This is a genomic window from Methylotuvimicrobium sp., from assembly GCF_050611805.1.
Classification (GTDB): domain Bacteria; phylum Pseudomonadota; class Gammaproteobacteria; order Methylococcales; family Methylomonadaceae; genus Methylotuvimicrobium.
Genome location: NZ_JBNGHF010000030.1, coordinates 1 through 57357, shown reverse-complemented (window position 1 = coordinate 57357; position 57357 = coordinate 1). Strand labels below are relative to the sequence as shown.

53 protein-coding genes and 1 pseudogene are annotated in these 57357 nt (G+C 48.3%); 29 read left to right on the top strand and 25 right to left on the bottom strand.

Annotated features, from left to right (window positions below; translation table 11 throughout):
- Positions 1–142 precede the first annotated feature (142 nt).
- The 7 genes from ACRJJO_RS14725 (at position 143) to haoB (ending at position 10502) form a co-directional block, all read left to right on the top strand.
- Positions 143–1279 (top strand): methyltransferase, encoded by a 1137-nt coding sequence (locus ACRJJO_RS14725; RefSeq protein WP_431066437.1) that lies wholly within the window; start codon positions 143–145, stop codon positions 1277–1279.
- A 58-nt stretch (positions 1280–1337) separates the two neighbouring features.
- A complete protein-coding gene (locus ACRJJO_RS14720; protein WP_431066436.1) occupies positions 1338–3110 on the top strand; it encodes a hypothetical protein in 1773 nt (590 codons plus the stop codon).
- Between the two features lie 355 nt (positions 3111–3465).
- Positions 3466–4989, top strand: coding sequence for a fumarate hydratase (locus tag ACRJJO_RS14715; protein ID WP_431066435.1), 1524 nt, complete (start codon positions 3466–3468; stop codon positions 4987–4989).
- Between the two features lie 52 nt (positions 4990–5041).
- Positions 5042–5491, top strand: a complete 450-nt coding sequence (locus ACRJJO_RS14710) for a response regulator (protein WP_125220047.1) — start codon at positions 5042–5044, stop codon at positions 5489–5491.
- A 2-nt stretch (positions 5492–5493) separates the two neighbouring features.
- Entirely contained in the window at positions 5494–7575 is a 2082-nt protein-coding gene (locus ACRJJO_RS14705) for a diguanylate cyclase (RefSeq protein ID WP_431066434.1), read from the top strand.
- A gap of 276 nt (positions 7576–7851) precedes the next feature.
- Positions 7852–9507: a multiheme c-type cytochrome gene (locus ACRJJO_RS14700; protein WP_431066433.1), complete on the top strand. Its 1656-nt coding sequence runs from the start codon at positions 7852–7854 to the stop codon at positions 9505–9507.
- Positions 9504–10502: a hydroxylamine oxidation protein HaoB gene (gene haoB, locus ACRJJO_RS14695; RefSeq protein WP_431066432.1), complete on the top strand. Its 999-nt coding sequence runs from the start codon at positions 9504–9506 to the stop codon at positions 10500–10502. The genes ACRJJO_RS14700 and haoB overlap by 4 nt, the downstream gene beginning before the upstream one ends.
- 116 nt (positions 10503–10618) lie before the next feature.
- Here the strand turns inward: haoB and ACRJJO_RS14690 are convergent, their stop codons facing one another.
- Entirely contained in the window at positions 10619–10846 is a 228-nt protein-coding gene (locus ACRJJO_RS14690) for a hypothetical protein (protein WP_404355755.1), read from the bottom strand.
- A gap of 328 nt (positions 10847–11174) precedes the next feature.
- Here ACRJJO_RS14690 and ACRJJO_RS14685 point away from each other — a divergent pair, with 328 nt between their 5' ends.
- Entirely contained in the window at positions 11175–11765 is a 591-nt protein-coding gene (locus ACRJJO_RS14685) for a PilZ domain-containing protein (RefSeq protein WP_431066431.1), read from the top strand.
- A gap of 145 nt (positions 11766–11910) precedes the next feature.
- Here the strand turns inward: ACRJJO_RS14685 and ACRJJO_RS14680 are convergent, their stop codons facing one another.
- Both ACRJJO_RS14680 and ACRJJO_RS14675 read right to left on the bottom strand, forming a co-directional pair.
- The gene (locus tag ACRJJO_RS14680) at positions 11911–12297 is read right to left on the bottom strand and encodes a 4a-hydroxytetrahydrobiopterin dehydratase (protein WP_431066430.1); all 387 of its coding nucleotides are present in this window, start codon (positions 12295–12297) and stop codon (positions 11911–11913) included.
- Positions 12298–12347: 50 nt separating this feature from the next.
- Complete coding sequence (locus ACRJJO_RS14675; protein WP_431066429.1) at positions 12348–12851, bottom strand: hypothetical protein; 504 nt, start codon at positions 12849–12851, stop codon at positions 12348–12350.
- A 163-nt stretch (positions 12852–13014) separates the two neighbouring features.
- Between ACRJJO_RS14675 and ppsA the strand changes: the two genes are divergently transcribed.
- On the top strand, positions 13015–15426 hold the full coding sequence (gene ppsA / locus ACRJJO_RS14670) for a phosphoenolpyruvate synthase (protein WP_431066428.1): 2412 nt from the start codon (positions 13015–13017) through the stop codon (positions 15424–15426).
- 235 nt (positions 15427–15661) lie between these two features.
- Here the strand turns inward: ppsA and ACRJJO_RS14665 are convergent, their stop codons facing one another.
- From ACRJJO_RS14665 to ACRJJO_RS14640, 6 genes are all read right to left on the bottom strand, one after another.
- Positions 15662–17137 (bottom strand): protein adenylyltransferase SelO, encoded by a 1476-nt coding sequence (locus ACRJJO_RS14665; protein WP_431066427.1) that lies wholly within the window; start codon positions 17135–17137, stop codon positions 15662–15664.
- Between the two features lie 675 nt (positions 17138–17812).
- A complete protein-coding gene (locus tag ACRJJO_RS14660; RefSeq protein ID WP_431066426.1) occupies positions 17813–18784 on the bottom strand; it encodes a peptidylprolyl isomerase in 972 nt (323 codons plus the stop codon).
- Positions 18785–18804: 20 nt separating this feature from the next.
- Complete coding sequence (locus tag ACRJJO_RS14655; protein ID WP_431066425.1) at positions 18805–19077, bottom strand: BolA family protein; 273 nt, start codon at positions 19075–19077, stop codon at positions 18805–18807.
- Complete coding sequence (locus tag ACRJJO_RS14650) at positions 19074–19376, bottom strand: YciI family protein (protein WP_431066424.1); 303 nt, start codon at positions 19374–19376, stop codon at positions 19074–19076. The genes ACRJJO_RS14655 and ACRJJO_RS14650 overlap by 4 nt, the downstream gene beginning before the upstream one ends.
- A gap of 3 nt (positions 19377–19379) precedes the next feature.
- The gene (locus tag ACRJJO_RS14645) at positions 19380–19916 is read right to left on the bottom strand and encodes a septation protein A (RefSeq protein ID WP_404355740.1); all 537 of its coding nucleotides are present in this window, start codon (positions 19914–19916) and stop codon (positions 19380–19382) included.
- Positions 19917–19935: 19 nt separating this feature from the next.
- A complete protein-coding gene (locus tag ACRJJO_RS14640; protein WP_431066423.1) occupies positions 19936–20274 on the bottom strand; it encodes a hypothetical protein in 339 nt (112 codons plus the stop codon).
- A gap of 114 nt (positions 20275–20388) precedes the next feature.
- On the opposite strand from ACRJJO_RS14640, the gene ACRJJO_RS14635 reads away from it, so the two are divergent.
- The 6 genes from ACRJJO_RS14635 to ACRJJO_RS14610 are packed head-to-tail and all read left to right on the top strand — an operon-like array spanning position 20389 to position 24232.
- Positions 20389–20694: a DUF1244 domain-containing protein gene (locus tag ACRJJO_RS14635; RefSeq protein ID WP_431066422.1), complete on the top strand. Its 306-nt coding sequence runs from the start codon at positions 20389–20391 to the stop codon at positions 20692–20694.
- Positions 20687–21424, top strand: a complete 738-nt coding sequence (locus tag ACRJJO_RS14630; protein WP_404355734.1) for a class I SAM-dependent methyltransferase — start codon at positions 20687–20689, stop codon at positions 21422–21424. Before ACRJJO_RS14635 ends, ACRJJO_RS14630 begins: the two co-directional genes overlap by 8 nt.
- A gap of 18 nt (positions 21425–21442) precedes the next feature.
- A complete protein-coding gene (locus ACRJJO_RS14625) occupies positions 21443–22699 on the top strand; it encodes a glutamate-5-semialdehyde dehydrogenase (protein WP_431066421.1) in 1257 nt (418 codons plus the stop codon).
- Complete coding sequence (gene nadD / locus ACRJJO_RS14620; protein ID WP_431066420.1) at positions 22700–23314, top strand: nicotinate-nucleotide adenylyltransferase; 615 nt, start codon at positions 22700–22702, stop codon at positions 23312–23314.
- Positions 23315–23347: 33 nt separating this feature from the next.
- The gene (rsfS, locus tag ACRJJO_RS14615; RefSeq protein WP_431066419.1) at positions 23348–23704 is read left to right on the top strand and encodes a ribosome silencing factor; all 357 of its coding nucleotides are present in this window, start codon (positions 23348–23350) and stop codon (positions 23702–23704) included.
- Between the two features lie 30 nt (positions 23705–23734).
- On the top strand, positions 23735–24232 hold the full coding sequence (locus tag ACRJJO_RS14610; protein WP_431066418.1) for an aminoacyl-tRNA deacylase: 498 nt from the start codon (positions 23735–23737) through the stop codon (positions 24230–24232).
- 535 nt (positions 24233–24767) lie between these two features.
- Here ACRJJO_RS14610 and ACRJJO_RS14605 read toward each other — a convergent pair.
- The 4 genes from ACRJJO_RS14605 to merR all read right to left on the bottom strand — a co-directional run bounded on the left by ACRJJO_RS14605 (position 24768) and on the right by merR (position 27713).
- The gene (locus ACRJJO_RS14605; protein ID WP_431066417.1) at positions 24768–25055 is read right to left on the bottom strand and encodes a hypothetical protein; all 288 of its coding nucleotides are present in this window, start codon (positions 25053–25055) and stop codon (positions 24768–24770) included.
- 5 nt (positions 25056–25060) lie between these two features.
- Positions 25061–26818 carry an ATP-binding protein gene (locus tag ACRJJO_RS14600; protein ID WP_431066416.1) on the bottom strand — a complete coding sequence of 586 codons (1758 nt, stop codon included), beginning with the start codon at positions 26816–26818 and terminating at the stop codon, positions 25061–25063.
- The gene (locus ACRJJO_RS14595; protein ID WP_431066415.1) at positions 26815–27021 is read right to left on the bottom strand and encodes a hypothetical protein; all 207 of its coding nucleotides are present in this window, start codon (positions 27019–27021) and stop codon (positions 26815–26817) included. Before ACRJJO_RS14595 ends, ACRJJO_RS14600 begins: the two co-directional genes overlap by 4 nt.
- Positions 27022–27305: 284 nt before the next feature.
- Positions 27306–27713 (bottom strand): Hg(II)-responsive transcriptional regulator, encoded by a 408-nt coding sequence (gene merR / locus ACRJJO_RS14590; RefSeq protein WP_431066414.1) that lies wholly within the window; start codon positions 27711–27713, stop codon positions 27306–27308.
- Between the two features lie 66 nt (positions 27714–27779).
- Here merR and merP point away from each other — a divergent pair.
- Positions 27780–28419, top strand: a pseudogene (gene merP, locus ACRJJO_RS14585) (mercury resistance system periplasmic binding protein MerP).
- Positions 28416–28631, top strand: coding sequence for a GDCCVxC domain-containing (seleno)protein (locus ACRJJO_RS14580; protein WP_125220021.1), 216 nt, complete (start codon positions 28416–28418; stop codon positions 28629–28631). The pseudogene merP and the gene ACRJJO_RS14580 overlap by 4 nt, the downstream one beginning before the upstream one ends.
- A gap of 99 nt (positions 28632–28730) precedes the next feature.
- Here ACRJJO_RS14580 and vapC read toward each other — a convergent pair whose 3' ends face one another.
- Both vapC and ACRJJO_RS14570 read right to left on the bottom strand, forming a co-directional pair.
- Complete coding sequence (gene vapC, locus ACRJJO_RS14575; RefSeq protein ID WP_431066443.1) at positions 28731–29096, bottom strand: type II toxin-antitoxin system VapC family toxin; 366 nt, start codon at positions 29094–29096, stop codon at positions 28731–28733.
- Positions 28993–29334 (bottom strand): type II toxin-antitoxin system VapB family antitoxin, encoded by a 342-nt coding sequence (locus ACRJJO_RS14570; RefSeq protein WP_431066413.1) that lies wholly within the window; start codon positions 29332–29334, stop codon positions 28993–28995. Before ACRJJO_RS14570 ends, vapC begins: the two co-directional genes overlap by 104 nt.
- 90 nt (positions 29335–29424) lie before the next feature.
- On the opposite strand from ACRJJO_RS14570, the gene ACRJJO_RS14565 reads away from it, so the two are divergent.
- The 6 genes from ACRJJO_RS14565 to arsA all read left to right on the top strand — a co-directional run bounded on the left by ACRJJO_RS14565 (position 29425) and on the right by arsA (position 34215).
- Positions 29425–29775 (top strand): metalloregulator ArsR/SmtB family transcription factor, encoded by a 351-nt coding sequence (locus ACRJJO_RS14565; RefSeq protein ID WP_431066412.1) that lies wholly within the window; start codon positions 29425–29427, stop codon positions 29773–29775.
- A gap of 58 nt (positions 29776–29833) precedes the next feature.
- Positions 29834–30286 (top strand): ArsI/CadI family heavy metal resistance metalloenzyme, encoded by a 453-nt coding sequence (locus ACRJJO_RS14560; RefSeq protein WP_431066411.1) that lies wholly within the window; start codon positions 29834–29836, stop codon positions 30284–30286.
- Between the two features lie 36 nt (positions 30287–30322).
- Positions 30323–30802, top strand: a complete 480-nt coding sequence (locus tag ACRJJO_RS14555) for an arsenate reductase ArsC (protein ID WP_431066410.1) — start codon at positions 30323–30325, stop codon at positions 30800–30802.
- Positions 30803–30821: 19 nt separating this feature from the next.
- The gene (gene arsB, locus ACRJJO_RS14550; protein WP_431066409.1) at positions 30822–32012 is read left to right on the top strand and encodes an ACR3 family arsenite efflux transporter; all 1191 of its coding nucleotides are present in this window, start codon (positions 30822–30824) and stop codon (positions 32010–32012) included.
- Positions 32013–32085: 73 nt separating this feature from the next.
- Entirely contained in the window at positions 32086–32448 is a 363-nt protein-coding gene (gene arsD / locus ACRJJO_RS14545) for an arsenite efflux transporter metallochaperone ArsD (protein WP_431066408.1), read from the top strand.
- Positions 32449–32457: 9 nt separating this feature from the next.
- Entirely contained in the window at positions 32458–34215 is a 1758-nt protein-coding gene (gene arsA, locus ACRJJO_RS14540; protein ID WP_431066407.1) for an arsenical pump-driving ATPase, read from the top strand.
- Between the two features lie 234 nt (positions 34216–34449).
- On the opposite strand, the gene ACRJJO_RS14535 is transcribed toward arsA, so the two are convergent.
- The 4 genes from ACRJJO_RS14535 to ACRJJO_RS14520 all read right to left on the bottom strand — a co-directional run bounded on the left by ACRJJO_RS14535 (position 34450) and on the right by ACRJJO_RS14520 (position 40136).
- On the bottom strand, positions 34450–35526 hold the full coding sequence (locus ACRJJO_RS14535) for an AI-2E family transporter (RefSeq protein WP_431066406.1): 1077 nt from the start codon (positions 35524–35526) through the stop codon (positions 34450–34452).
- A 344-nt stretch (positions 35527–35870) separates the two neighbouring features.
- Positions 35871–36995: a S1C family serine protease gene (locus tag ACRJJO_RS14530; RefSeq protein ID WP_431066405.1), complete on the bottom strand. Its 1125-nt coding sequence runs from the start codon at positions 36993–36995 to the stop codon at positions 35871–35873.
- Positions 36996–37203: 208 nt separating this feature from the next.
- Positions 37204–37821, bottom strand: a complete 618-nt coding sequence (locus ACRJJO_RS14525; protein WP_431066404.1) for a hypothetical protein — start codon at positions 37819–37821, stop codon at positions 37204–37206.
- Positions 37822–38228: 407 nt separating this feature from the next.
- A complete protein-coding gene (locus ACRJJO_RS14520) occupies positions 38229–40136 on the bottom strand; it encodes a pyruvate kinase (RefSeq protein ID WP_431066403.1) in 1908 nt (635 codons plus the stop codon).
- A gap of 185 nt (positions 40137–40321) precedes the next feature.
- On the opposite strand from ACRJJO_RS14520, the gene ACRJJO_RS14515 reads away from it, so the two are divergent.
- From ACRJJO_RS14515 to phoU, 5 genes are all read left to right on the top strand, one after another.
- Positions 40322–41368 carry a PstS family phosphate ABC transporter substrate-binding protein gene (locus tag ACRJJO_RS14515; RefSeq protein WP_431066402.1) on the top strand — a complete coding sequence of 349 codons (1047 nt, stop codon included), beginning with the start codon at positions 40322–40324 and terminating at the stop codon, positions 41366–41368.
- Between the two features lie 191 nt (positions 41369–41559).
- Positions 41560–42942, top strand: a complete 1383-nt coding sequence (gene pstC / locus ACRJJO_RS14510; RefSeq protein ID WP_431066401.1) for a phosphate ABC transporter permease subunit PstC — start codon at positions 41560–41562, stop codon at positions 42940–42942.
- A gap of 97 nt (positions 42943–43039) precedes the next feature.
- On the top strand, positions 43040–44230 hold the full coding sequence (gene pstA, locus ACRJJO_RS14505; protein ID WP_431066442.1) for a phosphate ABC transporter permease PstA: 1191 nt from the start codon (positions 43040–43042) through the stop codon (positions 44228–44230).
- A 218-nt stretch (positions 44231–44448) separates the two neighbouring features.
- Positions 44449–45270, top strand: a complete 822-nt coding sequence (gene pstB, locus ACRJJO_RS14500; RefSeq protein WP_431066400.1) for a phosphate ABC transporter ATP-binding protein PstB — start codon at positions 44449–44451, stop codon at positions 45268–45270.
- Between the two features lie 42 nt (positions 45271–45312).
- Complete coding sequence (gene phoU / locus ACRJJO_RS14495; RefSeq protein ID WP_431066399.1) at positions 45313–45990, top strand: phosphate signaling complex protein PhoU; 678 nt, start codon at positions 45313–45315, stop codon at positions 45988–45990.
- A 578-nt stretch (positions 45991–46568) separates the two neighbouring features.
- Here phoU and ACRJJO_RS14490 read toward each other — a convergent pair.
- The 6 genes from ACRJJO_RS14490 to ACRJJO_RS14465 all read right to left on the bottom strand — a co-directional run bounded on the left by ACRJJO_RS14490 (position 46569) and on the right by ACRJJO_RS14465 (position 55358).
- Positions 46569–46826, bottom strand: coding sequence for a hypothetical protein (locus ACRJJO_RS14490; RefSeq protein ID WP_125220003.1), 258 nt, complete (start codon positions 46824–46826; stop codon positions 46569–46571).
- 107 nt (positions 46827–46933) lie between these two features.
- Positions 46934–48271: a cyclic 2,3-diphosphoglycerate synthase gene (locus tag ACRJJO_RS14485; RefSeq protein ID WP_431066398.1), complete on the bottom strand. Its 1338-nt coding sequence runs from the start codon at positions 48269–48271 to the stop codon at positions 46934–46936.
- A gap of 613 nt (positions 48272–48884) precedes the next feature.
- The gene (locus tag ACRJJO_RS14480; protein WP_431066397.1) at positions 48885–50207 is read right to left on the bottom strand and encodes a sulfate adenylyltransferase subunit 1; all 1323 of its coding nucleotides are present in this window, start codon (positions 50205–50207) and stop codon (positions 48885–48887) included.
- Entirely contained in the window at positions 50207–51181 is a 975-nt protein-coding gene (gene cysD / locus ACRJJO_RS14475) for a sulfate adenylyltransferase subunit CysD (protein WP_431066396.1), read from the bottom strand. The genes ACRJJO_RS14480 and cysD overlap by 1 nt, the downstream gene beginning before the upstream one ends.
- On the bottom strand, positions 51174–53756 hold the full coding sequence (locus ACRJJO_RS14470) for a YbcC family protein (protein ID WP_431066395.1): 2583 nt from the start codon (positions 53754–53756) through the stop codon (positions 51174–51176). Before ACRJJO_RS14470 ends, cysD begins: the two co-directional genes overlap by 8 nt.
- A 15-nt stretch (positions 53757–53771) precedes the next feature.
- A complete protein-coding gene (locus tag ACRJJO_RS14465) occupies positions 53772–55358 on the bottom strand; it encodes a proton-conducting transporter membrane subunit (protein ID WP_431066394.1) in 1587 nt (528 codons plus the stop codon).
- A 1213-nt stretch (positions 55359–56571) separates the two neighbouring features.
- Here ACRJJO_RS14465 and ACRJJO_RS14460 point away from each other — a divergent pair.
- Positions 56572–57213, top strand: coding sequence for a VPLPA-CTERM sorting domain-containing protein (locus ACRJJO_RS14460; protein WP_431066393.1), 642 nt, complete (start codon positions 56572–56574; stop codon positions 57211–57213).
- Positions 57214–57357 lie beyond the last annotated feature (144 nt).

The window sequence follows — 57357 nt, the reverse complement described above, 5'->3', positions numbered from 1 at the left end:
GCGCGAATTTAGCCTTGAAATGCAAAAAAAGCAAGACTAAAGATAAGGTTTAATTCTGGGCTATAATATCGCGCCGATTATGGCTTGCCGATTTCTTCATCAATGATGCCACAGAACCGCCCATTAAAATATTTGTTTTCTTATGGCTGATCTCTTATCGGTCCCGCAAGGTCGATTTAACTTGCGGCGCTTGCCCTTACGTCGGCGTGAGCAACTTAGGGCATACGATGCTTCCGACGAATATTTGCTGAATTATCTGTCCGAAGTTCAATTGCCTTCTATTGGCGCTCGCGTCTTGATCGTTAATGACAGTTTCGGTGCTCTAACGGTCGCCTTACATGGCTTCATGCCGTCTGCATTATCCGACTCCTATTTAAGCCAACAAGCGACACTAATAAATTTTTCCGAGAATGCCTTGTCGATAGACGGCGTTCGGTTGATGACAAGTCTCGAGTTGCCCGAGCAAAGTTATGATTTAATTGTGATTAAGTCGCCGAAAACATTGGCATTGCTCGAATACCAATTGATTTCGTTACGGTCTTTCATGACCCCGGCTACTCGAGTTATCACAATCGGGATGGTCAAAAATCTCAGCGCTACGGTTTGGAGTTTATTGGAAACGATTGTCGGTCCAACAAGCACCGCGAGGGCATGGAAAAAATCGCGACTAATTTTTTCCGAACTGGACGATAATATTTCGTTGCCGGTAAATCCTTATCCGGTCAGTTATCGGTTAGAGGGGACGAATTATACGATCGTTAATCATGCCAATGTGTTTTCTCGAGACAGTCTCGATATCGGTACTCGGTTTTTTATCGAGCATATCGGTTGTTTTCCCAATGCCGAAACTATCATCGATCTTGGTTGCGGTAATGGTATCGTTGGCTTGCTTGCAGCTGAACGCAATCCGAATGCAGTGGTTCATTTCGTAGACGAGTCGTTCATGGCGATTGCGTCGGCGCGGGAAAATTTTAAACTGGCTTTCGGCGAGAGCAGGTTAGCGAATTTTAGTGTCGGCGATTGTTTGTCCGACTTTACCGCTAAATCGGCCGATGTGATTTTGTGCAATCCTCCTTTTCATCAACAGAATGCAGTCGGCGATATGATCGCCGCTAAAATGTTTCGGCAGGCTAGAGAGGTCATAAAGCAAGGAGGGAAGTTGCTGGTCATCGGTAATCGTCACTTGGGTTATCATCTGGAGTTGAAGAAATTGTTCGGCAATGTTTCGGTTATTGCCGCTAATCGTAAATTCGTTATTTTGCAGTCGATGGTCGAATGAACGAGTCGAATACACAAAGTGATCGTTTATGTCATTTTTTATTATTTAAGGTATGAGCATGCGTTTTCGTAATTTTTTTCTGTTGCAACTCGCAGGAGCGGTTGGTCTTGTCCTAACAGGATGCGCTTCTTCCCGCCAGATTGCGGTCGATTATCCGGTTGCTCAAGCAAATGATTTAAAGCCTCTCGGCGGTTATCAAGCCGTTGATGGAGACGACTATTACGTTCAGTTATTTTCCGAATTCGAGTTAAAAGGCGATAGTACGCTCAAAACGGGCTGCAGCGAAATAGGGTCCGGCTATGAGAAAGGAAGTTCGACAGCGGGGGTTGTTTTTAAAGTTAAAAACGAAGCGCTAAATTATAAGCAGGAGGTTACGGCACTCGTTTATCAAGGTAGCAGCGGAAAATGCAACTTCAATCTCGAAACGCGCAAAGCCGCGCTAACGCCATGGCTGAGGCTGGATTTAAGTAAGGACACTACGATCGATTACCAATTCATGACCAGTAATCAGAGCGATACCGACATTTCAAAAATTATCGGTGATGTTCATAAAAGTACAAATCTTTTGGCCTTGACCGGGGTCGGTATCGGTATTGCCGTGATGGGCAAGTTGGCCGACGAATGGGTGCAGAGTCCGATCGGACAAACTGCGGTATCGGCGCCGTCCGAAGCAAAAGTCAGTACCGAGACTCATACCTTGCCGCTCGCTATACAGAGCGATGGCAATAAGACGGTATTTAGAGAGACGCGTCTGCCGGTTTATGAAGTCGTCGAAGGCGGTAATCCGTTTGCAGGTGGATCGAAACAATTGGGCGAATTGAGAATTTACCCTGAGATACGCTCTTCTTTATTACTCAAACAAGTTTCCGCAGGGATACCCAGTGCGAGGGATGTTTCGTTGCAGGAGTTATTGAGCATGCCGATTCGAATGGGTGAAGGCAATATCGAGCTCAGGCAATTAATGGAAAAATCTCCAATCGATGAGAAGCCGAATTTGCAGCCGGATTGGAGGAAATACGGCGAAGTTGAAAGCCAATGCCGTAAATTAAAGCTAGTCTTGCGAGGCTTGGGGTTTAATAAATTCGACCGAAATGCAGTGCTTTATTATTATCTCGCTCAGTCTCCGGACTGGTCGAACTACAATATTCCGAAAATTCGCGCTACTGCCGATGACCTTCGACCGGCAACGCTCCAACAATTTCGAAGCCGTAATTTTTCCGGCTGTTTGATTGATGAGGATTTTCAAACAATGGCGATGATGGGCTTGTCCGTCAATAGCGCACAAGATTGGCAGGCCATTCAGGATGCCCGCCAAAAGAAAGAAAGCGTGCTAGGACCGGTACAATCGATCGGACGTCAATTAACCGCGGTGATTCAAAACAAAAATCCGGCGGAAATGGCGAGACAGATTTATCCGTTGATCGCTACTCCTAAAGAAGGAGGCGGTAAGGTACTATTGCAGAATCATCTTGGCGAATTCGGCCTAGAGAGTTTGCTCGGCATCGACTATATGCCCGGAGAAGGGATAGTAATCGGTTATCAGCAATTCGAACAGGTTTTTTCTTGGCTTTATATCGATCAACTAAGTTGTACGCGGCCGGCCATTGAACAAGGCAAGCCATTAGGTCATATCGGTTTATTGATGTTTACGACGCAAGACGGTTCGCCTTGGCCGAAAGGCGGTGCAATGGAATTTGAAATTCAATCCGGAAAAATTTCGCGGATTGCTTTTCAGCATCCGACTTTTCGAGACTTTGAGCAAAGCTTGACCGATTACCCTGAAATCGGCGGCTGTCGGATCGATAAAAGCTTCATCGAGAGGTTGCGGTGACGATTGATGGCAAGTCGATAAGTGTAAATTAATCTAAAAACGTTGCGAAAATATTAAATACAGCAACAAAGAAAGCTGCGTCCAAACTATACCTTTCGCAATTCAAATTTCGGCAGTGCCTAAGGAGGCACCAGGGTGTTCGGCCCCTTACCTAGCGTTAGGTGAGGGATCAGCATGGAGCTGGCATAGAGCCTACCTGGACGTATTCACCCAGCACCTAAATTTCATAGGCCATTAGCCATGGTTAATAGTCTTAGATAATTTAGGTGCTGGGTTCACGGCGTCCTTTGACGCGCCCCGGTGCCGAATTTTGATCTACGATGGGTATAATAACCAATATTTCAGGTAATTGTGCATGACATTGATTCGCCAAGAAGATTTTATCCAAAGCATATTCGAATCGCTGCAATACATTTCTTATTATCATCCAGGTGATTTTATTGAGGCGATGTATCGAGCCTATCAAAATGAACAAAGTTTGGCTGCCAAGGATGCAATCGCACAAATTTTGATTAATTCCAGAATGTGTGCCGAAGGACACCGACCGATTTGCCAGGATACCGGCATCGTCGTGGTATTTCTGAAAATCGGTATGAACGTGCAATGGGATGCTCGGAAAAGTGTGACCGATATGGTCAACGAAGGCGTTCGGCGCGCGTTCATGCATCCCGACAACTTACTTCGTGCATCGATTTTGTCCGATCCGGCCGGCAAACGCATCAATACGCGAGACAATACGCCGGCGGTCGTATACATGGAGGTCGTTCCCGGAAATAAAATCGAAGTCGAAATCGCGGCCAAGGGCGGCGGTTCCGAAGCTAAATCCAAGTTTGCGATGTTGAATCCGTCCGACAGCGTTGTCGATTGGGTTATGCAAACCGTACCGACGATGGGAGCGGGATGGTGTCCTCCGGGGATATTAGGCATTGGTATCGGCGGTACCGCCGAAAAAGCAATGCTGCTCGCGAAGCAGGCTTGCATGGAATCGGTCGATATTCACGAGTTGATCGCGCGTGGACCGGTCAATGCGCTTGAGGAATTGCGCTTGGAGTTGTACGAAAAGGTCAATGCACTCGGTATCGGTGCACAAGGCATGGGCGGGCTGACCACGGTCTTGGATATTAAGATCAAGGATTATCCGACGCATGCTGCCAATAAACCGGTTGCGATGATTCCGAACTGCGCCGCAACGCGCCATATCCATTTCGAACTCGACGGTTCCGGGCCGGCCGAACTGCCAGTGCCGCGTTTGGAGGATTGGCCGAAAATTGCCTGGGAAGGTGGGAGTAGCGCCAAACGGGTCAATCTCGACACCGTGACGAAAGACGAAATAGCGACTTGGAAGCCCGGCGAAACTTTATTGTTGAGCGGCACGCTACTCACCGGCCGAGACGCCGCCCATAAACGGATCGTTGAGATGCTGGAGCGTGGCGAGGATTTGCCTGAGGGCGTTGATTTTACGAACAAATTCATCTATTACGTAGGCCCGGTCGATCCGGTCCGCGATGAGGTCGTCGGACCTGCAGGTCCGACGACTGCGACGCGCATGGATAAATTTACCGAGGCGATGCTCGCGCAAACCGGTTTGATCGGAATGATCGGCAAGGCCGAACGCGGCCCAGTTGCAATTGAAGCGATCAAAAAACATCGTGCGGTTTATTTGATGGCGGTCGGTGGTGCGGCTTATCTGGTTTCGAAAGCGATACGGAAAGCGCGAATCGTTGCGTTCGAAGATTTGGGCATGGAAGCCGTGCATGAATTCGTGATCGAAGACATGCCGGTCACGGTCGCGGTCGATGTCGACGGCGAGTCTATTCATAAGAGCGGTCCAAAACAATGGCAAGCTAAGATAGGCAAAATTCCGGTGGTTTCGAAATGATTTTCATCCTATAAAAAGCATTTTGTCCACCAAACACACGAAAATATTCAACATGTTAATTGAAAATAGCCAACCCTTCGATATTTTGCTGGTCGAAGATGAGCCGGCCGATGCTCATTTAGTGAAGTCGGCTCTCAAAGAAAATAAAGTGTATTGTCATTTGCATCATGTATTGGACGGTCGTGATGCTTTGGGTTTTTTGAGGCGCGAAGGCGATGCTTATAAAAATGCTCCCCAACCGGATCTGATTTTATTGGATTTAAACATGCCGCGCATGAACGGTCGTGAGTTTTTAAGCGTTATTAAGACAGACGAGCAATTTTCGGCTATTCCCGTCGTGGTGTTGACAACTTCCGATGTTGAGCGCGACGTCGTGGCCTCGTATAAACTCGGAGCGGCTAGTTACATCACCAAGCCGGTCGATATGGCGCAATTTATCGATGCGATTCGGCAACTTGATAATTATTGGTTTACTTTGACTCGATTGCCCAAAAAGAGTTGATCATGTATGCCAAGTTGTCTTATCGAGTGTTATTAATTGAAGACGATCCCAGTGATGCGCACCTGGTAAGTCGTTATTTGAAGTTGTCTACGGATGTCGGTTTCGAATTGACATGGGTCGTTTCTTTATCCGAAGGCTTAGCGCAGTTACAGAAAAATGAACACGATATATTGTTGTTGGATTTATCGTTACCGGATTCTAAAGGGCTTGAAACAGTAAAAGCGATACGTTCGTCCACTCATTTCTCTCTACCGTTGATTGTTTTAACCGGGCATGACGATACAGGTTTTGCACTCGATATATTAGAGTCCGGCGTTCAGGATTATTTAATCAAGGGGCGTTTCGATGGGGATGCCTTGATTCGAGCCATCCGGTATGCTTTACATCGTTCAAAACTCGAACAACGGTTACATGAAGCGGAAGAGCGTTGGCGATTTGCTTTGGAGGGCGCTGGCGATGGTGTTTGGGATTGGAATTTATTGACCAATGAGGTCTTCTATTCTCCGCGATGGAAAGCGCTTCTCGGCTTTTCCGAAGATGAGATTGGCAATAATGTCAACGAATGGGAGAAACGTGTTTATCCATTGGACTTGCCGGTTGCGATGGCCAATATTCAAGCTCATCTCGACGGCAGAGTCGATAGTTATGGTTGTGAGCATCGTTTGATGTGTAAGAACGGGAAGTGGCGATGGTTCATGGATCGCGGCGTAGTCGTCAGTTGGACCGATGGGGGGCTTCCTCAACGAATGATCGGTACATTGTCCGATATCACTAACCGGAAAAATATGGATCAGCAGCTGCAACAATCCAAACAGTTTGCGGTTTCTACCATTGATGCGTTATCGGCCCATATCTGCGTATTGGATAAATCCGGTGCAATTGTGGCGGTCAATCGAGCATGGCGAGAGTTTTACCAAAATAATGCGGGTGCTTCGAGTAATTGCATATCGGTTATCGACAGTAACTATTTAGCGGTTTGTGATTGCACAACGGATGAAAGTTCGGAGCAAGCAGCACAAATGGCCGCAGGTATTCGTTCGGTCATGAAGGGTGGTGTAGATATTTTTGAGATGGAATACCCATGTCATTCAGAACACGAAGAGCGTTGGTTCAATGCCAGGGTTACATCCTTTAATGATAATAGCGAATATATCGTCGTAGCGCATGAGGATATTACCGAGCGAAAGCAAGCCGAGGCTCGCGACCGTTTGTTAATTGCGGCGCTCGAAGCAGTCGGTCATGGTATTGTGATCACCGACACCAGTGCTCGCATCGAATGGGCCAATCCGGCCTTCGGAAAACTGACCGGCTATACTCTTGAGGAGGCGCTCGGCAAGGCTCCGAAAGATCTTGTTAAATCCGGAAAGCAGGATTCTTTGTTTTACGATGATATGTGGCAAACCATTCGTTCCGGTAAAACGTGGTGCGGAGAATTGATCAACAAACGTAAGAACGGCGATTTGTATGATGAAGAACTCACAATTGCTCCGGTCACGGATGATAAGGGTAAGATTACGCACTTCGTCGGAATTAAACAGGACATCAGTGAGCGTAAAAGATTGGAAGCCGAACTAATACAATTGGCGACTACCGATCCCTTGACAGGACTGCCTAACAGAAGACATTTCATGGAACGATTGGGTGAGGAAATCAACCGTTCGGAGCGTAATAACTCTCATCAAGTCGCGGTTTTGATGTTGGATTTGGATAATTTCAAAAAAATCAACGACCGATATGGTCATGCCGTTGGCGACCAGGTGCTGAAGCATTTTTCCTCAATTTTACGTAAAGAGCTGCGCAAAATCGATACTGTCGGCCGGCTCGGCGGGGAGGAGTTTGGAATATTTCTTCCGGAAACAAGCCTTTCCGATGCCGGAATATTTGCGGAGCGCTTACGACAAGAACTCGCACAAACGCCTTTGTTAACCGATGGGCAATCGATCGTTACCACTGTCAGCATTGGTATTTCCGAATTGATGTCAAAAGATATTCAAGCCGACTCTGTCTTGATTCGCGCCGATCAAGCTTTGTATCGAGCTAAGAAAAATGGACGAAATCGTGTGGAATTTTATAATGGTTCTTAAATCGCTGCATTCTTGCCGACTGGCTGGTATTGATAAAAATTAGGGAAAAAGGTCGGTTCTTGTTAAAATTAAGTTTCGATACGAAACTATATGATTCTATCGGCTGTGTGAATTTATTATTGAGCTATCCAAATCGGTGGAAGAATCGGGCAAGAGAGTGCTTCGAAGCCAAGACTAAGTTTATTACTCCCTTTTATTTTTAGACGGTTTTTCGATCAAAAAGGAGTAACGCAGTCAAACTAAAAAAATCAAATCAACCTCTGGGAGGGGAACGCCATGAAAAACAAATCGCTCAGTTTACTGATCGCGTTGTTGTTCAGTCTAATCGGGTTTGGAGTGGGTAATTTTGCCTTCGCCGCACAACCCGATTTCGAACAACTTAAAAAAGATTATTACGAATCGCATCCGGGGAAAGGATCCCACGGTAAATATTGGGAGCCGATTCCCATTCAAAAATATTGGAATCCCAAAGATTTCTATACACCACCTAAAACCGTTCAGGGCGAAGTTGGCCGCGATACCTGTATCGGCTGTCACCAAAGCACCTCTCCCGGCGCATTCCATGCTTGGAAAAACAGTGTTCATGGCGATTTGAAGAAGATCCGCAACTTGCCGGATAGCGACGTGCGCGCCTATAAAAAGAAAAAACTAGCCGAAGTCGAAGCCAATTTGACAAAGCTGGGATTGCTCGAAAAAGGTCAGCAGCTCGACCAAGTCGGTTGTATCGATTGCCATGGCGGTGTCGGCAAAGAGACCATCAATCATGCCGAAAATCTGGTCATGCCGGACCGGGTTGCTTGCGGTACTTGCCATTTGAGCGAGTTTGCTGAAGCCGAGTCAGAAAAAGATCAAGAATGGCCGCAAAAGCAATGGAGCAAAGGCCATCCTTCGCATGCGGTCGATTGGGAAGCCAACGTCGAAAACACGATTTGGGCGGCGATGCCCGAACGTGAAGTCGCGCAAGGCTGCGACATGTGCCATTATCAGCAAAACAAATGCGACGGCTGTCATACTCGGCACACCTTTTCAGTCGCCGAAGCGAGACAACCCGAAGCCTGTGCGACTTGTCACAACGGCGTCGATCATAATGAGTTCGAAAATTTCATGACCTCGAAGCACGGTACGCAGTATCAAACTTTGGGTAAAGCCAACTGGAATTTCGAAGTGCCATTGAAAGACGCGATCGCGAAAGGCGGCTATACCGCGCCGACCTGTCAGTTGTGCCATTTCGAATACAAGGGCGAATATTCGCACAATCTGGTACGGAAGGTGCGTTGGGCGTTCAACCCGACTCCGGCCATCGCCGACAACCTGGACCATCCTTGGTTCGAAGAGCGTAAAGAGTCATGGGTAGAGACTTGTAGTCTGTGTCACTCGGCCAGTTTTGCCAAAGCATACCTCGATGCGGCCGATAAAGGCACGATTCAAGGGTTGGCGGTCGAGCAGGAAGCCAAAAAAGTCATTAACAAACTCTATGACGATGGTTTGTTAGTCGGCCAAAACAGCAATCGTCCGGCGCCTCCTGCACCTGAAAAAGATGCGGCCGGCGGATTCTTCCAATTGTTCTGGGCTAAAGGTAATAATCCGAGCCATGTTGAAAGAGTTTATGCCGATATGTGGGAACATGATGTCATCAAGCACTATAAAGGCATCTTCCATGCTAATCCCGGCGGTTTTACTTACACTGAGGGTTGGTCGAACCTGATGCGTGGTTACACCGAGATCATGGATGAAGACACGCGTTTGCGCGAAATGGCCGCGATGAAATCCGGCGGTAAATTGAAAAAGGTTTCCGCTTCGGCTCAACAATCTTCTTCGGGCAATGATAACAGCTTGCTCCTTAGTGCATTGTTGTTGATTGCATTCGGTTTAGGTATTGCTTACTTGATGCTAAAGCCTGCAAAACCAGAATCGGATCAAGGACAGAAGTGATAAAAGGACGCTACGGAAAAGCGCTTCTATTGTTGGTCGGTATCGCATCGCTGTTGGGAGGCGGTGCGATACTTTTTCATGAATTGAGCGGCCCGGCACCGTCCGGCGCCGGTCAAGTCGACGAACGATTGAATGTCAATTCTTCATCCTTACAGCCGGCCGATTTGCCGGGATTTTTTCCGGCCGATTCCGCGCGTCTTTATTCCTTTCGTTATGACGATAAAGATGCTTTCAGCTTAGCTGTCGTTCAGTATCGAAATGCTTCGGGAGCAAGGGCGAGCGCCGTACTTTTTCCGAAGGAATCGCAAGACAGGGTGATTTCATCCAGTCAAACGGGATTACGAAACGAAATTTGGCAATCAGCCACTGAAGCCATTTCGAAACATGCGCCTGAAGAGGCGCTGTTTTTGAGTTGGTGGGACGACGGTCAACGGATTCAATATTTAAGCGGACGAGAAGCTTGGCTACAAAAGCCAGGCGAGGAAACTTTCTCTAGCTCGGTTTGGGGAGCTTTTCGTTCAGACTTGATTGATGCGTCAGAAAAGGAAAGAGATCGATTACACTATATGGCGCGTTGGCTGACGATGGATGCCGACAAGGCCTTAAGCGAAATTGTCGAGTATTTTGGCAATTCGCGCCCTATCTACTTATTGGTTAATAGCGATATGCTATTGCAATTGTCTGAAATTAAGGCTTACGGCGGTTCGGATTTAGACTTAAAAGTTAAGAATATTCCGGCCGGAACTAACCTTCATGGCGATATCGCACAGGTTAAGCGTTGGGCGCACGAGACCGGGGAAGGCAACTATCTGGCTCATAAAGAAGGTCGTTATTACCGGACATGGGTTACAGCGACGGAAGGCAATAGCAAGGATACGCTTTTGGTTCGTCTGCTGCCGTTTATTGATTCGCTGAAAAAACTGCCTGAAGGGGTTAGTTTGGTTTATCAAAGCGGGTGGGGCGGTTATTTATCCGTTTATAAAGTCGAGCCCTAATTAATTTATACCCTTAGATCAAAAATCGGCGTCGGGGTGACCGTCCAAAGGTCCGGCGCCTAAATTCGATAGCTTACCTCTATGGGCTATGGAATTTAGGTGCCGGGTAAATAATATCAATAATCGTTGAGTCGATAACCTTTCCCTTGCATACAGTGTTTAAGCAACTCCTCTTGCTGAGTTTCCGGTATCTGCTTTAAACCGATTTGATATTTGCATTCGGACAGAGCAGTAACGGATTGTTCGTGTGAGAAACCGTCTTGACTCCATAATTGCCTAGACGAAGCACAACCGATAGTGGCAAATGTCGTTATCGCCGAAAAAATAATGATAATGGTTTTCATAAACATATCAGCCCCTTGTAAATAATGGTTTAGCATAAAAGGTTCAATACCTATCATGGCCTATTCGGCAAGTATTTAGAAGCCATTTTTTACCTGTTTTAGAGTAATTATTCACATCCCCCCCCTATCGTTCCCACGCTCCAGCGTGGGAATGCAGCCCGAGACGCTCTAGCGTCTCGTACCGCTGGAGCGGTACTCAGGCAAAATTTGAAATACGAAAGGTATAAAACGCCTCAAGAGTCGTCAAATACGGCATAAATTCTTATTCAACTGTTAACGTTTAGTCTATCCTTATTGATAAATTCTTAATTGGCAAGGCTATATACCAATGTTTCGAGAACGAAAAGAATATAGAAAAAACCTAACTTCTTCAGGAAAATTGCATTTAGCAGGTGAAACATTGGACTTTATTAGTCACGATGTTTCTGTGAATGGTATCTTGATCGAAATCGTGCCCGGTAGGTTGTTGTCTACCTTTAGCGATTTTGAATCGTTTATTAATGAAAATAGTGCGGCTGAAATTTTTGTTAAAGACTTAATGCTAACCGGCGAAGTTGAAATTATCTGGGTAAAAGAAAAAGATAATAATATCTTGATGGGTTTGGAATTCAAGCATGTTATTTACAATGCCGATCGCTTATGGTTAAAACGTCAATATTATCGTAAAAAACAGTCTTTTGTCGGATTCTTGATGCTTAAAAACAAGAGAGTGGAATTCGAAGGAAAAAACATTTCGGTAGATGGCTTGATGATCTATGTAAAAGACCCCGACAAAGATTTGTTGCCGAATGTCGTGGTTAGTTTATATTCCGAATCCCTGCAAATGAAAGGGATGGCTAAGATTTGTTGGATACAACATGAACAAGAGCAAGAAAAAAGTGGTGCGTTAATAGGCTTACGTTATTTGAGTAGTGAATGAGTAACTATTCAGTCCCCTGGTAATTAGCGTTCCAGCGGTACGAAACGCTAGAGCGTCTCGGTCTTCATTCCCACGCCGGAGCGTGGGAACTATAGGGGGTTAATAATTACGCTGACTGAGTACTATTGTCCGAAAGAAATAGTGTTCAATCGTACTTGATATATTTAAAACGAGGGTCGTCCGGTGTGCCCTCTAGCGATGAATTTTCATTTAATCCGGGCTGCCACATGACAACTTCCTCGATTTTTTTTGCCAGTTCGAAATCTTTGTTCGTGATGCCTTTCGCGGCGTGGTTGACCAATTTGACGATTACGAAAGCATAGGACACGGTAAGGTCGGGATGGTGAAAGGCTGCTTCTGCTAGGTGACCTACGGTATTGACGATCATCAGTGTCGATTTCCAACCGCTTGTTTTATATTTGCGTCGAATCCATCCTTTTTCGAGATACCAGTTCGGTAATTCCGCTTTGAGTCTAGCTTCGACCTCTTGATCGGAATAGGTTTCTTCGTGTTTGCGTTCTCTCCAACTCATGATGATAACCTCATTCAAATTAAGCGCAATAATGGTGGTGAAGGACGACATTATTCATCCTGTTTGACGCATTCTAACAATGAATATTGGATAATGAATAGCGTGATTGCGATGGGAAATAGCAAAAAATGTTCAATAAGCAGCAAGCTGGCAACTGAAAAACCCATCACTACCAATGACAGTAAGGGCTTGCGCCCGGCAATCTTTAACATGACTCTCAGCGTTTCTTGATCGATGTTCTTCCTTTGTCCGACAAAAAGTATTACCGTTATAAATGAAACGAAAGCTAGAAAATATGGGAAATATATGAACATCGGCGCATCGGGTTCGAAAAAACGGTGCCAATAAGCAAACCATACGAACAACGTGCTCGATGCATAAAAGTCATGCCAGTTAAGATAGCTGGGCTTATTAACCAATACGCCGATTCCGCTAAGCGCCATTACCGATCCCATGACCGGAATGACAAACGGCGACAATAAATAGGCAACCAGCGGATGATTATTATCGGCAAGGTAGCCCAGGGATAGGCAAGATAAGATGAAAATTGGCATAAATGAGCCCATGATTTGTAAAAAATGTGACGTCATAGAGGATTGTATCTCAACGATGGTATTTGCCAATGATTGTATTACTTGGGCGTTAATCAGGTGTGAAGATTGATGATCAAACGGTTAGAATGATTGAGACTGTTGAGTAAAAACCGGAGGAACGCACATGTCAGAAAAATTCAAGTACATCCGTTGGTTCGATGAACTAACGATCGAGGATATTCCCTTAGTTGGCGGCAAGAATGCCTCGCTAGGCGAGATGTATCGAGAACTAGCCGCCGAAGGCATCTGCGTGCCGAACGGCTTTGCAATTACAGCGGAAGGATACCGGCACATGCTCGATAAAGCGGATGCCTGGGCAGCCTTACATGAGGCGCTCGATACCTTGAATCCCGAAGATGTGAACGATTTGGCTAGACGCGCCAGAAAAGCGCGAGATATCGTTTACGCAGCACCGCTTTCAGAAGAATTAGAGCGTGAAATTCTGGGTGCTTTTAATCAACTGCAAGGGCAATACGATGAAGAATTGACCGTTGCGGTTAGAAGTTCGGCGACGGCAGAAGACCTACCAACAGCAAGCTTCGCCGGCCAACAGGATACCTATCTAAATGTACATGGTGGACAAGCCCTGCTCGATGCGTGTAAGCGTTGTTTCGCGAGTCTATTTACCGATCGGGCGATTCATTACCGGGTCGATCAAGGTTTCGATCATTTCAAGGTGTCGTTATCGATCGGCGTAATGAAAATGGTTCGTTCGGATTTAGCGTCGAGCGGCGTGATGTTTTCGATCGATACCGAATCGGGATTCAAAGACGCGGTATTTATCACCGGTGCTTACGGTCTCGGTGAAAATGTCGTGCAGGGCTCGGTCGATCCGGACGAGTTTTATGTGCATAAGCCGACCTTCGAGCAAGGTCATCGTTGTGTGCTTCGGCGGTCGCTTGGCGCTAAAAAAATCAAGATGATCTATAGCGAAGGCCGCACGCGAGAACAAACTTGTAATGTCGTGACATCTGCCGAAGAGCGTTCACAATTTTGCCTAAGCGGCGACGAGGTGCTGACCTTGGCCGATTACGCGATCAAAATCGAAAAGCACTACAGCGAGAAGGCAAATCAGCCTAGGCCGATGGATATCGAATGGGCGAAGGACGGTCTGGACGGACAGCTTTATATCGTTCAGGCACGCCCCGAAACGGTTGCATCGCAGTTGAGCGGGACGACGCTCGAGCAATACGAATTGAAACAAAAAGCCGAGGCGATTGTGATTGGACGAGCGGTCGGCAGCAAGATCGCGGTCGGAACCGCGCATGTGATCAAAAATGTCAGTCAATTGAATACCTTTAAACCCGGCGAAGTATTGATTACCGACATGACCACACCGGATTGGGAACCGGTCATGAAAACGGCGGCCGCGATCGTGACCAATCGGGGTGGACGCACCTGTCATGCCGCAATCATCGCTCGCGAGCTGGGGGTTCCAGCCGTAATCGGCTGCGATAATGCGACCGAAACCGTTAAGACCGGTAAGACTGTCACGGTATCCTGCGCCGAAGGCGATTCTGGAAAGGTTTATGAAGGCGAGTTGAGTTTCGATGTTAATACGACCGATCTTTCCGGATTGAAGCGACCGAAAACTAAAATTATGCTGAATTTGGGCAATCCGGAATTGGCATTCAAACTCAGCTTTTTGCCGAATGACGGCGTCGGATTGGCGCGGATGGAATTCATCATTACCGAATTTATCAAAGCTCATCCGATGGCGTTGATTCATCCTGAACGCATACAAGATGCCGACGAAGAAGCAACGGTTAAACGCTTGACCCGCCATTATGCACAACCGGAGGATTTTTTCATCGAGCGTCTTGCGGAGGGAGTCGGTACGATCGCGGCAGCGTTTTATCCGAAACCGGTCGTGGTCAGGATGTCCGACTTCAAGACTAACGAATATGCAACCTTGCTCGGTGGGCGATGGTTCGAGCGCGACGAGGCGAATCCGATGATCGGTTTCAGAGGTGCTTCGCGTTATGTTCACCCCGATTATAAGGAAGGCTTCGCACTCGAATGCCGAGCGATGAAGCGGGTTCGCGAAGACATGGGTTTGACCAACGTGATTCTTATGATTCCGTTTTGCCGCCGGGAGCAAGAAGCGGTGCGTGTTTTGGATTATATGGCCGAGCTCGGTTTGAAAAGAGGGGAGAACGGGCTTGAAATTTATGTGATGTGCGAAATTCCGAATAATGTGATACTTATCGATGCATTTTCGCAGCTGTTCGACGGTTTTTCGATCGGTTCGAACGATTTGACTCAATTGACGCTCGGCGTCGATCGCGATTCCGAAATACTTGCCGAGGATTTCGATGAGCGCGATCCGGGCGTCAAAGAAATGATTCGTATGGCTGTTGAAGGTGCGCGCCGTAACGGCAAGCATTCCGGCTTATGCGGTCAGGCACCGTCCGATTATCCGGAAATGGCTGAATACTTGGTCGAAATCGGCATCGATTCGATGAGTTTGAATCCGGATACGGTATTGCAGACGACCCAGCGGATTTTGGCGTTGGAAGAAAAGCTAGAGCGATAATCTTAATCTCGACCAGCCGAAGCCCATCGATACCCTTTGCGAGTCAAATTACGACACTGGGTTAATGCTAAAGTTGGCAGTTTAACCATGAAGCACATGAAGTAAATCAAGAAGTTGGCTGGGTATCCTCGTTAACCTCTCGGGTGAGCGAGAGCTTTATACAAATGAGTAAGAAGTTATTGAATTAACTTCTTACTCTTCATGATCTTCGTGGCGAATTGATTTTTTAGGATAATCAAGTCCCGCAAAACGTTTGATAAACACGTTCGTCGGGTTGAGGCGGTTCTTGATAATGCCTGCAACCGGGTTGTTCGGTAAATGGTTTGTTGAATACGGCGAGCAATGTTTCAAACTTTGAAAAGTCCTCTTCTTGAACCGCCGCGCTCAATGCTTGTTCGACCCTGTGGTTACGCGGAATATAAGCCGGATTGACTTGACGCATGGCTTCGGCTCGTTGCGTCGGAGACCCCGTTTCTTGATCGATACGGGTTTGCCAACGCTCTAACCAATTGTCAAAGTCCGGCGTTTGTGGCAGATAATCATTCAGGGTCGGTTTTGTAGCGGGACTATCGGCGATATGGCTCAGTGCTCGAAAAACATTGGTGTAGTCGGCTTTATGTTGCTGCATCAATTGAAGCAAGGAATCGATCAAGTGTTTATCATCCTGTTGCGCGGTGGCTAAGCCTAGTTTGCGACGCATGCCCGTCAACCAAAAATTGTCGAAAATATCTGAAAAGCGATTGATGATTTCAACGGCGATAGCGATTGCCGAGTCTTGCTCGTCATGGAGTAGCGGTAATAAGGTTTCCGCGAACCTTGCTAAATTCCATTGTGCTATTCGTGGCTGATTGCCGAAAGCATAACGGCCAAAATCGTCGATTGAGCTGAATACGGTGTCCGGATTGTACTGATCCATGAATGCGCATGGGCCGTAGTCGATCGTTTCGCCCGATATCGTCATATTATCGGTGTTCATGACGCCATGAATAAAACCGACATGCATCCAACGTGCAATCAACGACGCTTGCCGCTCTTGAACGGTTGTCAGCAAAGCCGAGTAGGGATTCGATGCGGATTTCAAATCCGGGTAATGGCGGTTTATTGCGTAGTCGGCTAAAAGCTTGACGGCTTCCCAATCTTCTCGCATAGCAAAATATTGAAATGTGCCTATGCGAATATGGCTCGAGGCAACCCGCGTTAATACAGCGCCGGGTAGCGGCGTTTCCCGAAACACCGGTTCACCGCTCGTTACGGCGGCCAGAGCGCGTGTCGTAGGAATGCCGAGTGCATGCATCGCGTCACTAATCAAATATTCCCGAAGCACAGGGCCTAATGCGGCTCGTCCATCGCCGCGGCGCGAGAAGGGCGTTTGCCCCGAGCCTTTTAGTTGAATATCCCAGCGCCTGCCGGCGCGATCAATGACTTCCCCGAGTAAAATCGCCCGTCCGTCGCCCAATTGCGGCACGAAGTTTCCGAATTGATGTCCGGCATAAGCCATAGCGAGCGGTTCCGCGCCTTCCGGAACGAGATTGCCGGAAAAGAGTGCGGCTGCGGTTTCGTTATCGAGTTCATCAAATCCCAAGTCCAACTGATTCGCTAAGTTGCTGTTCAGTTTGATCAAACGTGGGGATTGAACCGGTGTAGGATTTAAGCGCGTACCGAAACGTTCGGGTAGGCGGGCATAGGTGTTATCGAAGTTAAATAAAGGCATCATGTTTCTATTGGCTTTTAGCAAAGTGTTTGAGTTGGGCTATTTAAAAAATAACGTCCTAAATAAAAATATAAATTGGACGGTATAATGGTTCAAAAGTTTACTAAATTACTAGGGAATTGGCCAAAGATATGATTGGATTTAACTGCTAAATTGGTCCTATTAGCAAGATGCTTCCGTTTGCCGAAGCCAAGTGTCCGCGCAGGGGCCAGTCGTAGTCGCTAAAACTAAAATATGCTGTTAAAGCTCCAGCTTGGGTAACGTGTTCAGGATGCTCTAGCTTCCCGACAATCAAGAAAGATTGAACAAGCGGGTCAGGGTTGATTGAGAATGTGCGGAGGTTGTGTCGGTCTCAGGAAGCGGGAGCTTCCGGGGTGTCATTCCCAAGCTGGAGCTCTAGCCTTTATACATAAGCCGTAGATACCGACTTGCCATCTTGGTGAATGTGACCTCGATATCTTTATTGTTGCTTAACGTACCCGGCTTTCCCTCACCTAGCGTTAGGTGAGGGATCGGACACCCCGGCGCCTCCTCGGGTACTGCCGAAATTTGAAGTGCGAAAGGTATAGAGACGAATAAATCACCTGCTACGGGACGGGTTATTTAACCCGTCCCAAGCGTTTCGGGCGGGGCTGTAAATCCCGTCCTGCCAAAGGGAGTAAAAGGAGTGTAACCTTATTGAGCGGCCGGCGCTTCTAACGATTCCGTAGGCTTTTCATTTGTGGGTTGGTCGGCTGCTGGCGATTCTTCAGTTGGGGCAGCCTCCGTTTCGGCTTCAGGCGCTGTGGTTTCATCGGGTTGTGGGGCCGCAGGCGCTTCGATTGGAATCAGGATTTCGACTTGAGCGCCGGCACGCAGATTTTCTATCATCGTCTGAACTTTTTGGCGTTGCAAGTAAGGCATTATTTGCTCTTTCACTTCTTCCAGCGCCGGCAGGGTTTGCTGGCGTGAATCTTCTCTTAAGATAACGTGCCAGCCGAATTGGGTTTCAACCGGTTCGCTCGTGTATTTGCCGTTTTCAAGAGCGATGACTGCTTCGGAGAATGGCGTTACCATTTGGCTTGGTGCGAACCAGCCTAGGTCTCCGCCTTCCGGGCCTGAAGGGCCGGTAGAATTCTTTTTAGCCAATTCGTCGAATTTTGAGCCTTTATCGAGTTGTTCAATAATTTTTTTCGCTTCATCCTCGGTTTTTACCAAAATGTGACGAGCTTTGTATTCCATGTTGTTTTCGCCGCCGACATTTTTTTCGTATTCGGCTTTAATTTCCTCATCGGTCACCGGATTCGATTTTAGATGATTTTGTAAGGCGGCCTGCGAAAGCAATGATTTTCTAACGACGTCCATTCTTTGAATAAACTCGGGCGATTTGTCGAGTTGTTTTTGCAGGGCTTCTTGGACCAGCAATTCCCGTTGAACTAATTCCTCGATTAACTTATCTTTCGGGAAAGATTGGCCTTGGGTGCGTTCGGCAATGTCGCTTTCAAGCTCTTGCAATGCGGTTTTACTGATATAGACGCCATTGACCGAGGCGACAGCATCGGCTTTATCGACTTTAGGTGCAATAGGAGTTGTTGTCGGTTGTTGGTTGTCGCAACCGGCTACAAGCGAAGCGCCGATTAAAAAGAATGGGACGAGTTTATTGGTCATTTAGTTTTCCTTTGTAAGTTTCACGGGTTGGTATATTCGCTGGGGCTCATCGCATTAATGCCTAAGGCATGAATTTGTTGTTTCATCATATCGCCCAACGCTTTGTAAATAAGTTGGTGGCGTTGCACCAAGGTCTTACCTTCAAAAGCGTCGGATACGATCGTAACATGGTAATGGCCGCCGCCGCTTTGGGCGCCGATATGGCCGGCATGGGACGCGCTATTATCTATGATTTCAATTTGCTCGGGCTTGAGTGAGTCGTTGAGCAGTTTTCTAATTACTTCGGTAGTCATTGAGGTAATACCCTTTTAAATGGTTTAACGGTAACCTTTGCGTAAACGCCGGCTTCCAGGTAGGGGTCGGCATCGGCCCATTGCTTGGCTTCTTCAAGATCGGCGAATTCGGCGACGACTAGGCTGCCGGTAAAACCGGCACTTCCCGGGTCATCACAGTCCACGGCGGGATGAGGGCCGGCTAAAATCAATCGGCCTTGGTCTTGAAGTTGTTGCAGTCTGGCAAGATGGGCCGGTCTGGCCGATTTTCTTTTATCCAAGCTGTTATCGGTGTCAGTGCTAATAATCGCGTAGAGCACAGTTTATTCCTCGGTATCCGGCATGTGTTTATAGAGATAAAGCATTTGTAATACGATAAAAACAACCATCAAACCGGGTACGCCGAAGGTTTTGAAATTAACCCAGTCGTCGGTGTTATAGTTGTACATTACATAAAGGTTGATAAAACCGACGCCGATAAAAAACAAGGCCCACATCAGATTAAGTCGTCGCCAAATCGGCGAAGGCAATGTGATATTGGCGGACATGATGCGTTCGATAAACGGCTTTTCGCCGAAGAACTGGCTAGCTAGAAAAGCCAGGCCGAACAGCCATTCGACAATACTCAATTTCCATTTGATGAATTGTTCGTCTTGCAAGTAAATTGTGGCGCCGCCCATGACCAGAATCAGTCCTAATGTGACCCATTGCATCGTTTCGACTTTTCGATACTTAAACCACATGAAAGCCACTTGAAGGATGGTTGCGACAATGACTACAGCCGTGGCGATATAAATATCATAAAGTTTAAACGCGATGAAAAATAAAATGATAGGGAAAAATTCAAAAAGTTGCTTCATGTCGATTCAATTGATGGGTTTATACGTAAAAATCAATACCGGCTACCAATTGAGCGCGCTGATCTTGCATCGGCTGGTTAAGGGTTGTGGTGTAAGCATTGACGGCATTTAATAATCGTGTGTTGATGGGGTTTTCGGTTTTGTCGGCATTAAGCAGGCCGATGTCGGATAATCCGGCATTGACTAATAGCTGTTCTACTTCCTCGGGCTTTTGAGTTGCAGTTGCCGAATGTTGTAAGGGCTTATCGGAGTTTGCACGCTTATTCTCGGGTTGATTTTGGACAGTATCCTGCTGTCCTGCGTTTTGCGGGTTTAATTTAAGCGCGGAAGTGTTAAGCGAAGTTACATGTATTTCCATGTCAAGGCATAATGCAATGGAAAATTGAGTGCTATTGTAGAATTAATCCGCTTGATTGTACATGCTTGGCAATGGCTTTCTGGTAGAATAATTCAGTTTTAAGGAGGTGTTATCGTGGATAAGCAGATTCAAACCGAACTCGAAGCGGCCGCCTTTAGGCGCCTAGTCGAGCATTTACAAAGCCATCCGGAAGTTCAGAATATCGATTTGATGATTTTGGCCGATTTTTGTCGTAATTGCCTGGCGAAATGGTATTTGGGGGCCGCGAAAGATAAGGGGGTCGAGATTGATTATAATCAAGCCCGGGAAATTATTTACGGCATGCCTTATGCCGATTGGAAGAAGCGCCATCAAACCGAAGCGACGCCCGAACAGTTAGAGGCCTACGAACTCAAGCAAAAAGGGAAAAAACATGAGTAACGGTATTTCTTATGATGCAATATTTTCCGGCATCATCGGGCGTGATTACGACATGTTGCAGCGCATGAGTCCATTATCGGCTGAAATGAGCAAAATAGTCGGTCGTGCAGTCAAGCATTATGCCGATAAATCCGGGCGGCCTTTGAATGTTGTAGAGTTAGGCGGCGGTACCGGTATCACGACGCTGGCTATCTTATCGTCCAATGATGATGTGGTAGTCACGAGCATCGATAGCGAGCCGACGATGCAGAATCAAGCTAAGGAAAACCTAAAGCAATGGGTCGATAATGGGCGCTTATTTTTCAAACTTGACGATGCCTACAGTGCATTAACGAAAATGGCTGATAACAGCGCGGATGTTTTGGCAACGGCTTACACGGTTCATAATTTCGAACACAGTTATCGCGAGCGTGTCATCGAACAAATTTTTCGAGTTTTAAAGCCGGGCGGACAATTCATCAATGGCGATCGTTATGCTTTGGACGATATTTTCGAGCATACCCGCACCGTTCAAGAAGAAATCAGCGGTTTTTTCGAGGTATTGATCGGTGAAAATAAACCGGACTTGCTTGAACAATGGATCATCCATTTATTTAACGACGAATCGGAAAATCACGTCATGCGCGAAGGCATTTCGCTAAAACAGTTGGAGGAAGCCGGTTTTGTCGATATTGCCTTAAATCAGCGAATAAAAGTCAATGCTTTGGTTACCGCCGTTAAACCTATTTAACACGAGCTTTTTTCAATAATGAATATCACTGATTATATGCAGTCACTCGGCCGCGAGGCCAGAAAAGCCGGCAGAGTTTTGAGCCGTACCGAAACCGGAATAAAAAATGCGGCCTTGCTGGCTATCGCCGAAGAACTCGAAAATAACCGGGAATATTTGATTCAACAAAACGGCAAAGACGTTCAAGCGGGTATCGACAATGGGCTCGACGCGGCCTTGTTGGACCGATTGGAATTGAAAGACAAAGGCATTGTTGGGATGGTTGAAGGATTGCAACAAGTTGCATCTCTACCCGATCCGGTAGGCGAAATCAACGATATGACCTATCGTCCCTCCGGCATTCAAGTCGGTCAGATGCGCGTCCCGTTGGGTGTGATCGGCATTATTTACGAGTCGCGTCCTAATGTCACGGTCGACGCGGCCGCACTCTGCTTGAAATCCGGCAATGCCTGTATTCTTCGTGGCGGGTCGGAGGCGATCCATTCGAACAAGGCAATCGCCGAATGCATCGGCAAAGGTTTGGAACGGGCCGGCTTGCCTGCTACGGCTGTACAGGTGATCGAAACGACCGACCGTGCGGCGGTTGGCGAATTGATTACGATGTCGGATTTCGTCGATGTGATCGTGCCGCGCGGCGGTAAAGGTTTGATCGAGCGCATATCGAAAGAAGCGACGATTCCGGTTATCAAACACCTGGACGGCATTTGTCATGTCTATATCGACAGCGAAGCCGATCTCGACAAAGCCGTTTCGATCGCTTTGAATGCAAAGACGCACCGCTACGGTGTTTGCAATGCGATGGAAACGCTGCTGGTACATGAGAGCATCGCTTCGAAAGTTCTGCCCGGTTTGGCGGCGAAGTATCAGGAGAAAGGTGTTGAACTGCGCGGTTGTCTGAAAAGCTGCTCGCTGATTCCGAATTGTAAGCGGGCGGTCGAGGCTGACTGGCAAACCGAATATCTTGCGCCGATTCTGTCGGTTAAAGTGGTTGCCGGTTTCGATGAAGCCGTCGAGCATATCAATCGGTATGGATCCGCACATACCGACGCGATCGTAACCGAAAATTACACGCTAGCCAGACGTTTTTTACGAGAAATCGATTCCAGTTCGGTCATGGTCAACGCCTCGACACGTTTTGCCGACGGTTTCGAATATGGTCTTGGCGCCGAAATCGGCATCAGCACCGACAAATTGCACGCACGTGGACCAGTCGGCTTAACCGGCTTAACCACGCTCAAATACATCGTGCTCGGCGATGGCCACATTCGACAATAAATGATCGGTATTTACGGAGGCACGTTCGATCCGGTTCACTTCGGTCATTTGCGGACCGCCCTAGAAGTCAAGGAGGCTTTCGCACTGGACGAAATTCGCCTCATCCCTTGCTTTATTCCGCCTCACCGCGATAGCCCCTCGGCACCCGCTTCGATGCGGTTAAGGATGTTGGAATTGGCACTGGAAAATCGTACGAATATGACGGTCGATACGCGCGAGATCGACCGTGGCGGTCCTTCCTATATGGTCGAGACATTAATGTCTTTGCGTGCCGAGATCGGCGAACGGCCTTTATTGCTATTCATCGGCGCCGATGCCTTTACCGGTCTTACCGCTTGGTATCAATGGCGGCGCCTGTTTGAATTCGCGCATGTAGTTGTAATGACTCGGCCGGGCTTTAATGCGCAGGTAGTCGACGGATTTTTGACCAACCGTTTGACCGATGACCGCCAAGTCTTGAATGAATATTCGGCAGGGTATTTATTTTTTCAGTCGGTTACCCGTCTTGAAATTTCCGCAACCGCCATTCGGCAAATCATCGCTAAACATCGAGATCCGGGTTTTTTATTGCCCGAGTCCGTCATACAATACATCCGACAACATAAACTTTATTAGCGCTAATTCGGCGCGAATTTGATAGGAATTTGAATGCAAACAGAAGCGTTATTGAAAGTAGTCCAGGACGTGTTGGACGAAAGAAAAGGTCACAACATCACCGTGTTGGACGTCCGGGGTAAGACCAGCGTGACCGATTACATGATACTGGCAACAGGTACATCCGATCGACATATCAATGCCATGGCTGATTATATTTCGGAAAAAGTCAAGGAAAACGGGCAGAAACCATTAGGGCAAGAAGGCGGTATCGGAGCGGATTGGGTATTATTGGATTTGGGCGACGTGATCGTTCATTTGATGACCGATCAGGCGCGTGCGTTTTATCAATTGGAAAAATTGTGGTCGGTCGAACAGAAAGCCGAAGCGCTAGAGGCTTTGCAAGACTGATTTATTTGTTGCCATTATTAGGAGTCACTGATGACCGATCAATTGAAATCTCCCGTCTCACGTTTATTCGACGAGATGGGAATTAAATACGAATGGATCGAAATCCCTCTCGACCCTGATAAAAAGCCGGTTCGTTCTCTCGAAGAGGTCTTGGCTGCCATCGGTCGTGATCCTGAGCAAATTGTACGCAGTTTATTGTTTCGAACAGGGTCCGGCGATTTTGTTTTATTGGCGGTCGCCGGCGGCGGTCGCGCCGATTGGGGCGTGCTGCGCAAACAGTTAAGCGAACGCCGTTTGGCAATGGCGGAGCCGGAAGAAGTCTTGCAAGCAACCGGGTTTCCGATTGGCGCGGTACCGCCTATTGCTTTACCCGATTCGATTCACATACTCGTCGATGAGGGCGTTTTTCATTACTCACGGGTTGTTATTGGCAGCGGCATACTGGGATATGCTTTAGATATCAATGCCGGCGATTTGCGCAGGATCATGTCGAGCGCCGCTGTCGGAAAATTTGTAAAAGCGGCCTAAGGATTTGGTTGTAAATAACTTCCTTATTTTATGGAGGGTTCGGTTGCTCGATTGACAGGTGTCGGTGGCAGGGAGCCGCCGTCAAGCCTACACAGACGTATTCACGGCGTCCTGTCAAGCGAGTAACCGAATCCTCCAGGGTAAACGCATTAAAACACTATAGAAAATCAAATAGTTAAAATATTTCTTTTTCTGGTTAACTATAAAGATTTAGTTTATTTGAAACCTAAATAAGGCTTTGTGTCGCTATCGCGACGCTTATGTGTAGTCGGTTCGCGGACCGACAACCGCGATACTTTTCTTTGCTTGTCCAAAGAAAAGTATCCAAAAGAAAAGACACCCGGAGGCCGCTGCATCCTGCGCGCTGACGATTTTGCCGAGGGTTTTCGGAAGGGCTATCCCTAGCCCTCCGAAAACGAGCGGCATCCCTGCCGCTCCCCTAACGGGCTATTCTCGGCAAAATCGCCAGTGCTCGGCGCGGCCTAACGGGGCCTAGGGAGGGGTACCATAAGTTAAACCAAATTGATTAAGCATTCTAAGTAACTGGATAACATATTAATATATTAACTATTTTAATGCGTTTACCTACCCTGCATGGTTGACCCCATTCGTCGCGCAACGCTTGAAATTTGGTGTTGATTTCTTGGTCGCTACATTGGCCGACCGGCAGACTGTAAAGAAAAGCTGCCAACGCCTCATTGGCTCTGGGTTCCGGCATTGAGTCGGGTTGGGATTCCAGAAACTCGACGAAATGTAAAACCTCCAATGCCTTGGCGGGCGGCAGGGCTTTGACGTGTTGGTAGATGATGTCGGCGATGGTCATTTTAATTACCCCCCCAACTCTTTAAGCAACCAATCCAGTTGGGTGCGTGCGGAGCTTATTAGATGTTCATAACCAAAAACCTTCATTCGTGGTGGATCATTTTGGCTTAAATTTGTTGAGCTGCGACATTTTCCCAAAAGCAGAATTTCAATTTCACCAAACTTTGGCTCCAAATCGTCACGATATTTAGCCGCTTGGTTTTGGTCGTCTCGGGTAATTGGCTTTGAAGGTTCCTTAAATTCGACAAGTAGGTGATTTCCTCTCAGGTTCTGAGCAAGAAACAAATCTGGGCGCTTTTTAGCTCGTTGACCGCCAAATTTATTATTGGTGTATTCCTCAATAGTTCTGGCCAAAGTTTTATTCGACGCAATAAGCGAATATTCATAACCCAATATCCATAAGTTAGATTCTATGACTTTATGAATAGCCATCTCAAGGGTATTAGGCTTACGAATCAGATCTTCCAAACTATCGAGCAATTTCAGTCGGCTTTGCGCTTGATTAGCCATCAAAGCCATATCAAGTAAACCAAAGTCTGCTAATGCTGAAACAAATGATTCAATATCGGAGTCCCTGCTTTGTTCAATTTGTTTTAAAACCTGCCAATAATCGTCTTTCTCAAACGCATCCAAGACAACCGACACAATAATTTCCACTTTTTCATCTTGCTCACCGAAAAAACGCTTCATTACTTTATCCAATGCCTTTTGAGCAAATTGACGGCGATATTCCGGAATTTCCGCCAAGCGCCGATCAATTTGCTGCTGGAGCCTTGCCCGCTGTAGCGTTACCTCGCGTTTGAAAACTTTTTCAACGGCATTTTTCAAATGTGTTTGAATTACCGGCTTCATGGTCTGAAACGCCATGCTATTTTCTATTACTGCCCCCCAATCCGCTGTCACGCTATCGCTATCCTCCAATCCATCGGCCTCGACTTCTCCATACAATTTCTTAAGCAATTTTTGTGGAATCTCAGGGTCGTCCTCCAAACCAAAGAATCCCGGTTTGCCAACGATTTTGCCGCCGACTCGGATTGCAATGCCTGCTTGCTTCAAGGGTTTGGTACCGTTAGAAATCTTAAAATTGAGCCGGATAGTTCCTGCGTCAGGTAATGTTTCGTCATGGGTAAAATGCTCACCCGGTAAATCCTCCACACTCAAGTTTTCACCATTGACGACAATTGACACGTCGTGCTCGCGGCCATATTCCAGCATCAAGATACTTTTGAGCTTATCCGCCCGAGGAAATTCGTAACGTTGATTCAGGCTTGTGAGCATCACCGTTGTACCGGAAACGCCATCCTCGATTTCGGAAACCGAAATTGGCAAATTAATCTTCTCCAAATCTTTTTCTTCATTTAGCAAAATGTCCTTAGAAATAACAACCTGGGTCTGCCTTTTCCGTGCCGTAGTTTTAACCTCCATCACACCGGCCACCATCAAACCGGCAAACTTACCGATACCTTTGCGTCCTTTAACCAGCCGCTTCAATCGCGGAGTACGATCACCCTTACGCGAACGACGATCATTGGCAACGGTTAAATATTCTCTGCGTAACTCCTGTTCGGTCATGCCGTTTCCATTGTCTTTAATCACAATGGGGTCAAGCGTCATAGGTTCCGGCAAAGTGATAGAAACAAAGGTGGCTTCGGCATCCCAAGCATTATCAACCAGTTCTTTTAAGGCATATTCGGTAGAGCGGTAGCTTTCCCCCAACAGTTTTGCCAACCGGGGGTCGACTTTGAAATTGGCTTTTTCTGTCATGTAACCTCTCCTAATGACATGGCTTCAATGCGGTGTTTGGCGGCTTCTAGTTCGGTTTCAGCCTCACGACGTAAACTTTCGGCTTCGATCATTCGGCGATTGGATTCCTCAATAATTTGGTTTTGAGTTGATTTATCAACAATCGGAATCAACAAATCTTCAATATCTTCCGTTTGTAGTCTGGGCAAGGTATTGCCTGACATTAAATCTTTGGTTTGTTAACGACCAGATCAAGCGCAGAAACAAAGCTAAAAACTCGCTACTTACCGTAATGCCCTCAAGCACATGAAATTCCGTTGAATAAAGTCCATCGAACGGCGCATAAAAAACCTTATTGAGATAAGAACACAGTTAGTGTAGCGCAAGCGCTTGTTTGGGGTTTTATAGACGATGTTTTTTGTTCGGTATCAAACGCGATGAGGCCTGTGGCAAGGCCTTGATCGATGAGTGGGTTCATTGGGTTCTCGTTATTTTTTCTAAAATTGTCTTACTCTGATCCTGTCAACAAGCTTTGGATGATCGGGCAGGTTACCGAGTCTCTATTATCGGCGCAGCGCTCTACCAAATTCGACAAGGCCGATTCCATCATGCGCAAGCTTTCGATGCGTTCACGAATCAGACCCAGCTTTTTAAGCGCGATTACTTTGACTTCCCGGCAGTGGCGGTCTTCTTCGAGACTCAATAATTCCGTAATCTCATCGAGCGTAAAGCCCAGTTTCTGGCCTTCCTTGATAAATCGCACGCGCTGCGCATCTCCTTTGGTGTAATGCCGAACGCCTTTGAGCGGCTTGACGGGCACGGCAAGCAAACCGCGCCGTTGATAAAAGCGTATCGTTTCGACCGTCACGCCGGCTTTATTCGCCAGCACGCCGATCGTAAAATTTTTTTGCGTCATGGGCTTGTCTCCGTACCTGGGTACGGTGCCTATAATACAAGCCTCGTTGAAAAATAGGTATTCAATATGAACGCAAAACTTACTTTGATCGCGAGCGTCCTGGCCGGACTAGGGGCCAGCCTGTGCTGTGTCGGTCCTTTGCTGTTGTTGAGCCTTGGCATTGGCGGGACCTGGATGGTAACGTTGACGGCCTTCGAGCCGGCGCGCCCGTTGTTCATGGGGCTGTCATTGCTTTTTATCGGGTTGACGTTTCGTAAACTCTATGTGATCGACCGCGGCTGCGATCCCGAGAAGTCCTGCGCCGACGAGGCGGTCGTTCGCAAGCAGCGTTTCATTTTTTGGATCGTGAGCGTCCCAATGTTGGGACTGTTGGCGTTTCCGTGGTTCGCGCCGCTATTCTATTGAGGAGAAACCGATGACGATCAGAATGCTACTATTTATTTTTGCATTTGGGGTTGCCGTAGGTCCTGCGCTGGCTGAGTTGCGCACCGTAACACTCGATGTACAAAACATGAACTGCGCCGTCTGTCCGATTACGGTCAAAAAGGCGCTGGAACAGGTTTCCGGCGTGCAAGAAGTTTCGATCGATTACGCCGCTAAAACCGTGACGGTCCGATTCGACGATACCGTGACGGCGGCGGAACAATTGACCGAAGCGACCGGAGCCGCCGGATACCCTTCTTCAATCAAAAAGGAGCCGAAATGAGTGCTGTCATCCTCGAATCGACGATCACCTGTCCAAACTGCGGGCATGCCGAAACGGAAACGATGCCGACCGATGCCTGTTGGTACTTCTACGAATGTAAGTCCTGCGGAACGCTGCTCAAACCGAAGCCAGGCGATTGTTGCGTGTTTTGCTCTTACGGCTCGGTCAAATGTCCGCCGATTCAACAACAGGGCTCGTGTTGCGGCGGGTAGCCCAGGGTTGACTGACTAAGCGCCAGGATTGGTTTGTCTTGAAAATGTTTTTTGTTTTTAAGCAAGGCTGGAATAAGGGATGACCTCGGTTCGCTTGTTTCAATGAGAGTCTTGAAAATTTCGACCTTCACCAGTCAAGCCGAGATATTTCACAAAAGGTTCGAAATCACGGTCGATGTAAAGAAGAGGAAGTCGGTGCTTGATACAATAAGTCGCAATGATGACATCATTCGTTTTTCTGATAGTAATGCCTCTTTTGCGTAAAGTTCGAAAGTTTTGCGCGCATTTTTCGACCATGCCGCTATTGAATATGGAGTATTGATCGAGCGAGGCCAATCTTTCTTTGGCTATCTGATAGTCCTTATCGCTTTTGAAACCTTGCAGTATTTCCAGAAAGATCAGGTCGGCAATCGCGACTGTGCCCTCGATTAGCGCGGTATCCAATGCGTCGGTTTGAGCATTGATGTCGCCGTTGAAATAATCTATCCAGACACTGGTATCGACCGGTATCATTTTCGCCTCGCATCTCGTCCAGATCCCCCTCCCATTTGAGTCGGCCTCTCAATTTGCGAATAGCTTGTTGGTTGCCGCGCTGAACGATCAGTTTAAGACCTTGCTCCACGACTTCTCTTTTGGTTGTCAGGCCGCTTGCCTTGAGGGCTTCGGTCATGAGTTCATCGTCGATTACTATATTGGTTCTCATGGGATTGCAATGCGTGTAAAAACAGATAATTTACATATTTACAAGCTAGATTGATACAATATATGTTTTTTCATATATACTAGGTTCACTATGCTGACACCGGTTCAATTTTTCAAATGTCTTGCCGACGACACCCGCTTGCGCTGCGTGACCTTGCTGCACCGTGAAGGCAAGCTTTGCGTCTGCGAATTGACAGCGGCTTTGGCTTTGTCGCAGCCGAAAATCTCGCGGCATTTGGCCTTGTTGCGGCAATCCGGTTTGTTGCTCGACAGTCGCGAAGGACAGTGGGTTTATTACCGGATCAATCCGGACTTGCCCAGCTGGGCCTATCCGCTGCTCGATGATGTATTGAAGGCGGTGCAAGCGAGCGAATCCTTCGGAGCCGATCTGGATCGCCTGCGGCAAATGGATTGCCGTCCGGACATGGCGGTTTGCGGCTAAAAATTTTGGCTCAAATATATGCTTATTCGTATATCAACTTATTAATATGAGGCTTGAAATGAAAAGGTTACATGTCCATCTGTCGGTCGATGATCTGGAAAAAAATATTTCCTTTTACAGCACGCTGTTCGGCTCCGAGCCGACCGTAAAACACGACGATTATGCGAAATGGCTGCTCGACGACCCGCGCGTCAATTTCGCGATTTCTAACCGTAGTCAACAGCTCGGTCTCGATCATCTAGGCTTACAGGCTGAGAACGAGCAGGAACTGGCGGCGATCAAACAAAATCTCGACGCGACCCAAATACCGATCGAAGCCCAGGAAGGCGCGGCCTGCTGTTATGCGCGCTCCGACAAGTACTGGATCACCGACCCGCAAGGCATCGCCTGGGAATCTTTCCATTCGCTGAGCGAGATTCCTACCTTCAACGACGCAAAAGCCGCTTCCGACGGCGAAAATCCGTTCGCGTGCAGCCCAGTCGAGGCAGGTACTTCTTCTTGTTGCGGATGAGCAAAGTTTTTTCAATAACCACCATTGAGGATCAACATGCTAAACATTCTGATTGTATGTACCGGCAACTCCTGCCGTAGCGTCATGGGCGAAGCCTTGTTCAATCATCACGGCCAGGGCCGCATCCGGGCCTTTTCGGCCGGTAGTCACCCGATCGGACGGATCAACCAGGGCGCACTGGCGACTTTGAAACGCCATGGCTTGCCGACCGAGGGCTATCAAAGCCAGTCCTGGGAAGATTTCGAGCATCAGCCGATGGATGTCGTGATCACGGTCTGCGACAGCGCGCACGGCGAAACCTGTCCGGTCTATCTGACCAAAGCGGAGCGGGCGCATTGGGGCGTGTCCGATCCGGGCCATGTCGAGGGCAGCGAGGAAGAGAAAATCGCCGCGTTCGAGCAAACCTTCGCGACGCTGAAATTACGAGTCAAGACCATGCTCGAACTGCCATTGGAAACGATTCCGCGCGACGAATTGACCCGGAAACTCAACGAAATCGGCCAATTGTCGGCATGAGAGCCGGCGGGGAGGAGTTATGACCGAAAAAACACACGATATAGGCTTTTTCGAGCGCTATCTGACACTGTGGGTGGCGTTGTGCATCGTCGCCGGAATTCTGCTAGGCACATTTGCGCCGGAATTCGCGAAGACGCTCGACGGCATGAGCATCGATGTCAACGACGCGCCGGTCGTATCGGTACCGATCGCGGTGTGTCTGTTCTTCATGATGTATCCGATCATGGTCAAGATCGATTTCGCCGAAGTTGTCAAGGCCGGCAAGAGCGTCAAGCCGGTGTCGTTGACATTGTTCGTCAACTGGGCGATCAAGCCGTTCACGATGTACGGCATTGCTACGTTGTTTCTGGGCGGACTGTTTTACGAGTTGATTGGCGCCGATGCGGTCGATCTGGTCAAGATGCCGTTCGGTCTGGATTTGCCGGTCGGGAGCGAATACGGTTCCGGCATCGTCGTCTTGCAAGACGGCATCAAAATGCTCGAAGTACCGCTTTGGCGCAGCTATCTGGCCGGCTGCATCTTGTTGGGCGTCGCGCCCTGTACCGCGATGGTGCTGGTCTGGGGCTATCTGGCGCGCGGCAATGCCGGTCACACGCTGGTCATGGTCGCGATCAATTCGTTGGTGATGCTGGTGTTATATGGCCTGATCGGCGGCTATTTGCTCGGTGTCGGTCAGTTGCCTGTGCCTTGGGAAGCGCTGTTGCTGTCGATCGGCATCTATGTCGCGCTGCCGCTGTTCGCCGGCTACTATTCGCGCAAATGGATCATCGCCAGCAAAGGGCCGATTTGGTTCGAGCAGAAATTCTTGCATCTGTTGACGCCGGTCACGATCATCGCGTTGCTGTTGACGCTGGTCTTGCTGTTCTCGTTCAAGGGCGACGTGATTACCGCGAATCCGTTGACGATTTTATGGATTGCGATACCGTTGACGATTCAGACCCTATTGATCTTTGCGATTACCTATCTGGGCGCGAAATTGTGGGGTTTCAGTTATGAAAACGCCGCACCTTCGGCATTGATCGGCGCGTCGAATCATTTCGAAGTTGCGATCGCAACCGCCGTGATGTTGTTCGGTTTGTCGTCAGGCGCGGCGCTTGCGACCGTCGTCGGCGTCTTGATCGAAGTGCCGCTGATGCTGGCCTTGGTCGGTGTTTGCAAAAAAACGAAAGGCTGGTTTTCCCAAGAGACAGTCAAGCAATCAAGTCGGTAAGGCAGATTTTATTTTGTCGCCTGTAAATCCGACATAATTTAATTTATTTTCAATTTCAAAAGGCTGAATTACTATGGAAAAAATCGAAATATTCGACCCGGCGTTGTGCTGCAGCTCCGGCGTATGCGGCGCCGATGTGGACGAAGCCTTGGTGACATTTTCGGCCGATGTGGATTGGCTGAAACAGCAAGGCGGAAACATTGTCCGCTATAACCTGTCCCAGCAGCCGATGGCGTTTGTCGACAACAAGGTCGTCAATGGTTTTCTGGTGCGCTCCGGCGAGCAGGGGCTGCCGCTGGTGCTGGTTGACGGTGAAATCGCGCTGGCCGGGCGCTATCCTTCCCGGGAAGAACTGGCGCGCTGGTGCGCGATCGAGGCCGCGCCTGCCGAAAGCAAGGCCGACGCTTCCGCTTGCAGTAAAACGGGTTGTTGTTGATTGCCGGTCATGAATTTTTTACAGCAGCTCCCGACATTTTTATTCTTCACCGGCAAAGGCGGCGTCGGTAAAACCTCCTTGTCATGTGCCACGGCAGTGCGCCTGGCCGATGCCGGCAAGAAAGTGTTATTGGTTAGCACCGACCCCGCGTCCAACGTCGGACAGGTTTTTGGTACCGTCATCGGCCATCGCATCACGCCGATTCCCGAGGTCGACAACCTCGCGGCATTGGAAATCGATCCGGCGCAGGCGGCCGCGCTCTATCGCGAGCGCATCGTCGGCCCGATACGCGGCAAATTGCCGGAATCGGCGGTCAACAGCATCGAAGAACAATTGTCCGGTGCCTGCACGACCGAAATTGCCGCCTTCGACGAATTCACCGCTTTGCTGACCGATGCCGAACTGATCGGCCGTTACGATCATATCGTTTTCGATACCGCGCCGACCGGACACACGATTCGCCTGCTGCAATTGCCCGGCGCATGGGGCAGTTTCATCGAAAGCAATCCAGAAGGCGCTTCCTGCCTGGGGCCATTGGCCGGACTCGAAAAACAGCAGCAACGCTATCAACAGGCCGTCGCAGTCCTTTCGGATCCGGCGCGCACGCGCTTGGTGCTGGTGGCCCGCGCCCAATCCTCGACCTTGCAAGAAGTTGCGCGAACCAGCGGCGAGTTGGCCGACACCGGCCTGAGTAATCAATATCTGGTGATCAACGGCCTTATGCCCGAGTCTGAAACCGACGATCCGTTGGCGGCGGCGATCTTTCAGCGCGAACGGCAAGCGCTTGAGTCCTTGCCTGAGCCACTTCGCGAATTGACTTTCGATCGTACCCGCTTGCTGCCTTGCAATCTGGTTGGTCTAAAGGCATTGCGTTCGTTATACAATGAGGACGAGCAGGCCGCCGAGGCGTCCGTCGGCGACTATCGGTTACCCGACCTGCCTTCGTTGCAGGCGATGATCGACGAGATGGCTCAACCGGGTCACGGTTTGATCATGTTGATGGGCAAAGGCGGCGTCGGCAAAACCACGCTGTCCGCCGCGATCGCAATCGCGCTGGCCGAACGCGGTTATCGGGTGCATCTAACGACGACAGACCCGGCGGCGCATTTGACCGAAACCCTGGTCGGCGAGATGGACAATCTGACGGTCAGCCGTATCGATCCGCAAGCGGAAACGGAACGCTATCGTCAACATATCCTGGAGACCAAGGGCAAAAAACTGGACGCTCAGGGCCGTGCGCTACTCGAAGAGGATCTGCGTTCACCGTGCACCGAGGAGATCGCGGTATTTCAAGCCTTCTCAGGCATCATCCGCGAAGCTCAAACGCATTTCGTCGTGATGGATACCGCGCCGACCGGGCATACCCTGCTATTGCTGGATGCGACCGGATCGTATCATCGTGAAATCGCCCGTCACATGGAAGGTAAGTCGTTGCAGTTCACGACGCCGATGATGCGTCTTCAAGATCCCGAACAAACCAAGGTGTTGATCGCGACATTGGCCGAAACCACCCCGGTGCTCGAGGCGGCGAACCTGCAGGAGGATCTGCGCAGGGCCGGCATCAAACCCTGGGCCTGGGTCGTCAACAATAGCCTGGCGGCGGCCCGGCCCACCTCGGCCTTGCTGCGGCAACTCGCGAACGAAGAGCTACGGCAATTGGCTTCGATTCGACAAAATCATGCCGAGCGACTGGCCATCGTGCCTGTGCAAATGCGAGAGCCGGTCGGTGCTGAGCGGCTGCAGGCGCTGTTGTCATCAAAATATTAATTGATCCTAAAAAGATCAGTTGAAGCGCTTGGAATGCGTTCGTGCTGAGCTCTTTGGCAGCGCTCAGGATAACCTTGTCGAAGCATGAGCGGATTCCAAGCGCCACCCATTGGGTGAGCATCTTGAATCCCTCCCGGCCTTCGACTAGGCTCATGGCGAGCGAGATTTAGAATGCTCAACTGATATTTTAGGTTGATCAGTCTGATGAAAATTGAAAAAAGTATAGAGAAGCGATTAGCTACTGATATCCGGCTGTTCGCTTTGTTGTTCCAGCCAGGCTCTCCATACCGCCAATAATACCGCTAAGATAATAGGGCCCAGAAACAGCCCGACCGCTCCGAAAGAAGCCAAGCCGCCGAGAACTCCGAAAAAAACGACTAAAAAAGGAACGCGACCCGCACCGCTGATGATAATCGGACGGATAACGTTGTCGATAGTGCTGACCACTAACGATCCCCATAGAAGCACACCGATACCATCCGAGACCCGGTCGATAAAAATTAATGTGATGCCGATCGGCATCCAAACCAAAGCGGCTCCAACCATCGGTACCAACGCCAGTAATGCAGTAATAGCGCCGAATAGAGCAGGGGCTTGAACATCGGCGATATGAAAACCCAGTCCGGCTAAAATTCCTTGACCCAATGCGGTAAGAACCAAACCGTAAACAACTGCGCTAGTGGTATTGGCGATAGCGTGCAGATAAATATCTTGATGTTTGCCAAGAAATTGGACTAAGCCTTTATTGATTTGCCTCATAACATCTTCACCATCTCTAAAGCAAAAAAATAGCGTGACCGCCACTATCCCGATTTTGATGATGTAATAACCGAGTCCCCCCATGATTTTACCCAGATAGCCTAGCGATTGCGTTGCCAAATTGGTTATCTGGGCGGTAAGGCTGGCCCGGTCGTTAATTAATCGATCCAGCCAATCTTGCAAATAGTTGCCTAGCCAGGGGATGCGCTTGATGGGGTCAGGTAATTCGTAAGGTCCTTGCAATAAATTAAATGCCAATGCTTGATAGGCGATTTTAATTTCTTCTTGAAGGAGTGTGGCAAGTCCGAATACTGCTAGGATAATGATCATGGCAATGATGCCGGTCATGATCGAAGCACTGAGATTGTCGTTACCTTTTAATAAAGTGCGCAGTCGCCGATAAGCCGGCCAAGTTGCATAGGCAATGATGAAAGCCCAAGTTAGCGATAATAAAAATTCACTCAATATCCAGTAGCCCAACAGCAATAATCCAGCCAATAAAAGACCGGGAATCATATAGCGTAAAGGCGAATTAGCCGCGAAATAATTCATCTGCGTTCGGTAAAAGATGTCCTGAAATAAGCGTTTATCATATCACCGATATTGCAAAATGCCCGATTATGCTGACTTGGGCCAGCAATTCCTAGTTTGAGAGATTTCGCCGTGTTCAGGTTACGGGATATGCCCGTCGAAGAGCGCCGTTCACCCAGCACCTAAATGATCCCAGATAGTTAATCATAGCCAATAGGCTTTGGAATTTAGATGCTGGGTAACCCTTCCATGGGGGCTTGACGACAGCGGTCCCTGCCGTCATCCTCGCCAAATACACCCCGCACATCCTGAAAATTAGTCGGTTTTCGGATCAAAAAGGAGTAGGCGCTAGAGCATTGTCTCGCTTATTGTAACGTTAGCTGTGTCTCGAAGGTTTCCCCGTTTCGCCATACTGCGATTTTAATTGTATCGCCGGCGCTATACTTGTCCAATATATCCAATAAGGTTTCCATGTCTCGAACCGGTTTATTTTCTACGGAAAGGATAATATCTCCGGGGATGATGTTGCCGGCATCATCGATGGTACTGCCTTTCAGTCCGGCCTTGTCGGCTGGAAAACCCGGCTTGACCTCCAAAATCAACAAGCCTTTCACCCCGAGATTTTGCGTGATCATCGCGCTGACACGGTTGTCGGAACCGATACCGATGACCGGTCTGATATAGCGCCCCTTGTCGATCAGCATCGGCACGATTCGGTTTATCGTATCGACCGGCACGGCAAAGCCAATGCCGGCACTGGCACCGGACGGACTAAAAATAGCGGTATTGATGCCGATTAATCGTCCAGCGCTATCGAGTAAGGGTCCGCCGGAATTGCCGGGATTGACGGCGGCGTCGGTTTGAATCAAGTCATCGTAGGTTTGGCCTGGAGCAGCCGCTATCGAGCGGTTGAGAGCCGAGATGACTCCGGTAGTCAGCGTATGATCCAAACCGAATGGATTGCCGATTGCAAAGACAGATTGCCCGACTTTAAGCTCCTTGCTGGATCCGATAGGAATAGGCGTGGTCTTGTCGAAAGGGACCAAAATACGAAGGACGGCGAGATCATGCTCGGGACTGGTGCCAACCAACGAGGCGCGAAGGTTGCGTTGGTCTTGAAGGCGAACCCACGCTTCCGATGCGCCGGCCAAGACATGATGATTGGTCACGATAAAACCGCGCTCATCCCAAAAAAAACCGCTGCCACTGCCTCTAGGAACGCGTGTGACATCTCTCGTCCAGGGGTTGATGCGCTTGCCGACCGTGCTGATATTGACGACCGAGGGACTGGCTTTTTCAAAAATTACTATCGTGGTTTGTTCCGCTTCGGTGAGAGTACCGCGCGGTGTGACGGCTCGCGGTTCAGCGCTTTTCGGGCTGAATAATGTCGGATAATGCTGCAATATATAGACAGCGGCAAACAGAATGATCATGCCGAATACGGCTAAGCGGATGAGCCTTAATAATTGGATGAACAAAGTAGATTGCATGGTGTATTGACGGGAGCGTTTGCAATTAAAGTTATGGCAAACTCTATCAGGAATTACGTAAACGGGTTAAAACTATTACATCTAAACGTTGTTATGCCGGCATGTACTCATTGCTAGCATTAGACATAAGTTATTCGAGCAATGCATAACTTCTACCATGAAGATAGCAACACCTCGCTAAGTATAAAAAAGTTCACGATATTCGGGATCAGAACGCATAAATCATTCGCCAAGTACCGAGCCAATTCGTTTCTTTGCGGTTGGCTTGGCTTAAGCCTACGCCGAATTGTAATGTTGCATGATTGGTGATATCCCAATGAATTTGCGGCATCAAAAGATAAGTCCAGTCGGACTTCTCGCGAAATTCATTATTCATTTCAATGCCAAAAGTTAAATCCTGGGAATAATCATAAAACCAAGCGGTATTGAATAATCCCACGAAATGCCCGTCGCGTTCTATGTCGTCACGTCTCACTCCGATCATATTAAAATTGCTGATCTCGGAATTAAAACGGTAACCGGCCAAATAGAGTGCATCGACGGAATATTTTTCGGCATCGCGGTCGTGATAGCCGATCATTTGCCAACCATGAATGAAATGATTATTAAATCCGGTGCCGATAGTGCCTTGCAGACCCAGTTTGTATTCGCTTAACCTTAAATTGTCGAAAGGCAGTTCGAATTCGATTGCAAAGTCGTCGAATAATCCGAATTCGAATTCCGGCGCCCATTCGGTATTGCCGGTACGAAGCGAGTGTTCGGTAAGCACGTTCACTTCTGCATCGCCTTGTCTGACACCGAGCGGCCGCACCAAATCGAAGACCATCGGTTCGGGAATATGGGGGGGCGTCGCTGCTCAGCGCGGCATCGCCTTCTTCGGTTCTCATCGTTTCGGCACTGGCCGTTTGGGTTGTTGGTAAGCAGGCGAGGGCGGTTAGCAGAAAGATATGGAATGGTGAAGCCAATGAGTTGGTTGAATGCATTGTTTCTCCTGAATCCAAACCGGAATCCTGTAAAACAAGTAGGAGTGAAATTTCTCTTTAAAGAATTTCAAACTATAAACGATTAAACTTACATATTGCTTGCAAGACTATCATTCCAGCAATTCCCCACGAAAGCATTGTTACCATGTTTACAATGAAAGTGCACCGGAAGAGTTTACGGTTGCCTGATAGACATGCGTCGACGCCAAGGGCTGCCGTCGATGGCGGCTTAAAACCGTCGGAATTCCGATTACCAATGTAACGCCCTAAGTCTGGGGAATTTTTTCCGTTGATGTTCTTGCATTCTTATCATGACATTAATCAAAGCCTGCAGCGCATCGAGAATATAGGGGCCTTTATTCAACATCACGCATTCGGCACGAACCGCCATCGCAGCATCGGTAAATTCTGGACGCGATTTAGCGCCTTTTTTGGCGATGGTTTCCAAGACCTGTGTCGCCCAAATAACCGGTACGTGAGCGGCCTCGCAAAGCCATAGTAATTCTTCTTGAATTTCGGCGAGCCGAGCGCTACCCAATTCGACCGCTAAATCGCCCCGAGCGATCATGATACCGAGACTGTGCCGGCCTATCGTGCCGAGGATGATCTCGGGCAGATTTCTAACGGCTCGGTTGGTTTCGATCTTGGCGATGATCGGTAAATCGGTCGCACCGCGTTGCGCCAATTCTTCGATCAAACATTCCATATCGGCAAGAGATTCGACAAACGAAAAGCCGATCATGTCGGCATGCGTGCAAGCAAAGTCAAGGTCCTCTCTGTCTTTATCGCTCAAGGCCGGTAAATCGAGTTCGGTTTCGGGAAAGTTAATGCCTTTATCGCTTCGTATCGTGACGCCATTGCTTCGAGCGTGCGTGATTTTAAGTAAAACGCCTGTCTCGGTTAACTGGTCAACTACCGCTCCTACTTTGCCGTCGTCTATCCAAACCGCTTGGCCAATTTGTAATTTCTCAATCGCTGATGACAGGGTACAGCCGATTTGAGCCGGTTTTATCGGCACGCCACTTTCGTCGTATTGTGCCGGTGCACCGTCGATTTCGTGGTCGGTCAGCAATAAATGGTCATCCTTGACTATTTTGATCGTTTTCGGAGTACCGAAGAATTCGCCCAAACGATAAACAGCCTCTGGGGTATTCTCGTTTTCGGAAATTGGCGGCATCCAAGTGATATCGCATCCTGAGACCAAAAAAGCCGGCTGGCCGCAACAAGCCAGCCAAGCCGACTCCGATAGCGGTTTTTCAATCGTTAGTATACGTTGTTTGCCGCGCGCATCGACGAAAGCGAGGCGGTGTCCGGCGGCCAAAGTCATAAATAATTCCGTTGGAATGGCGACTCGAAACAGCGTGTCCTCGCCTTCGAGTAACGGCTCCGAGCATGCCGCATCGAACAATACGATTCGTCCAGGTTCGACGACGTTACCATAAGCGTCTCGCTTAACCTTGATGTGATAGATCGCGGGACCGAGCTCGATAGGTCCGGTTCTTATTTTATGTCCTGCCAAGTCCATCAATATACGGCAACCCCTCCCGATTTCGACCTCGGCGCGTCGGATGTTTCGGATCATAGCTTGCCAAATGACGGGGTCGTCGTGAGCGCAATTGATCCGTGCGCAAGTCATTCCTTTCATAAGTAGTGCTTTGATTAACTTGTAATCCCATGCCGCTTCCGTTGCAAGCGTGACCATGACATGAGCTTTGCTGTTTTCGAAATGCGAACCGAACAATTCGATTGTGTGTTGATCAAGCAGTTGCTGACCTCGGTTGAAGCCGAGTTCGCTGGGGTTTTTATCGATTGCTTGATAGCCGGGATCGAGCACTCTATGCAATAAATCGATTACCGTGTCTAGTGTTGAGATGACGGACGATTCGGATCGGCCCAATGAGGAAAGTCCCGCTTGGGCGAGTCTTTCCTGTAAGTGGCGCAGATCGAATTGCCGAAGCGCCAGGTAGTGTGACAAGTTCGATGCGCTTTTCGTCAATACGCCGGACCGGTAATACTGTGTGTAATTTTGTAAGCGCTTCTCGGCATTAATGCCGACTTTATGCCGAATTTCCGTTATGTCTTTAAGCAATAAAGACAAAATTTCACGATAGGAGTCGTTATCAGGCGGGGAATACTGGTCTTTATAGGTCGTAATCATGGTTGAGCATCGATAAAAATGTTACAGCGAAACGGCGATCAACTTTAACCTTGTTTTTTGACAACTTGATGAATCATCGGGTTCTCGTTGAATCGAGCAAGTATTCAATTATTTGTCATGCTGTTGTCATATTGAGTGATTAAAGTTGCCGGTATACTCACTAATCGATCTTTTTAGAAAAAATTATGAACAAAAATTTATTAGCATTCACAGCGTTTGCCTTGTTGATAATGCACTTACCGGTTTCAGCTAGGAATGTGCGCGACAATATCGTCATTGTCGGATCTTCGACCGTTTATCCGTTTACCACCGTAGTAGCAGAGAATTTCGGAAGAATGACTAGATTCAAGGCGCCGATTGTCGAAGCGACTGGCTCCGGGGGCGGTTTAAAACTGTTCTGTGCAGGGGTTGGGGTAAGGCATCCCGATATCGCCAATTCTTCGCGCAGAATCAAGTCCTCCGAATTTGAGGACTGTCAAAAAAATGGAGTGAAAAACATCGTTGAGGTAAAGCTCGGCTATGACGGTATTACGTTAGCCCGCTCTAATAAGGGTAAAGCGTTCGAACTAACCTTAAAACAATTGTTTTTGGCATTGGCGAAAGAAATTCCGGACCCTTCCGGTTCCGAAAAAACCGTTCCCAATCCTTATACTCATTGGCGGCAAATCGATCCTTCATTACCGGATTCCTCTATCGAAGTTATGGGGCCGCCGCCGACTTCCGGAACTCGCGATGCGTTTGTGGAATTAGCGATGGAGGGCGGTTGCCAAGCTTTTCCATTCATCAAGGCGCTGAAAGACAATAATGAAAACACATATAAAACGATCTGTCATTCGATACGAGAGGATGGCGCATACGTTGAAGCCGGCGAAAACGATAACTTGATCGTGCAAAAACTAGATACCAACCCGAATGCTTTGGGCATATTCGGTTTTAGTTTCCTAGATCAAAATACCGACAAATTATTCGGTTTAAAGATCGACGGAGTCGAGCCGGATTTTGATGAAATTGCTTCCGGTGCTTATCCAATTTCCAGAGCGATGTATATCTACGTCAAAAAGGCGCATGTCGAAATGATACCCGGATTGAAGGAATTTCTTGAAGAGTTTACCAGTGATAAAGCCTGGGGAGATGAAGGTTATCTCACGGATAAAGGCTTGATTCCGATGCCTGCGGATGAGCGAAAGCGCTTTGCCGACGATGTCCGGAATTTGAAGGAATTGGAGATGTGAGGGGAAGGTGAAAGGTGAAAGGTGAAAGGTGAAAGGTGAAAGGTGAAAGGTGAAAGGTGAAGTCGGCGCTTGACAAGTAGCTAAAACACCGAATCATTTCACTATTCACTATTCACTATTCACTATTCACTATTCATTGCCAAACCGGATTGCATATTTAACTAACGACGGTAATCGATTTTTCAAAAGACATGCAAACCCCTTATTTATTGTTTACGCTGCTGATTTTAAGCGTTCTCGCTTATTTTATCGGCAAAAGGCGGTCAGTGACCGTTGTCGAAGGCGCGCTCCGAGAATTGCATTCCTTGCCTGCGTATTACGGATATTACACTGCGCTTTGGGGCTTGATACCTGCTTTGTTTCTGATGTTAGTGTGGCTATCTTTCGAACCAACTTGGCTGGCTCATCAAACTGTCGCTTCGCTGCCTGAAGAAATCAAAAGCCTGCCCAGCAGTAAACTAAATCTTCAGCTCAACAACATTAAGAACGTTGCCGCAGGCCTTCAGGTTAGTCAACGAGTCGACCCGCTCATAGTGGAAGCCGCCGAACATTATAACCGATTACGCAAAATCAGTAATTTCGCGCTGACCCTCGTAGTTATGACCTGCTCTCTAACCGGCATTTGGTTGGCACATAAAAAAATCAGCAAGGATTACCGGGCCCGTAACGTTGTCGAAAAGATCATGACCGGGCTCATGATATTAGCTTCGACGATCGCAATATTCACGACCGTCGGCATTGTCGCTTCGGTAGTATTCGAATCGTTATTATTTTTCAGGCAAGTTCCGTTTTTCGATTTTTTGTTCGGTTTGGAATGGAGTCCTCAGACGGCATTGCGCGCAGACCAAGTCGGTTCGTCCGGTGCCTTCGGCGCAGTCCCGTTATTCGCGGGCACTTTGCTGATTTCGTCCATCGCATTGATTGTTGCGGTGCCGATCGGGTTGATGTCAGCGATATATTTGTCGGAATTCGCCGGTTCTAAATTTCGGTCCACAGCCAAGCCGACGTTGGAAATTCTCGCGGGCATCCCGACTGTCGTTTACGGCTTTTTTGCCGCATTGACAGTCGCGCCATTTATTCGCGAAACCGGAGAATTATGGGGTTGGGTCGTGTCATCGGAAAGTGCCTTGGCTGCAGGCTTGGTGATGGGCATCATGATCATTCCATTTGTGTCTTCGCTATCCGATGATGTTATCAATGCTGTGCCGCAGTCTTTGCGCGATGCGGCTTATGCTCTGGGCGCCACGCAAGCCGAAACGATCAAACAAATTATTTTACCGGCCGCGTTACCGGGCATTGTCGGCAGCATTCTGTTAGCCGCTTCAAGGGCTATCGGCGAAACGATGATTGTGGTCATGGCGGCGGGATTGGCGGCCAACTTAACGGCCAATCCGCTGGAAGCGGTCACGACGGTGACCGTCCAGATCGTTACGTTATTGGTTGGTGACCAGGAATTCGACAGTCCGAAAACACTGTCTGCGTTTGCGCTGGGTCTGATGCTGTTTGTCGTGACTTTGGCTTTGAATGTCATAGCTTTACATATCGTTAGAAAATACCGGGAGCAATATGAATAATCGGACGGACTCTCTATCGACCATGGAAAAAGTTCGCAAAGGCATTGCGAAGAGGCGTTCGGCCGAACGCCCTTTACGTTTTTAAGGATTTACCGGCATCGTTTTATGTTTTGTCTTTGTGCTGATCCTATTTATTAGCATCATCGGCAAAGGATATGGTGCATTTCAACAGACTCAGATCGCGCTGGATATCGAGTTTTTAGAATCCGTGATCGATCCGAATCAAACGCGCGATAGTAAGGTGATATCGAGAGCCGATTACAATTCCCTGATAAGAAAGTCATTGACTAAGGTCTTTCCCGAAGTTAAAGGTCGCCGCCAAATACGTGATTTAAATCGGATGATTAGTAGCGGAGCTATGTTTCAATTACGCGACCGGGTTCTGGAAGACCCCAGTGTGATAGGCCGAAGCCAAAGGGTGTGGCTCCTTGCCAGCGACGATTACGATATGTTGATGAAAGGCCATATCGAACGCAGTGTTCCGGAAAGCGAGCGGCGTTTGAAAGATCATCAAGTGGCTTGGGTCGACAAATTGCTTGAACAGGGCCTAATCAAGAAACGCTTCAATACTTTCTTTTTCACTGCAGGAGACTCTAGGGCTCCCGAGATGGCAGGTATTCGCGGAGCCTTGATGGGCTCCATGTATACATTGTTCGTCACGCTGGTGTTGTCGTTTCCGATCGGCGCCGCGACCGCAGTGTATCTGGAAGAATTTGCTCCGACCAATAAATGGACTGATTTGATCGAAGTCAATATCAATAATCTCGCAGCGGTGCCGTCGATTGTATTCGGATTATTGGGCCTTGCGATGTTCATTAATTTTTTCGGTTTGCCGCGTAGCGCGCCGTTGGTCGGTGGACTGGTGCTGACTTTGATGACCTTGCCGACCATCATCATTGCAGGACGCGCCGCGCTAAAATCGGTGCCTCCTTCGATTAGAGAAGCGGCGCTTGGCATGGGCGCATCAAAATTACAAACAGTCTTTCACCATGTCTTGCCATTGGCACTGCCGGGAATGTTGACCGGTACCATTATCGGTATGGCCCAGGCACTCGGCGAAACCGCACCGCTATTGATGATCGGCATGGTTGCTTTCATAGTCGATATACCGAAAGGCATTTTCGACTCGGCTACTGTGTTGCCGGTGCAAATATATCTTTGGGCGGATAGTCCCGAAAGGGCTTTCGTTGAACGCACTTCGGCGGCGATCATGGTTTTATTGGCGTTTTTGATTTCGATGAATGCAGTTGCGGTGTTTTTACGCAAGCGATTCGAGCGGCGTTGGTGAGCATTTTTCAATACGGATATTTTCGCAAACCCACTCCGCACCCTCAACTCCCGAGAGCTTTCATCATCCGGGGGGATGTGAATAGTTACGGGGTGATTGCCAGGCCTTCATGAACGTTAGGTGCTTTTTCGATCGGATAGAAGTTAAACATTATGAATACTGTAACTCAATCAAAACCGGAATCGGTTTCTCGCATGAAAACGCTTATAAATAAAAGTATGTCCGCTAAACCTGTGAATTTTCAAGGCGAGATGGGGGCGACAGTCGGGTCGATACATGCTGATAATCCAAGGATAACTTGCCGTAATGTCAATGTGTTTTACGGTGAAAACCATGCGATACAAGATATCAACCTGGATATCGGCACGAATGAAGTCATTTCGTTAATCGGCCCATCCGGTTGCGGCAAATCGACTTTTTTACGTTGTTTGAACCGAATGAACGATACAGTCGAAGGTTGCCGGGTGAACGGCGAAATAAAGATCGACGATGTCGATGTGTATTCAAAGCATCTAGATGTCGTGCCGCTTCGCGCACAAGTCGGCATGGTGTTTCAAAAACCCAATCCATTCCCGAAGTCAATTTACGACAACATCGCTTACGGCCCGAAAATCCATGGCCTGGCTTCGACGAAAGCCGAATTGGATCAAATCGTCGAGTCTTCATTGCGTAAGGCCGGTCTCTGGGACGAAGTCAAAGACCGGCTAGACCAGCCAGGTACCGGTTTGTCAGGCGGACAACAACAGCGCTTGTGCATCGCCCGGACTTTGTCGGTCGAGCCCGAAGTTATTTTGATGGACGAGCCTTGTTCGGCATTGGATCCGATTGCGACCGCGAAAATCGAGCAATTGATCGACGAACTGAGACAGCGTTACACGATTGCGATAGTGACCCATTCGATGCAACAGGCCGCACGGGTTTCGCAGCGAACGGCTTATTTCCATCTCGGTAAATTGATCGAGGTCGGTAAGACCAGCGATGTATTTACCAATCCTTTGCACGAATTGACACAGGATTACATTACCGGAAGGTTCGGATAAGCCAACCGAAGCGGCTAATTATTTAAACCAAGATCATAATCTATGAAAGAACATACGCTCCATCTGTTCGACGGCGAACTCAGCCATTTACATTATCTGGTACTGGAAATGGCCGGCTTGGTCATCGATCAATTGGATACGGTCATGACATCGCTCGATGAAGGCGAGGCCTCTATTGCCGAAAAAGTGGTGGCTCGGGATCGGGAGGTTAACGAATATGAGCTAAAAATCGACGCCGAGGTTCTGTCGATTCTTGCTAAACGCAGTCCGGTTGCTAATGACCTGCGCAAAGTGATTTCCATTTCGAAAATCGTTGTGGACTTGGAAAGGATCGGCGACGAGACGGTTAGAATAGCGAAATTGATCATCGACATGTTCGATCCGCAAACCAGCGATCCGAATCCTCAGTTACTCAGGGACATCGTCAGGATGGGCACAATGGCGCGCGGCATGCTCAGAAAAGCGACCGACGCTTTCGATACCGGTAATCTGGATGATGCTTACGAGCTTATCAGGGGAGACTGGGATTGCGGACAAGAATTTCAAGACGGTATTCGCCGGCAATTGACCTTCGTGCTTCAGGATGCCCGCTTGATCGGCAGAGCCCTGGATATCCTGCAAATCATGAAAGCGCTCGAACGTTGCGGTAATCATTGTATCAATATTGCCGAATTCATGATTTTCATGGTCGAAGGCAAAGATATTAGACATCAGCATTGAAGATCATGAAGAATAAGAAGTTAATTCAATGACTTATTTTTTTCTATGCAACTCTTTTTTGCTCCCCCAAAAGGATATTCAAAATTTTAGGAAAAGCCGTTTAAGCACTTTATGAACTTTATGTGTTTCATGGTTAAACTGCCGAGTTTAGGACAAAAGAAAAAGGACATGAATTTCTGTCGTAACGGCAAGCGGTTCAGTTGACTACTCCCTTTTGATCGAAAAACCGTCTATGAATAAAAGGTATGGGATGTGTCTATTGAGTAGTGTAGGGTGCGCGATGCGCACCCTACACTTAGTATGAACTCTTGCCGGAATGTCGAGTTATTAGGTTAGTGCATGGGATTTAAGATCTACCAAAGTTATTTAGGATACGGTAAAAAATAACTTTACTAAATGTTTCTCACGCCTTGCGCACATCCCACACAAGTTTATTGTTCCCATGCGTCCCGATTCCGGGATGCATTCGCACGCAGGGCGTAGGAATGATGAATAATCGGGAAGTTATTTTTTAATAAACCCTTAAAGGGTTGTAAATCGATCGCTTGAATCCAAGAGTTGCGTAATTATCATTCAGTTTAACCATGTTGCACTAACATTCGAACTTTTTGTTCAACCGTAGCCCACGAAATCAAAATCGGCTTGCGAAAAACCGTAATCGTCAAAATATCTTCCTGCAGCATATAGTCGGCTTCTATGCCGAAGCCTTTTATGATGCCTTGCTCAATATCGCCTAAAAACTGTAAGCCGTAATTTTCAGCGGCTTGTTTTGCTTTGTGAATCAGATCTTCCGGCTTTTCGATGATTTTTAATTGTATCGATTTAGGTTTTTTCATATTTTTCGGAATTTAATTGAATGTCATAACAGACTGCCGTCTTCAGTATTATAAAGGCGAAAAAATAAAACGGAACCGGTTAATTGATTGTGCAAACGTAACAAGCGTTATAAATGGTTTTTTAAGAAGGTTTCGATTTGTCGGCTTAATTCGGAATTGTTATCTTCTATAAATTCATAACGCGCGCGTATAATGGGTTTATCGATAGCGATCAAGGCCGATAAGTCGCATGGCGTGGCCGATATGACGAGGTCTATGTCGGCGACATCAAGGATTTGTTGTAATGCTTTTAATTGCGAAGGATGATAACCGACAGCCGGCAGCACCTTGCCGATATGCGGATATTGACGGTAAATATCGGTCAACCTTTCGGATGCAAATTCTCTCGGATCGACGATCTCGGCGGCCTGAACTTGAATCGCAGCAATAAAACCCGCGCCGTAGGCCATGCCGCCGTGCGTAATGCTCGGACCGTCCTCGACGACGATGACACGCTTGCCTTTCACTCGTTCAGGTTGATCGAGAGTGACTTTCGAAAAGGTTTTAATAACCGGCACAGATGGAAGAATCTGTCTGACGGTTTCAAAGACGCATTCTATAGCCTCATCGGTAGCCGAATTCGCTTTGTTTATTAGCACGATATCGGCCATACGCAATACGGCTTCGCCTGGATGATGGCCTGTCTCATGGCTCGGTCTTAGCGGGTCGGTCAATACGATAAGCAAATCGGGACGGATGAACGAAAAGTCATTATTGCCGCCGTCCCACAAAATGATGTCGGCTTCTTGCTCGGCAATGGCGAGGATTTTGGCGTAGTCGATGCCGGCGAACACGGTATTGCCGAGAGACAAATGGGGTTCGTATTCTTCCCGCTCTTCGATCGTGCAATCGGCAAGGGCGAGGTCGGCCATACTAGTAAAACGTTGCACGGCCTGTTTTTCGAGGTCGCCGTAAGGCATAGGATGGCGGATTACTGCGGTTTTGAGACCGCGGGATTTCAATAGTTTCGAAAGCCATTGCGTGACTTGCGACTTGCCGCAACCGGTGCGCACCGCGCAGCAAGCGATGACCGGGACCGAAGCTTGCAATTGCGTGCTCTTGGGGCCGAGTAGGGTAAAATCGGCTCCGCCGGCCAGTGCGATCGACGCTTGATGCATGACTTGGCTGTGTGAGACGTCACTGTAAGCAAAAATCACTTGTTCGATGTGTTGTTCTCGGCATAGGTCTGCCAATTCGATTTCATCGACGATAGGGATGCCTTCGGGATAAAACGGGCCGGCTAATGCCGGTGGGTAGCGCTTCCCTGCGATATCCGGGATTTGCGCGGCGGTAAATGCAACAACTTCACTGCCGGGATCATTTCGGTAGACGACATTGAAATTATGAAAGTCACGTCCGGCGGCGCCCATGATGACGATTTTGTTACGGTCAGATTGTAGAGACATCGCGGTTCATTTTCAGTTTTCGGATAAATAGATTATATACCCATCGCAGATCAAAATTCGGTGCCGGGGATCCGTCAAAGGACGCCGTAAACCCAGCACCTAAATCTAAGATAGTTAACCATAGACAATGAATTATGGAATTTAGGTGCTGGGTGAATGCAGATTTTGCATTACGCCATGGATGGCGTGTATTAGGGCAATGCAGGAGCAATTGCCGAGGAGCAAAAATCTGCCCTGCCGCCGACACCTGACAATCAAGCAACCGCACTCTCTCCGCAGCCAGCAGCGTTTTGCATATCGAAAAATTAGATAAGGAATGCAAAACTGTGAACTTTCACAGTAACGTTAATAAAGGCCCGGCCATCGCCCCGGCAAATGAAAGTTCTCTGGTGCTGGAGGGTGCGGTCACTCGCCCGACAGGACGCCGTGAATACGTCCCTGTAGGCTGGACGGCGGCTGTCCCTGCCGCCGACGCCTGTCGGTCGAGCAACCGCATCCTCTTCGGAACCGGCATTGGCAGAACGGAGATTTGTATATCAAAAAATTAGATAAAAAGTCTCAATCTACGAACTATTACTTCATCTACTTCATGGTTGAACTGCCGAATTTAGGATTACACGATCACGCCTGCTGCAATAGTGGCATGAGTGGCTTCGTCGATGATAATGAAACTGCCGGTAACGCGATTTTCTGCATAATGATCGACAAACAGCGGTTGTTGTAGCTTCAGTTCGACTCTGACGATATCGTTCATCACGATGTCGCTCGGTTTTAGATGTTTTTGCAACGTATTCACATCCACTCGATAATGCAAGTCTGAAAACAGGCAGCGGACCGTGCGCGTCGTATGCTTGATGAGATATTTGCGCCGGGTGTGCAGGGGCTCTTCGGAAAGCCAGCAAATATCGGCATGAATTTCACGCACCGTCTCCGGCAGATCGTTCTTAGCGACCAGCATGTCTCCTCGCGATATATCGATCTCTCTATCTAATTCAACGACGACAGAGAGATCGGGAGTCGCGTGCGGTAGAGATTGGTTGGCAAGCTTAACCGATTTTATTTTTGCCGCGAGTCTGGACGGCAATGCTAGTACTTCATCGCCAACTACCAGCATTCCTGATGCCAATGTGCCCTGATAACCGCGAAACTCTTTGTTTAAGTCATTGTTTTTTATTGCTGCACCGTTTCCGAGCTTTACTCGTGCGACCCGTTGTACCGGAAAACGCAACGGATTTTCTGACCTATCGCGGTGTGCCGAAACACGATTTAAATGATCTATCAATGTCGGGCCATCATACCAATTCATCGATCGGCTAGCATGCACGATGTTGTCGCCTTTCAATGCGCAAATCGGCAGTGCACAAATTTGCTCGATGCCAAGGGAGGCGGCAAATGCCAGATAATCATCCCGAATCGTTTGATAGATGTCTTGGCGCCAGTCGACCAGATCCATTTTATTGACGGCCAGCACGATCGCGTTGACTCCCAACAAATGAGCCAGATAAGTGTGACGACGCGTTTGTGTCACGACACCCTTACGCGCGTCTACCAATAAGATAGCTAGGTCCGCCGTCGATGCTGCCGTGACCATGTTCCGCGTATATTGCTCGTGTCCAGGCGCATCGCCGATGATGAATTTACGCTGTTCGGTGTTGAAATAACGGTAAGCGATATCGATCGTGATGCCTTGTTCGCGTTCGGCTTGCAGGCCGTCGGTCAGCAACGATAAATCCAGTTCGCTCAAACCGCGTTTAGCGGATGTCTGTTGTATCGCTGTTATTTGGTCGCTATGAATGCTTTGCGTGTCGTAAAGCAGTCGTCCGATCAGCGAACTTTTGCCGTCGTCGACACTGCCAGCGGTAATGAAACGCAGCAAGCTTTTTGCGGAGTTGCCGCTTTCCGATGGAGTAAGATTTGGAGTCAATGGAGCGGTCATCAGAAATACCCTTCTTTTTTACGTTGTTCCATCGCAGCCTCCGAGGCTCGATCGTCAAGCCGTGTCGCGCCGCGTTCGGTGATTTTGCACGATCGGATTTCGGCGATAATTTCGTCTATCGTGACCGCTGTCGATTCGACCGGCGCGGTGCATGAAATGTCTCCGACGGTTCTGAAACGGCAGCGTACCGTTTCGGTTGTCTCGCCCGGTTTCGGTGGCGTGATTTCGGTCACCGGCGCCAAGATCTCGCCGCGCCGGACCACGGTGCGGTCATGAGCGAAATAGAGTGGCGGCAATTCGATACCTTCACGCTCGATATATTGCCAGATATCGAGCTCGGTCCAATTCGAAAGAGGAAAGACTCTCATGTGCTCGCCGGGGCGAATCCGCGTATTGAATAACATCCAAAGCTCCGGGCGTTGATTTTTCGGGTCCCATTGGCCGAATTCGTCGCGCAGACTGAAGACGCGCTCTTTGGCCCTAGCTTTTTCCTCGTCGCGTCTTGCTCCGCCCAAACAGACGTCGAACGCCAGTTCTTCGATCGCTTCGAGCAGCGTCACCGATTGATGGGCGTTACGCGATTCGAGGGGATCACGTAAACGCACGGTGCCGCGCCGGATCGAATCCTCGACGCTACGGACATGCAACATAGAGTCGTAGCATTGTGCGATGCGGTCGCGGTATTCGATGACTTCGCCGTAGTTATGGCCGGTATCGATGTGCAGTAATACGAATCCTATCTTCTCGGGATGAAAAGCTTTGTAAGCCAGGTGCAACAATACCGCCGAATCCTTGCCGCCGGAGAAAAGCAGCACGGGGTTTTTGAATTCGGCTGCAACTTCCCGCAAAATGAATATCGCTTCTGATTCTAACCAGTCTAAATGCTGGTTTGCATTTGAAAGCGAAATCCTTGATTGATCGTCCACATTTAGGTGATTTTGATTTTCAATAATGATTTGAGTTGTATCAAGCATTGTTTTCCTCTTTTCTGTTGTCGCTTTCCAATTGCCATTTTTTATGTCCCAGGTATCTGAAGTAAGAATTGCCGTCGTTTTCGATACTAAACAAATGAAGCCATTGATTATCGGTCAAATGTCTGACGGTTTCGTGTTTGACTATGACCGCATCGATTGCCGATCTGGGTGCCTCGATGAAGACACTCAAGCGGACCGGTTCATGCACGAATTTGCAGCCGTCATGCAGCGATTGCCAGGGCAAGCCGGCTCGCAGATCGCCGCCGTTACCTTCGAGTACGCCGATCGTGCCGACCACGTTGTGAAGGACCTTGTTGCCGCTGCCGAACAGACGGTTATCGACCGTCGATGCGTAATACTGCAGGTTGATCCAGCTCGCGACGACCAAAGGCGCCGTCATGATCAATTCTAAAATGGAACCATCCGAGTCTTGTTTGAAATCGTAATTATGCAAAAAGACTCTTCCGTTAAGCTTTACCTGACGTGTTCTTTCCCTAGGGGCAGCGATGAAGGCCGCATTACCGGCCAGGCCCCATTCGGGACGTACCTGCGACCAATCACGGCTCCGTGCTTCAATATGCTGTTTAATCTCTTGGGGATGGTTCTCGTGAATACCCAATAAAACAGAACGTTCGGTTCTCGCCAATTCGGATGCCTCGTAAAGCCATTCTTGAAGACAGGCAATGTCTTTTTCGTATCCGGAAGGCAGACAATCGAGATCGAACAGTCGCAGCTCGTCGGTCGTCGTGTCATGAAGCCCAGCCAGAAACCAAGTATCGTGCGGAATGTCGATGCCTTCGCTTGCCAAGCCCGCTCTGACCGATACATCATTGAGCACCGCCGCGGCAATGCGGGCATTCGCTTCGCCGCTATGGCCGCCGCATGCTCCGCAATCGAGGCCGGCGGCATAGGGATTGTTGACTGTCGTACTACCATGTCCGCACAGCAAAACCAGTCGAGCGAAATCCGAAGTCAAACTCATGCCGCGCAAGGCGTTTTTGGCTAATTCGACTTTATCGGTCAAACGCAGACCGGTTTCGACGACTTTACCGGTCGCTACCAGGCGTCCGCGTTGGCGAGTGATTTGAGGACCGAGACGGAGCACCGAAGTTACGTTTAAGCCTTCGGTGCCCGGCTTCGTGACGGTTCGGGTCAGACCGAAACTGTCGGTCAGCAGTTTGACTCCGAATGCCAAGCCTGCGATTTCGACATAGGAGTAGCATGATACGGCCGATGTTTTGAACGATTTCCATATTTTATTTAAGCGTTTAATGGACCAACGCTTGTTAAGGGCATCGCTTAATTCTTCGGCCGTCGCATTGATAAGGCTTTCGCGGATGCGGTATTTCGGCGTTAACAAGACCGGGCAATGCGCGGCACCGTGTTGATGACCTAAGCGTATATATTCGATTGGGAAGCCGAAAAAGCCTGCAAAGCCGAAGGTCTCGATTCTTGGCGATGCGGTCTCCAGTGCTCTGCGGTAAACCTCGGAGCGGACATCGATACAGAACACGGCTTGAACCGCTTTGTTCTTAATGGCTTTAGGGAGAGGTTGCGCTTTAAGTTGGTCGGGCGACGTAAATTTGTCGACAAGTTTTTGTTGAATACCGATTTCATAAGCTTGTTGTATCAGCAATCTCAATTTTTCCGAAACGCCCGGTTCGGTCGGCTCGATCTCGATGACATTATCCAAGGCCGGTAATTTTTCGTAGTAGGTCATTTGGAGAGCCCGGTCCCAAACCAGTCTGATCGCAAGCAAATGCAGCAATGTATCGTCGTCATGACCTTGCATGCCGGCTTCCCGAGCTCGGTATTGAATATAGGAGCTCCACCCGCCAACCGTCAGCAATTGCCGGTGAAAGAAATCCGTCAGGTTAGCTTCGGAAACGCGAATACTCCGCAATACGAAATCGATTGCCTGCAATGGCTCGTTCGGCAACGTGCGAACGAAGTCGCGAAACCCTTTGATACCGTGAATTTCCGCATTGCGATCAATGCTCGCTGCCTGCTTCCAAGCTTCGAATAACGGCAGCGAACACCACGGCATGCGCCAGGACGATTGACCCTCGTCGAAATAGGCCGCACACCATTTCGAAATTTCATCGATAACGAATGCAGTCCAGTCGGTCCCCAGTTCCGAATCGATCAAATCGGCAACCGTATGTATGGCATGCTTGCCGGCGTGCGCCTCATTCGGAATCGAACATAAGCGGGCCTTGACGTCTTCGACCGACCCGAATTCACCGTTCTTGTCGAATAGGGTCAACGCTTTAGCCAGATCGGCATCGGTGATACGCCCGTTGGCGAGTTGATTCAAGTAAAAATCCGCCGACATCAGTAAATCCTTATGCGCGGCCCGGCGCATGAAGGCATTGGCCTGAGAAAAATGTTGCGGCAACAATCCGAGGAAAGGGTTGACCGCAACAAACTGCTTCAAAGGCCAGAGCGGCGGCACATATGAGCATGCGGTTGCCGCCGCCGATAGGATTTGCGGACGAACGGTCGCTTGTTTCCCGTTAAAGGATTCGTTCAGGCCGATATCGGATTTTTGAGATAATATGTTTAAAGTTTTCATCGCAGCATGCTCCGATCAAGAATGACGAGGTGACTTGGCAGGCCAATAGCGGCGAATCAACAAGTTCGCGAAGCTACTGATATAAAGGCCGTTATAAAAATGAACGTAAGCCGATTGCCAACCTGAACCAATGTCGTCGCTGGAGAAGCGTACTTGCAGCCATAACACCGACATGAACGACGCCAACACGAACAATAACAGTCCAATGTCGAAAGCCCCGCTCGCCAGCTCTGCAGTTGGCAGCGCATTTTGCAACAACTCAATAAACGCGGCTTGCAGCGCGAAGTAAACGAGCGATACGACTACGGCAATGATGCTGACGCTTATGAACAGGCGCTTGCCGATATGAATTTCGATCGCGTTCCAGAGGAGATAAGTCAAGGCTATCTGCAGAATGACGCCCAGAATCAAAACACCCGGGTGATTCGAAAAAGTGAAGCCGAACAACGTGGACACTGAAAATGTCAACACCAGTGCGAGTACGAAACCGCTAAGCAAGTGCCATGAATCGCGTTTTTTGCGCACGAGCGGAACCCACGACGACTTTGCGATATCGACGATGCTGCCGCTGGAAAGGAAGGCATGCGCTTTGTATAAGGAATGCGCGACGATATGCAATATCGCCGAAGAGAAGGCTCCCAGACCGCATTGCAGCATCATGAAGCCCATTTGTCCGACCGTCGAGAAGGCCAACGACTTTTTGACACTGGTTTGCGTCAGCATGCACAGAGCGCCGAACAAGGCTGTTATTGCTCCGAGGACCGCGAGTAGATGTAAGGCGGACGGCGCGAGTATCATTACATGGCTCATGCGGACGATCAGAAAACCGCCGGCGTTGATGATGCCTGCGTGCATCAATGCCGATACCGGTGTCGGCGTCTCCATGACTTCGGGAAGCCAGCTGTGGAATGGGAATTGTGCGGATTTCAACAAGGCTCCCAACACGAGTAAGATGCCGATCCACGATAACTCGCTGCCAGCATCGACAGACTGAGAAGTCGTCGATACGAGATCCGCCGCCGCGAAAATTTCTCCGAAACGAAGACTGCCGAAACGCTGATAGATTAACGCCATCGCCAGAATCAGACACAGATCGCCGATCCGGCTGATCACGAATTTCTTGCGCGCGACGATCAGTGCTGTCGGACGGTCTGAGCAAAAAGTAAGCAATTGATGGAGTTTAAGGCTGGTCGCCATCCAGGCCAGCGTGAACAACACCAAGTTACCCGACACGATCAGCGTCAGTACGGCACCTATCGTCAGCGCCAGCCACTTCATGAAGCGTCCCTGTCCGGGATCGCCAGCCAAATAATTACGCGAATATCGAATGACGATGACGCTCACGAAGGAAACCAATATCAACATCGTCGCCGAGAGTGCATCGAAGTAAACATCGATTCCGGCGAATCCTTGTTCGATCAAACCGTGTTCAGCGTAAAACCAAGTGGCCAGTACTGCCGAAAACAAACCGGCAATCGCTGCGATTTCTGTCGATCGAGCGATCTTTAACGGTTGACGCTCGGCCCACGTTGACGGCGCAAGTCCCAACAATAACAGCGAAACCGGGCCTGCGATGACGAGAATAATCGATAAAGCGGTCATTTAAGTAAATCTCCGTGGTTGGGAATCGCTGCATCCGTTCCTAATGGAGTCTCATTCGGTGTTAGTAAGATGCAGCACAATCTAAAGTTTTGTGAGTATTCAGTTCCCCGGCCATTCTCGTTCCCACGCTCTGCGTGGGAACGCCTGAGTACCGCTCCAGCGGTACGAGACGCTAGAGCGTCTCGGGCTGCATTCCCACGCTGGAGCATGGGAACGATAGGGGGATGTGAATAATTACAAAGTTTTTACTCGATACGAGCGATAGCAAACGCTTGGTAATGTGAAATCATTCCTGACGAGCCCTTCGTGGATTGAAGTTGTTGGCATACTAACAATTCAGAATTGTTTTATCTAATATATAAATTTAAAAAATCCGTTCTATTTCTTATATGTGTGGTCTGGGGATTAATTACTTATCAATATCTAAGCTATTTTTTGGATGATTGCTACCGAAAACAATCTGACCAGTGCCGATGAAAAACTGCATATCCTTCAGTCGGCCTTGTACATACAGTTACGCAAACCGGAAGGCGTTGGGATAATCCTTGTTCGAACGATAAGAGGCTAGTTCTTGCTTTTGATATTACGATTTTCAAACCGCCGATGAACTGGTCAGTTATGAAAAGCAGGGAAGCGGGTAACCGGGTAACCGGCAATCCAAGTGCGTTGGCGGTGTATCGATCATTTCCTCAACATTCAATTGGAGCTGTTTAAGCCTTTATTTAAGCGTTATCGCAAGAGCTGTATTGAGGCGCTTAGGCAGAATAAGGCAGGCGGTAGTCAAGAGTTACTTGTCAAATTCCGTAAGATCATCTGTAATGATTTTTGGTGATTAGCAAGATGTTTCAGTTTGTTGAAGCTAAGAATCCAAGCGGGGACAAGTCGCAGCCGCAGCCATGAAATTACGCAGGGATGAAGGGGGGATTTATGTGCGTTGCAATAACAGCAATGCTAGCCTGTAAAGACCGACTCGCTAGAGTTGCTTTTGATATGACTGCCAGTACCGAAAATCAATTGTCAGTATTTTTTACATCGAAAAATGTTGGTTACTTAAAAGATAATATAAATCAGCGATCTATAGATATGGTATGTATTTTGCTTTGATTCATGTGTAGCTTGATAAAAGTGTTGAATGAGCCTGAGTCATTTATTCTTTTACGAGTTATGTTTCGCGCTAGACTTTTTTAACCACTAATCATCAATGGTAAGTGTAATGCTAAATAAAATTATTTATTTGTTAATCTTGGGTTTCGCATTTTTCGATTGTCAGGCAAGTACAATAAATTTCGACGAACTTCAACCCTTTTCAAATTACTCGGCGGTTCCGGAGAGTTTCGGTTCCACACCGGAAGTATCTGTGTTTTATCAAACTTTAAATTCTGATGGTACCGTGGAATCTTCGAATGTTCTGCTTTGGAATGCCGGCTATGCAGATCTCAATACCGCCGCTTTTGCTAATGCTAATGGAAGACTTCTGAATATAACATTGACTGCTGTTAATCCTAACAATTATGTTACGCTTAGCAGCTTTGAAGTTGGTGGATACCTTCAAACATCGAGGGATGCAAGCGATTTACGTATTGTTGATGGAAACGATATAACTAATATATTGATTGATTACGCACCTTTGGGTAATCCCTTTACCGTGCCGGGTGACGTAGCTTACACCTTCGAACCTAACATTACAGCTAGTTCGATTGGCATAATATTGGGAACAAGTTGGAATCTAGGAATAAACAATATTACATTTAGTACTACCCCAGTACCATTACCAGCGGCTTTTTGGTTTTTCGGTTCGGCTTTAGCGGGTTTAGGCGTTTTTAAAAAAGGCCGTTCGATTAAGAAATCTGTCTAATACATTGCAATTATTCAGACCCCTACATTTAAAATAAGCTGGAACTTTGCATCCCCTTTAAAAAACTATGTTCATGTTAGCAGTTGAAACGTGAGTATTCAGTTCCCCGGCCATTCTCGTTCCCACGCTCTGCGTGGGAATGCC

What these genes read in the sequence shown, in the direction of transcription:
- ppsA (WP_431066428.1), top strand. Translation starts at nt 13,015, where the DNA reads ATGTCAGAAAAATTCAAGTACATCCGTTGGTTCGATGAACTAACGATC.
- ACRJJO_RS14520 (WP_431066403.1), bottom strand. Translation starts at nt 40,136, where the DNA reads ATGATTACGACCTATAAAGACCAGTATTCCCCGCCTGATAACGACTCC.
- ACRJJO_RS14490 (WP_125220003.1), bottom strand. Translation starts at nt 46,826, where the DNA reads ATGAAAAAACCTAAATCGATACAATTAAAAATCATCGAAAAGCCGGAA.
- ACRJJO_RS14690 (WP_404355755.1), bottom strand. Translation starts at nt 10,846, where the DNA reads ATGAAAACCATTATCATTATTTTTTCGGCGATAACGACATTTGCCACT.
- ACRJJO_RS14610 (WP_431066418.1), top strand. Translation starts at nt 23,735, where the DNA reads ATGACCGATCAATTGAAATCTCCCGTCTCACGTTTATTCGACGAGATG.
- ACRJJO_RS14660 (WP_431066426.1), bottom strand. Translation starts at nt 18,784, where the DNA reads ATGACCAATAAACTCGTCCCATTCTTTTTAATCGGCGCTTCGCTTGTA.
- ACRJJO_RS14570 (WP_431066413.1), bottom strand. Translation starts at nt 29,334, where the DNA reads ATGAGAACCAATATAGTAATCGACGATGAACTCATGACCGAAGCCCTC.
- ACRJJO_RS14705 (WP_431066434.1), top strand. Translation starts at nt 5,494, where the DNA reads ATGTATGCCAAGTTGTCTTATCGAGTGTTATTAATTGAAGACGATCCC.
- ACRJJO_RS14645 (WP_404355740.1), bottom strand. Translation starts at nt 19,916, where the DNA reads ATGAAGCAACTTTTTGAATTTTTCCCTATCATTTTATTTTTCATCGCG.
- ACRJJO_RS14680 (WP_431066430.1), bottom strand. Translation starts at nt 12,297, where the DNA reads ATGAGTTGGAGAGAACGCAAACACGAAGAAACCTATTCCGATCAAGAG.
- ACRJJO_RS14600 (WP_431066416.1), bottom strand. Translation starts at nt 26,818, where the DNA reads ATGACAGAAAAAGCCAATTTCAAAGTCGACCCCCGGTTGGCAAAACTG.
- ACRJJO_RS14595 (WP_431066415.1), bottom strand. Translation starts at nt 27,021, where the DNA reads ATGTCAGGCAATACCTTGCCCAGACTACAAACGGAAGATATTGAAGAT.
- ACRJJO_RS14665 (WP_431066427.1), bottom strand. Translation starts at nt 17,137, where the DNA reads ATGCCTTTATTTAACTTCGATAACACCTATGCCCGCCTACCCGAACGT.
- ACRJJO_RS14525 (WP_431066404.1), bottom strand. Translation starts at nt 37,821, where the DNA reads ATGGTCTTCGATTTGGTGCGGCCGCTCGGTGTCAGACAAGGCGATGCA.
- ACRJJO_RS14515 (WP_431066402.1), top strand. Translation starts at nt 40,322, where the DNA reads ATGAACAAAAATTTATTAGCATTCACAGCGTTTGCCTTGTTGATAATG.
- rsfS (WP_431066419.1), top strand. Translation starts at nt 23,348, where the DNA reads ATGCAAACAGAAGCGTTATTGAAAGTAGTCCAGGACGTGTTGGACGAA.
- cysD (WP_431066396.1), bottom strand. Translation starts at nt 51,181, where the DNA reads ATGCTTGATACAACTCAAATCATTATTGAAAATCAAAATCACCTAAAT.
- ACRJJO_RS14480 (WP_431066397.1), bottom strand. Translation starts at nt 50,207, where the DNA reads ATGACCGCTCCATTGACTCCAAATCTTACTCCATCGGAAAGCGGCAAC.
- ACRJJO_RS14485 (WP_431066398.1), bottom strand. Translation starts at nt 48,271, where the DNA reads ATGTCTCTACAATCTGACCGTAACAAAATCGTCATCATGGGCGCCGCC.
- ACRJJO_RS14630 (WP_404355734.1), top strand. Translation starts at nt 20,687, where the DNA reads ATGAGTAACGGTATTTCTTATGATGCAATATTTTCCGGCATCATCGGG.
- ACRJJO_RS14700 (WP_431066433.1), top strand. Translation starts at nt 7,852, where the DNA reads ATGAAAAACAAATCGCTCAGTTTACTGATCGCGTTGTTGTTCAGTCTA.
- merR (WP_431066414.1), bottom strand. Translation starts at nt 27,713, where the DNA reads ATGACGCAAAAAAATTTTACGATCGGCGTGCTGGCGAATAAAGCCGGC.
- ACRJJO_RS14470 (WP_431066395.1), bottom strand. Translation starts at nt 53,756, where the DNA reads ATGAAAACTTTAAACATATTATCTCAAAAATCCGATATCGGCCTGAAC.
- arsA (WP_431066407.1), top strand. Translation starts at nt 32,458, where the DNA reads ATGAATTTTTTACAGCAGCTCCCGACATTTTTATTCTTCACCGGCAAA.
- ACRJJO_RS14560 (WP_431066411.1), top strand. Translation starts at nt 29,834, where the DNA reads ATGAAAAGGTTACATGTCCATCTGTCGGTCGATGATCTGGAAAAAAAT.
- ACRJJO_RS14725 (WP_431066437.1), top strand. Translation starts at nt 143, where the DNA reads ATGGCTGATCTCTTATCGGTCCCGCAAGGTCGATTTAACTTGCGGCGC.
- ACRJJO_RS14535 (WP_431066406.1), bottom strand. Translation starts at nt 35,526, where the DNA reads ATGAATTATTTCGCGGCTAATTCGCCTTTACGCTATATGATTCCCGGT.
- phoU (WP_431066399.1), top strand. Translation starts at nt 45,313, where the DNA reads ATGAAAGAACATACGCTCCATCTGTTCGACGGCGAACTCAGCCATTTA.
- ACRJJO_RS14530 (WP_431066405.1), bottom strand. Translation starts at nt 36,995, where the DNA reads ATGCAATCTACTTTGTTCATCCAATTATTAAGGCTCATCCGCTTAGCC.
- ACRJJO_RS14625 (WP_431066421.1), top strand. Translation starts at nt 21,443, where the DNA reads ATGAATATCACTGATTATATGCAGTCACTCGGCCGCGAGGCCAGAAAA.
- nadD (WP_431066420.1), top strand. Translation starts at nt 22,700, where the DNA reads ATGATCGGTATTTACGGAGGCACGTTCGATCCGGTTCACTTCGGTCAT.
- ACRJJO_RS14715 (WP_431066435.1), top strand. Translation starts at nt 3,466, where the DNA reads ATGACATTGATTCGCCAAGAAGATTTTATCCAAAGCATATTCGAATCG.
- ACRJJO_RS14640 (WP_431066423.1), bottom strand. Translation starts at nt 20,274, where the DNA reads ATGGAAATACATGTAACTTCGCTTAACACTTCCGCGCTTAAATTAAAC.
- ACRJJO_RS14675 (WP_431066429.1), bottom strand. Translation starts at nt 12,851, where the DNA reads ATGCCAATTTTCATCTTATCTTGCCTATCCCTGGGCTACCTTGCCGAT.
- ACRJJO_RS14655 (WP_431066425.1), bottom strand. Translation starts at nt 19,077, where the DNA reads ATGACTACCGAAGTAATTAGAAAACTGCTCAACGACTCACTCAAGCCC.
- arsB (WP_431066409.1), top strand. Translation starts at nt 30,822, where the DNA reads ATGACCGAAAAAACACACGATATAGGCTTTTTCGAGCGCTATCTGACA.
- arsD (WP_431066408.1), top strand. Translation starts at nt 32,086, where the DNA reads ATGGAAAAAATCGAAATATTCGACCCGGCGTTGTGCTGCAGCTCCGGC.
- ACRJJO_RS14720 (WP_431066436.1), top strand. Translation starts at nt 1,338, where the DNA reads ATGCGTTTTCGTAATTTTTTTCTGTTGCAACTCGCAGGAGCGGTTGGT.
- ACRJJO_RS14685 (WP_431066431.1), top strand. Translation starts at nt 11,175, where the DNA reads ATGTTTCGAGAACGAAAAGAATATAGAAAAAACCTAACTTCTTCAGGA.
- ACRJJO_RS14565 (WP_431066412.1), top strand. Translation starts at nt 29,425, where the DNA reads ATGCTGACACCGGTTCAATTTTTCAAATGTCTTGCCGACGACACCCGC.
- ACRJJO_RS14605 (WP_431066417.1), bottom strand. Translation starts at nt 25,055, where the DNA reads ATGACCATCGCCGACATCATCTACCAACACGTCAAAGCCCTGCCGCCC.
- ACRJJO_RS14555 (WP_431066410.1), top strand. Translation starts at nt 30,323, where the DNA reads ATGCTAAACATTCTGATTGTATGTACCGGCAACTCCTGCCGTAGCGTC.
- pstC (WP_431066401.1), top strand. Translation starts at nt 41,560, where the DNA reads ATGCAAACCCCTTATTTATTGTTTACGCTGCTGATTTTAAGCGTTCTC.
- ACRJJO_RS14465 (WP_431066394.1), bottom strand. Translation starts at nt 55,358, where the DNA reads ATGACCGCTTTATCGATTATTCTCGTCATCGCAGGCCCGGTTTCGCTG.
- pstB (WP_431066400.1), top strand. Translation starts at nt 44,449, where the DNA reads ATGTCCGCTAAACCTGTGAATTTTCAAGGCGAGATGGGGGCGACAGTC.
- ACRJJO_RS14710 (WP_125220047.1), top strand. Translation starts at nt 5,042, where the DNA reads ATGTTAATTGAAAATAGCCAACCCTTCGATATTTTGCTGGTCGAAGAT.
- ACRJJO_RS14580 (WP_125220021.1), top strand. Translation starts at nt 28,416, where the DNA reads ATGAGTGCTGTCATCCTCGAATCGACGATCACCTGTCCAAACTGCGGG.
- ACRJJO_RS14460 (WP_431066393.1), top strand. Translation starts at nt 56,572, where the DNA reads ATGCTAAATAAAATTATTTATTTGTTAATCTTGGGTTTCGCATTTTTC.